This is a genomic window from Aquincola sp. J276, assembly GCF_024700035.1.
Taxonomy (GTDB): Bacteria; Pseudomonadota; Gammaproteobacteria; order Burkholderiales; family Burkholderiaceae_C; genus Aquincola; species Aquincola tertiaricarbonis.
In genome coordinates this window covers 3,214,045-3,267,717 of sequence record NZ_JAJONC010000001.1, presented here as the reverse complement: position 1 = coordinate 3,267,717, position 53,673 = coordinate 3,214,045, and the positions used below count along the sequence as shown (strand labels likewise).

57 protein-coding genes, 1 pseudogene and 1 riboswitch (2 of these 59 cut by a window edge) are annotated in these 53,673 nt (G+C 71.2%); of the genes and pseudogenes, 31 read left to right on the top strand and 27 right to left on the bottom strand.

Annotated elements, in window-relative coordinates; genetic code table 11:
• Window positions 1–376, bottom strand: the start of a protein-coding gene (locus LRS14_RS15160; protein WP_257800045.1) for a GlxA family transcriptional regulator. Its footprint begins 596 nt before the window's first position; the window shows 376 of its 972 coding nt (coding positions 1–376); it begins with the start codon at window positions 374–376; its stop codon lies beyond the left edge, outside the window.
• 81 nt (window positions 377–457) lie between these two features.
• Between LRS14_RS15160 and LRS14_RS15155 the strand changes: the two genes are divergently transcribed.
• On the top strand, window positions 458–1,681 hold the full coding sequence (locus tag LRS14_RS15155) for an MFS transporter (protein WP_257800044.1): 1,224 nt from the start codon (window positions 458–460) through the stop codon (window positions 1,679–1,681).
• A 16-nt stretch (window positions 1,682–1,697) separates the two neighbouring features.
• Here LRS14_RS15155 and LRS14_RS15150 read toward each other — a convergent pair whose 3' ends face one another.
• Window positions 1,698–2,411, bottom strand: a complete 714-nt coding sequence (locus LRS14_RS15150) for a head GIN domain-containing protein (protein ID WP_046110876.1) — start codon at window positions 2,409–2,411, stop codon at window positions 1,698–1,700.
• Between the two features lie 13 nt (window positions 2,412–2,424).
• Window positions 2,425–4,119, bottom strand: a complete 1,695-nt coding sequence (locus LRS14_RS15145; protein WP_257800043.1) for a bifunctional diguanylate cyclase/phosphodiesterase — start codon at window positions 4,117–4,119, stop codon at window positions 2,425–2,427.
• A gap of 251 nt (window positions 4,120–4,370) precedes the next feature.
• Here LRS14_RS15145 and LRS14_RS15140 point away from each other — a divergent pair, with 251 nt between their 5' ends.
• On the top strand, window positions 4,371–5,546 hold the full coding sequence (locus LRS14_RS15140; RefSeq protein ID WP_257800042.1) for a sensor domain-containing diguanylate cyclase: 1,176 nt from the start codon (window positions 4,371–4,373) through the stop codon (window positions 5,544–5,546).
• Here the strand turns inward: LRS14_RS15140 and LRS14_RS15135 are convergent.
• Both LRS14_RS15135 and LRS14_RS15130 read right to left on the bottom strand, forming a co-directional pair.
• Window positions 5,492–7,222, bottom strand: coding sequence for a cation acetate symporter (locus tag LRS14_RS15135; RefSeq protein WP_257800041.1), 1,731 nt, complete (start codon window positions 7,220–7,222; stop codon window positions 5,492–5,494). The two genes, LRS14_RS15140 and LRS14_RS15135, sit on opposite strands and share 55 nt — an antisense overlap.
• The gene (locus LRS14_RS15130) at window positions 7,219–7,527 is read right to left on the bottom strand and encodes a DUF485 domain-containing protein (RefSeq protein ID WP_046110873.1); all 309 of its coding nucleotides are present in this window, start codon (window positions 7,525–7,527) and stop codon (window positions 7,219–7,221) included. The genes LRS14_RS15135 and LRS14_RS15130 overlap by 4 nt, the downstream gene beginning before the upstream one ends.
• A 113-nt stretch (window positions 7,528–7,640) precedes the next feature.
• Between LRS14_RS15130 and LRS14_RS15125 the strand changes: the two genes are divergently transcribed.
• Window positions 7,641–8,651 carry a 2-hydroxyacid dehydrogenase gene (locus LRS14_RS15125; protein WP_257800040.1) on the top strand — a complete coding sequence of 337 codons (1,011 nt, stop codon included), beginning with the start codon at window positions 7,641–7,643 and terminating at the stop codon, window positions 8,649–8,651.
• Window positions 8,652–8,800: 149 nt separating this feature from the next.
• Here the strand turns inward: LRS14_RS15125 and LRS14_RS15120 are convergent, their stop codons facing one another.
• Window positions 8,801–9,568 (bottom strand): 2-keto-4-pentenoate hydratase, encoded by a 768-nt coding sequence (locus tag LRS14_RS15120; RefSeq protein ID WP_257800039.1) that lies wholly within the window; start codon window positions 9,566–9,568, stop codon window positions 8,801–8,803.
• 7 nt (window positions 9,569–9,575) lie between these two features.
• A complete protein-coding gene (locus LRS14_RS15115; protein ID WP_046110870.1) occupies window positions 9,576–10,133 on the bottom strand; it encodes a DUF924 family protein in 558 nt (185 codons plus the stop codon).
• Between the two features lie 126 nt (window positions 10,134–10,259).
• Between LRS14_RS15115 and LRS14_RS15110 the strand changes: the two genes are divergently transcribed.
• The 4 genes from LRS14_RS15110 to LRS14_RS15095 all read left to right on the top strand — a co-directional run bounded on the left by LRS14_RS15110 (window position 10,260) and on the right by LRS14_RS15095 (window position 14,258).
• Window positions 10,260–11,081 (top strand): DUF2189 domain-containing protein, encoded by an 822-nt coding sequence (locus LRS14_RS15110; RefSeq protein WP_257800038.1) that lies wholly within the window; start codon window positions 10,260–10,262, stop codon window positions 11,079–11,081.
• A gap of 80 nt (window positions 11,082–11,161) precedes the next feature.
• Window positions 11,162–13,348: a D-(-)-3-hydroxybutyrate oligomer hydrolase gene (locus LRS14_RS15105; protein WP_257800037.1), complete on the top strand. Its 2,187-nt coding sequence runs from the start codon at window positions 11,162–11,164 to the stop codon at window positions 13,346–13,348.
• 101 nt (window positions 13,349–13,449) lie between these two features.
• On the top strand, window positions 13,450–13,719 hold the full coding sequence (locus LRS14_RS15100) for a PepSY domain-containing protein (RefSeq protein ID WP_046111195.1): 270 nt from the start codon (window positions 13,450–13,452) through the stop codon (window positions 13,717–13,719).
• Window positions 13,716–14,258 carry a cytochrome b/b6 domain-containing protein gene (locus LRS14_RS15095; protein WP_257800036.1) on the top strand — a complete coding sequence of 181 codons (543 nt, stop codon included), beginning with the start codon at window positions 13,716–13,718 and terminating at the stop codon, window positions 14,256–14,258. The genes LRS14_RS15100 and LRS14_RS15095 overlap by 4 nt, the downstream gene beginning before the upstream one ends.
• Here LRS14_RS15095 and LRS14_RS15090 read toward each other — a convergent pair.
• Entirely contained in the window at window positions 14,242–16,134 is a 1,893-nt protein-coding gene (locus LRS14_RS15090; RefSeq protein ID WP_257800035.1) for a diguanylate cyclase, read from the bottom strand. The genes LRS14_RS15095 and LRS14_RS15090 overlap by 17 nt on opposite strands.
• Before the next feature lie 231 nt (window positions 16,135–16,365).
• On the opposite strand from LRS14_RS15090, the gene LRS14_RS15085 reads away from it, so the two are divergent.
• The 5 genes from LRS14_RS15085 to LRS14_RS15065 all read left to right on the top strand — a co-directional run bounded on the left by LRS14_RS15085 (window position 16,366) and on the right by LRS14_RS15065 (window position 20,594).
• The gene (locus tag LRS14_RS15085; RefSeq protein WP_046110867.1) at window positions 16,366–17,445 is read left to right on the top strand and encodes a flavodoxin family protein; all 1,080 of its coding nucleotides are present in this window, start codon (window positions 16,366–16,368) and stop codon (window positions 17,443–17,445) included.
• Between the two features lie 35 nt (window positions 17,446–17,480).
• On the top strand, window positions 17,481–17,948 hold the full coding sequence (locus LRS14_RS15080; RefSeq protein ID WP_257800034.1) for an OsmC family protein: 468 nt from the start codon (window positions 17,481–17,483) through the stop codon (window positions 17,946–17,948).
• Between the two features lie 69 nt (window positions 17,949–18,017).
• Complete coding sequence (locus LRS14_RS15075) at window positions 18,018–18,917, top strand: aldo/keto reductase family oxidoreductase (protein ID WP_257800033.1); 900 nt, start codon at window positions 18,018–18,020, stop codon at window positions 18,915–18,917.
• Entirely contained in the window at window positions 18,917–20,080 is a 1,164-nt protein-coding gene (locus LRS14_RS15070; RefSeq protein ID WP_257800032.1) for a serine/threonine-protein kinase, read from the top strand. Before LRS14_RS15075 ends, LRS14_RS15070 begins: the two co-directional genes overlap by 1 nt.
• A 43-nt stretch (window positions 20,081–20,123) precedes the next feature.
• Entirely contained in the window at window positions 20,124–20,594 is a 471-nt protein-coding gene (locus LRS14_RS15065) for a CopD family protein (protein ID WP_257800031.1), read from the top strand.
• On the opposite strand, the gene LRS14_RS15060 is transcribed toward LRS14_RS15065, so the two are convergent.
• From LRS14_RS15060 to LRS14_RS30300, 3 genes are all read right to left on the bottom strand, one after another.
• Window positions 20,591–20,959, bottom strand: a complete 369-nt coding sequence (locus LRS14_RS15060) for a VOC family protein (protein WP_257800030.1) — start codon at window positions 20,957–20,959, stop codon at window positions 20,591–20,593. The genes LRS14_RS15065 and LRS14_RS15060 overlap by 4 nt on opposite strands.
• 91 nt (window positions 20,960–21,050) lie before the next feature.
• A complete protein-coding gene (locus tag LRS14_RS15055) occupies window positions 21,051–21,746 on the bottom strand; it encodes a YafY family protein (RefSeq protein WP_257800029.1) in 696 nt (231 codons plus the stop codon).
• Between the two features lie 36 nt (window positions 21,747–21,782).
• Complete coding sequence (locus tag LRS14_RS30300) at window positions 21,783–23,165, bottom strand: tail fiber protein (protein ID WP_257800028.1); 1,383 nt, start codon at window positions 23,163–23,165, stop codon at window positions 21,783–21,785.
• Window positions 23,166–23,346: 181 nt separating this feature from the next.
• On the opposite strand from LRS14_RS30300, the gene LRS14_RS15045 reads away from it, so the two are divergent.
• Window positions 23,347–23,958 carry a GAF domain-containing protein gene (locus LRS14_RS15045; RefSeq protein WP_257800027.1) on the top strand — a complete coding sequence of 204 codons (612 nt, stop codon included), beginning with the start codon at window positions 23,347–23,349 and terminating at the stop codon, window positions 23,956–23,958.
• 6 nt (window positions 23,959–23,964) lie between these two features.
• Here LRS14_RS15045 and glmS read toward each other — a convergent pair whose 3' ends face one another.
• A complete protein-coding gene (gene glmS / locus LRS14_RS15040; RefSeq protein ID WP_257800026.1) occupies window positions 23,965–25,794 on the bottom strand; it encodes a glutamine--fructose-6-phosphate transaminase (isomerizing) in 1,830 nt (609 codons plus the stop codon).
• 154 nt (window positions 25,795–25,948) lie between these two features.
• On the opposite strand from glmS, the gene LRS14_RS15035 reads away from it, so the two are divergent.
• Window positions 25,949–26,410 carry an Lrp/AsnC family transcriptional regulator gene (locus LRS14_RS15035; RefSeq protein ID WP_257800025.1) on the top strand — a complete coding sequence of 154 codons (462 nt, stop codon included), beginning with the start codon at window positions 25,949–25,951 and terminating at the stop codon, window positions 26,408–26,410.
• Here LRS14_RS15035 and LRS14_RS15030 read toward each other — a convergent pair.
• The 7 genes from LRS14_RS15030 to LRS14_RS15000 form a co-directional block, all read right to left on the bottom strand.
• Window positions 26,400–27,599, bottom strand: a complete 1,200-nt coding sequence (locus tag LRS14_RS15030) for a class I SAM-dependent rRNA methyltransferase (protein WP_257800024.1) — start codon at window positions 27,597–27,599, stop codon at window positions 26,400–26,402. The two genes, LRS14_RS15035 and LRS14_RS15030, sit on opposite strands and share 11 nt — an antisense overlap.
• A 22-nt stretch (window positions 27,600–27,621) precedes the next feature.
• Window positions 27,622–27,840 (bottom strand): hypothetical protein, encoded by a 219-nt coding sequence (locus LRS14_RS15025; RefSeq protein WP_157039383.1) that lies wholly within the window; start codon window positions 27,838–27,840, stop codon window positions 27,622–27,624.
• An 88-nt stretch (window positions 27,841–27,928) separates the two neighbouring features.
• Complete coding sequence (locus tag LRS14_RS15020; protein ID WP_257800023.1) at window positions 27,929–28,888, bottom strand: tyrosine recombinase XerC; 960 nt, start codon at window positions 28,886–28,888, stop codon at window positions 27,929–27,931.
• On the bottom strand, window positions 28,885–29,556 hold the full coding sequence (locus tag LRS14_RS15015) for a DUF484 family protein (protein ID WP_257800488.1): 672 nt from the start codon (window positions 29,554–29,556) through the stop codon (window positions 28,885–28,887). The genes LRS14_RS15020 and LRS14_RS15015 overlap by 4 nt, the downstream gene beginning before the upstream one ends.
• A gap of 8 nt (window positions 29,557–29,564) precedes the next feature.
• Window positions 29,565–30,416: a diaminopimelate epimerase gene (gene dapF, locus LRS14_RS15010; protein WP_046110827.1), complete on the bottom strand. Its 852-nt coding sequence runs from the start codon at window positions 30,414–30,416 to the stop codon at window positions 29,565–29,567.
• 7 nt (window positions 30,417–30,423) lie between these two features.
• Window positions 30,424–31,314: a lysophospholipid acyltransferase family protein gene (locus LRS14_RS15005; RefSeq protein WP_046110826.1), complete on the bottom strand. Its 891-nt coding sequence runs from the start codon at window positions 31,312–31,314 to the stop codon at window positions 30,424–30,426.
• Window positions 31,311–32,180, bottom strand: coding sequence for a lysophospholipid acyltransferase family protein (locus tag LRS14_RS15000; RefSeq protein ID WP_257800022.1), 870 nt, complete (start codon window positions 32,178–32,180; stop codon window positions 31,311–31,313). The genes LRS14_RS15005 and LRS14_RS15000 overlap by 4 nt, the downstream gene beginning before the upstream one ends.
• A 193-nt stretch (window positions 32,181–32,373) precedes the next feature.
• On the opposite strand from LRS14_RS15000, the gene metK reads away from it, so the two are divergent.
• The 3 genes from metK (at window position 32,374) to LRS14_RS14985 (ending at window position 35,787) form a co-directional block, all read left to right on the top strand.
• Window positions 32,374–33,555, top strand: a complete 1,182-nt coding sequence (metK, locus tag LRS14_RS14995) for a methionine adenosyltransferase (protein WP_046110824.1) — start codon at window positions 32,374–32,376, stop codon at window positions 33,553–33,555.
• Between the two features lie 86 nt (window positions 33,556–33,641).
• A complete protein-coding gene (locus LRS14_RS14990; RefSeq protein ID WP_257800021.1) occupies window positions 33,642–34,739 on the top strand; it encodes a DNA glycosylase AlkZ-like family protein in 1,098 nt (365 codons plus the stop codon).
• A gap of 136 nt (window positions 34,740–34,875) precedes the next feature.
• Complete coding sequence (locus tag LRS14_RS14985) at window positions 34,876–35,787, top strand: transglutaminase family protein (RefSeq protein WP_083440260.1); 912 nt, start codon at window positions 34,876–34,878, stop codon at window positions 35,785–35,787.
• Window positions 35,788–35,814: 27 nt separating this feature from the next.
• Here LRS14_RS14985 and LRS14_RS14980 read toward each other — a convergent pair whose 3' ends face one another.
• Window positions 35,815–37,014: a YbfB/YjiJ family MFS transporter gene (locus tag LRS14_RS14980; protein ID WP_257800020.1), complete on the bottom strand. Its 1,200-nt coding sequence runs from the start codon at window positions 37,012–37,014 to the stop codon at window positions 35,815–35,817.
• Window positions 37,011–37,820 carry an HAD-IIB family hydrolase gene (locus LRS14_RS14975; RefSeq protein ID WP_257800019.1) on the bottom strand — a complete coding sequence of 270 codons (810 nt, stop codon included), beginning with the start codon at window positions 37,818–37,820 and terminating at the stop codon, window positions 37,011–37,013. The genes LRS14_RS14980 and LRS14_RS14975 overlap by 4 nt, the downstream gene beginning before the upstream one ends.
• Window positions 37,821–37,916: 96 nt before the next feature.
• A riboswitch (S-adenosyl-L-homocysteine riboswitch) is annotated at window positions 37,917–38,013 on the top strand.
• Between the two features lie 78 nt (window positions 38,014–38,091).
• Here LRS14_RS14975 and ahcY point away from each other — a divergent pair.
• From ahcY to metF, 5 genes and pseudogenes are all read left to right on the top strand, one after another.
• On the top strand, window positions 38,092–39,519 hold the full coding sequence (ahcY, locus tag LRS14_RS14970; RefSeq protein ID WP_257800018.1) for an adenosylhomocysteinase: 1,428 nt from the start codon (window positions 38,092–38,094) through the stop codon (window positions 39,517–39,519).
• 68 nt (window positions 39,520–39,587) lie between these two features.
• The gene (locus LRS14_RS14965) at window positions 39,588–39,905 is read left to right on the top strand and encodes a FitA-like ribbon-helix-helix domain-containing protein (RefSeq protein ID WP_257800017.1); all 318 of its coding nucleotides are present in this window, start codon (window positions 39,588–39,590) and stop codon (window positions 39,903–39,905) included.
• Window positions 39,895–40,365: a type II toxin-antitoxin system VapC family toxin gene (locus LRS14_RS14960; RefSeq protein ID WP_257800016.1), complete on the top strand. Its 471-nt coding sequence runs from the start codon at window positions 39,895–39,897 to the stop codon at window positions 40,363–40,365. Before LRS14_RS14965 ends, LRS14_RS14960 begins: the two co-directional genes overlap by 11 nt.
• Entirely contained in the window at window positions 40,355–41,089 is a 735-nt protein-coding gene (locus tag LRS14_RS14955; RefSeq protein WP_257800015.1) for a TlyA family RNA methyltransferase, read from the top strand. Before LRS14_RS14960 ends, LRS14_RS14955 begins: the two co-directional genes overlap by 11 nt.
• Window positions 41,090–41,102: 13 nt before the next feature.
• Window positions 41,103–41,938, top strand: a pseudogene (gene metF, locus LRS14_RS14950) (methylenetetrahydrofolate reductase [NAD(P)H]).
• Here metF and LRS14_RS14945 read toward each other — a convergent pair.
• Together LRS14_RS14945 and LRS14_RS14940 are read right to left on the bottom strand one after the other, a co-directional pair.
• Window positions 41,922–42,677, bottom strand: coding sequence for a PEP-CTERM sorting domain-containing protein (locus tag LRS14_RS14945; RefSeq protein ID WP_257800014.1), 756 nt, complete (start codon window positions 42,675–42,677; stop codon window positions 41,922–41,924). The pseudogene metF and the gene LRS14_RS14945 sit on opposite strands and share 17 nt — an antisense overlap.
• 21 nt (window positions 42,678–42,698) lie before the next feature.
• Window positions 42,699–43,301, bottom strand: a complete 603-nt coding sequence (locus tag LRS14_RS14940) for a 5-formyltetrahydrofolate cyclo-ligase (protein ID WP_046110817.1) — start codon at window positions 43,299–43,301, stop codon at window positions 42,699–42,701.
• 66 nt (window positions 43,302–43,367) lie between these two features.
• Between LRS14_RS14940 and LRS14_RS14935 the strand changes: the two genes are divergently transcribed.
• Window positions 43,368–43,745, top strand: coding sequence for a TfoX/Sxy family protein (locus LRS14_RS14935; protein WP_257800013.1), 378 nt, complete (start codon window positions 43,368–43,370; stop codon window positions 43,743–43,745).
• A gap of 4 nt (window positions 43,746–43,749) precedes the next feature.
• On the opposite strand, the gene LRS14_RS14930 is transcribed toward LRS14_RS14935, so the two are convergent.
• Window positions 43,750–44,130, bottom strand: coding sequence for a DUF2917 domain-containing protein (locus LRS14_RS14930; RefSeq protein WP_083440258.1), 381 nt, complete (start codon window positions 44,128–44,130; stop codon window positions 43,750–43,752).
• A 95-nt stretch (window positions 44,131–44,225) separates the two neighbouring features.
• On the opposite strand from LRS14_RS14930, the gene LRS14_RS14925 reads away from it, so the two are divergent.
• From LRS14_RS14925 to LRS14_RS14910, 4 genes are all read left to right on the top strand, one after another.
• Entirely contained in the window at window positions 44,226–45,185 is a 960-nt protein-coding gene (locus LRS14_RS14925; RefSeq protein WP_257800012.1) for a LysR substrate-binding domain-containing protein, read from the top strand.
• A gap of 150 nt (window positions 45,186–45,335) precedes the next feature.
• Complete coding sequence (locus LRS14_RS14920; protein WP_257800011.1) at window positions 45,336–47,348, top strand: lytic transglycosylase domain-containing protein; 2,013 nt, start codon at window positions 45,336–45,338, stop codon at window positions 47,346–47,348.
• A gap of 51 nt (window positions 47,349–47,399) precedes the next feature.
• Window positions 47,400–48,353 carry a complex I NDUFA9 subunit family protein gene (locus tag LRS14_RS14915; protein WP_257800010.1) on the top strand — a complete coding sequence of 318 codons (954 nt, stop codon included), beginning with the start codon at window positions 47,400–47,402 and terminating at the stop codon, window positions 48,351–48,353.
• A gap of 5 nt (window positions 48,354–48,358) precedes the next feature.
• The gene (locus LRS14_RS14910) at window positions 48,359–49,618 is read left to right on the top strand and encodes a multifunctional CCA addition/repair protein (protein WP_198156838.1); all 1,260 of its coding nucleotides are present in this window, start codon (window positions 48,359–48,361) and stop codon (window positions 49,616–49,618) included.
• Here the strand turns inward: LRS14_RS14910 and LRS14_RS14905 are convergent.
• Complete coding sequence (locus LRS14_RS14905; protein WP_046110811.1) at window positions 49,606–49,797, bottom strand: DUF2905 domain-containing protein; 192 nt, start codon at window positions 49,795–49,797, stop codon at window positions 49,606–49,608. The genes LRS14_RS14910 and LRS14_RS14905 overlap by 13 nt on opposite strands.
• Window positions 49,798–49,809: 12 nt before the next feature.
• The gene (locus tag LRS14_RS14900) at window positions 49,810–50,922 is read right to left on the bottom strand and encodes a class I SAM-dependent methyltransferase (protein WP_257800009.1); all 1,113 of its coding nucleotides are present in this window, start codon (window positions 50,920–50,922) and stop codon (window positions 49,810–49,812) included.
• A 17-nt stretch (window positions 50,923–50,939) separates the two neighbouring features.
• Between LRS14_RS14900 and LRS14_RS14895 the strand changes: the two genes are divergently transcribed.
• The 4 genes from LRS14_RS14895 to LRS14_RS14880 all read left to right on the top strand — a co-directional run bounded on the left by LRS14_RS14895 (window position 50,940) and on the right by LRS14_RS14880 (window position 53,651).
• Window positions 50,940–51,713 carry an SDR family oxidoreductase gene (locus LRS14_RS14895; protein WP_257800008.1) on the top strand — a complete coding sequence of 258 codons (774 nt, stop codon included), beginning with the start codon at window positions 50,940–50,942 and terminating at the stop codon, window positions 51,711–51,713.
• A gap of 9 nt (window positions 51,714–51,722) precedes the next feature.
• Complete coding sequence (locus LRS14_RS14890) at window positions 51,723–52,109, top strand: dihydroneopterin aldolase (RefSeq protein ID WP_157039381.1); 387 nt, start codon at window positions 51,723–51,725, stop codon at window positions 52,107–52,109.
• A 10-nt stretch (window positions 52,110–52,119) separates the two neighbouring features.
• Complete coding sequence (gene ttcA, locus LRS14_RS14885; protein ID WP_257800007.1) at window positions 52,120–53,031, top strand: tRNA 2-thiocytidine(32) synthetase TtcA; 912 nt, start codon at window positions 52,120–52,122, stop codon at window positions 53,029–53,031.
• Between the two features lie 110 nt (window positions 53,032–53,141).
• Window positions 53,142–53,651, top strand: a complete 510-nt coding sequence (locus LRS14_RS14880) for a DUF4136 domain-containing protein (RefSeq protein ID WP_257800006.1) — start codon at window positions 53,142–53,144, stop codon at window positions 53,649–53,651.
• A gap of 7 nt (window positions 53,652–53,658) precedes the next feature.
• Here the strand turns inward: LRS14_RS14880 and LRS14_RS14875 are convergent, their stop codons facing one another.
• On the bottom strand, window positions 53,659–53,673 hold the final stretch of the coding sequence (locus LRS14_RS14875; RefSeq protein WP_046110805.1) for a DUF6279 family lipoprotein. It continues 870 nt past the right edge of the window; only the last 15 of its 885 coding nucleotides appear in the window; its start codon lies off the right edge, out of view — the gene reads right to left on this strand; the stop codon is at window positions 53,659–53,661.

The window sequence follows — 53,673 nt, the reverse complement described above, 5'->3', positions numbered from 1 at the left end:
CGTCCAGCAGGCCGGCGTCGGCCAGCGCGAAGGCCCCGGTGCACACGCTGGTGATGCGCCGCCGGCTGCGCGCCAGCGACTGCAGCCAGGGCGTGAGCGCCTGCAGCGCCGGTCCGCAGCGCTGCTCGCGCAGCGGCGCGCCACCCGGCACGACGACGGTGCCCGGTGCGGCCCCGGACCACGCGACGGTGTCGATCGACACCCCGGTGACGCTGGCCACCGACCCGCCCCGCCAGGAGACCGCCTGCACCGCATAGGCCGGCCGCCCGCGCCGTGCCGGCGACAGCGTGGCCGCCATCTGGAACACGGTCATCGGCCCGGCCAGGTCGAGCAGCTCGAAGCCTTCGAAGGCCACGATGGCCACCTGGCGCGTCATGGCAGAAAGCGCGGGAAGTTTGTCATCTCTGCCGCAGTGTGGCGCCCACCATGGGCGCACGTCAATCCGCCTGCCGTGCCCATGTCCACCCTCGACCCTGCCCTGCCCCGCCTTGCCGCCACCAGCCGCCGCGATGCGCTGGTGCTGGCCGCCTGCCAGGCGCTGTACATCGCCGCCATCTCCATCGACCTGACGCTCACCGGCCTCACCGGCCAGCAGCTGGCGCCGGTGCCGGCGCTGGCCACGCTGCCGTTTGCGTTGATCACCGTGGCCGGCGCGGTGGTCACCTGGTTCGCGGCGCAGCTCATCGAGCGCATCGGCCGCCGCCGCGCCTTCGTGCTGGGAGCGGCCAGCGGTGCGGCGGGCGGCCTGGTGTCGGTGCTGGCGGTGGTACAGCAGCACTTCTGGCTGTTCTGTGCCGGCACCGCGGCCGTGGGCGTGTTCCAGGCCTTCGCCCAGTACTACCGGCTGGCCGCCGCCGACGCCGTGCCCGAGGCGCTGAAGGCCCGCGCCGTCTCGCGCGTGATGACCGGCGGCGTGCTGGCCGCGCTGGCCGGCCCCGCACTGGCCGCCTGGAGCCGCGACTGGCTGGCCCCGTCCGCCTTTGCCGGCGCCTACCTGATGGTGGCGCTGCTCGGCGGCCTGTCGGTGTTGCTGCTGGCCGGGCTGTACCGCGGTGGCGACGCGCCGGTGGCCGCGGCCGCCGCGCCCCCGCCGGCCCTGCCCGCCCGGCCGCTGCGCGAGGTGATGCGCCAGCCGGTCTTCTGCGCGGCGGTGGCCAACAACGTGGTGGCCGCCATGGCGATGATGTTCGTGATGACGGCCGCGCCGCTGGCCGCCGTGGCCTGCGGCCATGCCATCGACGACGGCGCGCGCATCATGCAGTGGCACCTGGTGGGCATGTACGGGCCGGCCTTCTTCGCCGGGGCGCTGATCGCGCGCTGGGGCCTGCCGCGGGTGCTGGCGCTGGGCATGGCGCTGTGCGCGCTGTGCTGCCTGGTCGCGCTGGGCAGCGCCTCGCTGCGGGCCTTCGAGCTGGCGCTGCTGCTGCTGGGCATCGGCTGGAACTTCATGTTCGTGGGCGGCACCACGCTGCTGGCCCGCAGCTACCGGCCGGCCGAACGTGCGCGGGTGCAGGGTGCGGCCGAGCTGCTGCGCTATGCGGCCACCGCCGTGGCCACGCTGGCCGCAGGCCCGGTGCTGCAGGGCGTGGGCTGGGCCACGCTCAACGCGGCCACGCTGCCGCTGCTGGTGCTGGCCGCCGGCATGACGGCCTGGTGGGTGCGCGCCGAGCGGCGCCCCTGACGCGGGGACGGCCTCGTCAGCGCAGGGCCGGCATCGGGCCCAGCGCCTTCAGCGTGGCCGTGCCGCCGATGGCCACCGTGGGCTTGACCATGCCGTAGTAGCCCACGCTGGCCGCGCCGCCGATGGCCACGTTGAGCGACGAGCGCACGCACACCGTGGCCCGGGCACTGCCACCGCCCTGCACCATCGCCGCGCCGGCATCCAGCCGGCCGGCGTCCAGCCCGGCGCTGCCGCCCAGCTGCGCGGTGAGCTCCCGCGCGCTGCCGTCCAGCACCAGCCGGCTGCTGCCGCCCAGGGCCACGCGCAGCCGTCCCACCTCCAGCCGCTGCAGCCGCATGGCGCTGCCGCCGCCGCCGGTGATGCTGAGCTCGCCGCCCGACAGGCCGCTGGCCGACACCTGCGTCAGCCCCGACGTGCTGAGCCCGCGCAGCTGCCGCAGCGTGACGGTGACGCGGGCGGCCTGCGGCTCGAAGGTCTGTTCGTCCTGGATGTGCAGCGTGCGGTTGTCCACCCGCGTGCCGATGAGCGGCAGCACCTCGGGCCCGGCCTCGATCTCGATGCCCTCGGGCATGCCCTGCCGGATGACGATGCGTGCGCCGGTGCGCAGCTCCAGCCGGTCGAAGCCGGACAGCTCCCGGGTCTCGTGCTCGGCCCGCGAAGGCGGTGCGGTGATGGCCAGCAGGGCGGCCAGGAACCCGATGGCGGCGATGCGAGGTGCTCGTACGGCCATGGCAACTCCCTCGTCAGCAAACCCCGATGGTGACACCTTCCGGCGGCAGCGACAGCAGCGCCTCGATGAACTGCGGCCGCGCGAACAGGTAGCCCTGCACCAGGCCGATGCCGGTGTGCTGGCGCAGGTAGGCCAGCTCCTGAGCGGTTTCCACGCCCTCGGCCACCACCTCGATGCCCAGCGCGGTGCACAGCGATTCGATGGCCCGCAGGATGCCCTGGCTGCGCGGCCGCTCATGGATGGCGGTGATGAAGGCGCGGTCCACCTTCACCTCGTCGGCGGTGAGGTCGGCCAGCGTGGCCAGCGAGGAATAGCCGGTGCCGAAGTCGTCGATCGACACCCGCACGCCCACCTCGCGCAGCTGCGGCAGCGCCTCCTGCTGGAAGCGCTGGGTGGCCAGCAGGGCATCCTCGGTCAGCTCGATGACCACATGCCGCGCGATGCCGGCCACGGCCAGCTGGTCGCACAGGCCCTGGATGAAGGCCGCATCCGCCGCCTGGCGGGCGGACACGTTGATGCTCACCGACACCTGCGCACCGAAATGCGCCTGCAGCGCCGGCAGGTGCAGCGCCACCTCGTCCACCATCAGGCGCGTGAGTTCGTCCAGCAGCCCCAGCTCGCCGGCCAGCGCGATGAAGGCGCCGGGCGCATGCACGGTGCCGTCGGGCTCCACCCAGCGCACCAGCGCCTCGAAGCCCACCACCTGCCCGCTGCGCAGCGACACCTTGGGCTGGAAGGCGGCGCGGAAGTGCCGCTCGCGCACCGCGGTGCGCAGCCGCTGCTCGGTGTCCATGCGGCGGTCGATGGCGCGGCCCATGGCTTCGTCGAACACCGCGGCGCTGCCGCGCCGGCCTTCGCGCGCACGGCCCATCGCGGCATCCGCGCAGCGGCGCAGCGAGTCGTAGCTGTCGCCATGCAGCGGGAACAGGCTGGCCCCCAGCGAGGCGGAGGTGAGCAGCTGGCGGCCGTCGATGTCGAACGGCTGCTTCAGCGCCTGCAGCAGGCGGTCCAGCAGCGGCGGCAGATGCTCGGGGTCGCCCAGCGGGTCCAGCAGCAGCAGGAATTCGTCGCCGTTCAGCCGGGCCAGGGTGTCGCCGCCGCGGATGCACTGGCCGATGCGGCCGGCCACCGCCTTGAGCAGGCTGTCGCCCACCGCATGGCCGTAGGAATCGTTGATCTGCTTGAAGTTGTCCAGGTCCACCACCACCAGCGCGAAGTGCCCGCCGCGCTGGTGCTGGCGCACGGCGGCGCCCACGATTTCCTGCATCAGCCCGCGGTGGGGCAGGCCGGTCAGCTCGTCATGGAAGGCGCGGCGGGTGAGGTCCAGCTCCACCCGCTTGCGTTCCGTGACGTCCACCGCGGTGGACAGCATCAGCGTCTGGCCCAGCAGCTGCACCCGCCGGCTGTTGACCACCAGCGTGCGCACCCGGATGCCATCGGGCACGGTCAGCTCGCGCTCGCGCAGGCCGCCGGCCTCGAACTGCTGCAGGAACTCGCGCCGCAGCCGCTGCGCATGGCTGGGCGAGCGGCCCAGCAGCTCGAAGGGCACCTGGCCCAGCAGCGCGGGCAGCGGCCGGCCCAGCAGCTCGGCCATTACGCGGTTCATCAGCCGCACGCGGCCGTCGGCCTGCTGCAGGCACACGCCCACGGGCAGCTCGTCCAGCATCGAATCCAGCAGCGCGGCTTCTGGCGGGGTCGGCAACGGCATCGGTGCGGCAGCGCGGCGTCAGGCGGCGGGCCGCGCCGGGCGCGGGCGGACAAGCCATTGGCCGGCCGGGCGGCCGCGGCACTCATGGAAGGCGATCGGTGCGGTCATCGGGTACTGCTTCGGCCCACCGGGGCCCAGCAGGGCGTATCGGCTGCCGCGCGCCCGGCTTGAGGCGGGGCGGCGGCGTCAAGCGCCGCCGCTGCCGGCCGATAAACAGGCAGCCCGACGGCCCCTGCCGCGGGATGCAGACCATGTCGACCTCACTTCCCGGGCCCCTCGAAGACGCCGCCGTCCAGCACGGCCGGCGGCTGGGCTTTGCACGCGCCAGCTACCGCGGGCGCATGGTGGGCCTGGCGCTGGGCTTCCTCACACTGGGCTGCGCCATGTGGCAGCAGGCGGCGCCCTGGTGGTTCTGGCTGGGGCCGGCGCTGCACGGCTTCCTCTGGCCGCACATTGGCTGGCGGCTGGCCCGCCGCGCGGCCGACCCGCATGCGGCCGAGCGCCGCAACATGGTGCTGGACCACCTGGCCGGCGGTGCATGGACGGTGGCCATCGGCTTCAGCGCCCTGCCCAGCCTGCTGATGCTGTCGATGATGAGCATGGACAGCGCCATCGCCGCCGGTGCCCGCCAGCTGCTTCGCGGCATGGCCGCCCATGCGGCCGGCATCGGCCTGGGCGTGCTGGCCTTCGGCTGGCGCTGGCACCCGGCCAGCACCATGCTGGACGTGCTGGCCTGCGCCCCGCTGCTGCTGCTGCATCCGGCCGCGGTGGGCATCACCGCCCACCGCCTGCTGGCCAAGCTGCAGGCGCAGCGGGAACACCTGGCCCGGCTGGGCCGCCACGATGCGCTGTCAGGCCTGTTCAACCGCGCGCACTGGATGGCGCTGGTGGAGACGGAGTTCCGGCGCTTCGGCCGCGGCGGCCCGGTGGCCACGCTGGTGCTGGTGGACATCGACCACTTCAAGCGCATCAACGACAGCCGGGGCCATGCCGCCGGCGACCAGGCCATCCAGCGCTTCGCGGCGCTGCTGCGGCTGGGGCTGCGCGGCATCGACATGCCGGCCCGCTACGGCGGCGAGGAATTCGGCGTGCTGCTGCCCGGCACCGATGCGGCCCAGGCGCGCGAGGTGATGGAGCGGCTGCGCCTGTCGCTGCACCGCCATCCGCTGCTGGACGACCAGCCGGTGACGGCCAGCTTCGGCGTGGTGGCGCTGGACCGCCACGTGCGCGATACGGCCGACTGGATACAGCGCGCCGACCGCCTGCTGTACCGCGCCAAGCACCTGGGCCGCGACCGCGTGGTGGTGGCCGGCGAGCCGATGGACCACGGGGCCGAAGCCCCGTCTTCGTCCTTCCTCGCCTCGCGCTTCGGTCAGTGGCCGGAGGCGGTGGCCGCACCCAGGCCGGTTTCCGAGCGCACCCGCTGAGCCGGGAAGGCATCGCGCTCCCGCGCGGCCTGGGCGCTGCGGTCCAGCAGCGAGAACAGCCAGATGCCGACGAAGCCGATGGTCATGGAGAACAGCGCGGGCGAGGCGTAGGGGAACAGCGCCGAGCCCTTGGGATTGCCCAGCGTCACCTCCCACACCGAAGGCGACACCACCGTCAGGCCCACCGAGGACACCAGCCCCAGGAAGCCGCCGATCACCGCGCCGCGGGTGGTGCAGTCCTTCCACAGCACGCTCATGAACAGCACCGGAAAGTTGGCCGAGGCCGCGATGGCGAAGGCCAGCGACACCATGAAGGCGATGTTCTGCTTCTCGAACGCGATGCCCAGCACCACCGCCACCACGCCCAGCGCCAGCGTGGTGATGCGCGAGACGCGCAGCTCCGCCTTGCTGTCGGCATTGCCCTTCTTGAACACGGTGGCATACAGGTCGTGCGACACCGCCGACGCACCCGACAGCGTCAGCCCGGCCACCACCGCCAGGATGGTGGCGAAGGCCACCGCCGAGATGAAGCCGTAGAACACATTGCCGCCCACCGCCTTGGCCACCAGCACCGCCGCCATGTTGGAAGCACCGGCCCCGCCGTGGATCACGCCGGTGGCGACGTCCGCGAACTCGGGGTTGGTCAGCACCAGGGTGATGGCGCCGAAGCCGATGATGAAGATCAGCACGTAGAAGTAGCCGATCCAGGTGGTGGCCCAGAACACGCTCTTGCGGGCCTCCTTGGCATCGGGCACGGTGAAGAAGCGCATCAGGATGTGCGGCAGGCCGGCGGTGCCGAACATCAGCGCCATGCCGAAGCTGATGGCGCTGATCGGGTCCTTCACGAAGCCGCCCGGGCCCATGATGGCCTCGCCGATGGTGGCGGCCTCCTGCGGCGCCTTGCCGGCGTTGGTGGCGAAGGTGGTGCGGATGTCCACCGCCCGCGAGAACAGCCGCTCCGGGCTGAAGCCGAACTGGCTCAGCACCATGAAGGCCATGAAGGTGACGCCCGACAGCAGCAGCACCGCCTTGATGATCTGCACCCAGGTGGTGGCCGTCATGCCACCGAACAGCACGTACAGCATCATCAGCGCGCCGACGATGACCACCGCCATCCAGTAGTCCAGCCCGAACAGCAGCTTGATGAGCTGCCCCGCGCCCACCATCTGCGCGATCAGGTAGAAGGCCACCACCACCAGCGTGCCCGAGGCCGCGAAGGCGCGGATGGGCGTCTGCTGGAAGCGGTAGCCGGCCACGTCGGCGAAGGTGAACTTGCCCAGGTTGCGCAGCCGCTCGGCCATCAGGAAGGTGAGGATGGGCCAGCCCACCAGGAAGCCGATGGAGTAGATGAGGCCGTCGTAGCCGGTGGCCATCACCGCGGCCGAGATGCCCAGGAACGAGGCCGCCGACATGTAGTCGCCTGCGATGGCCAGGCCGTTCTGGAAGCCGGTGATGCCGCCGCCGGCGGTGTAGAAGTCGGCCGCCGAATGGGTGCGCGACGCAGCCCACTTGGTGATCCACAGCGTGCCCATCACGAACACCGAGAACATGCCGATGGCGATCCAGTTGGTGGGCTGCTTGGCGGCCTGGCCCACGTCGCCCCCGGCGGCCAGGGCGGCCGGCACGCAGATCGCCAGCAGCAGCGCCGCCAGGGTGCGGGAGGTGCTGCGGTTCATCGTGCCACCTCCTTCATCAGCTCGGCGGTGAGCCGGTCGTACACGTTGTTGGCGCGGCGCACGTACAGGCCGGTGATGACGATGGTGAAGACGATGACGCCCATGCCGATGGGGATGCCCAGCGTGGTGACGCCCGCGCCCAGCGGCTGCGCCAGGAAGGGCTTGTTGAAGGCGATGAGCGCGATGTAACCGTAGTACACGGCCAGCATCACCAGGGTGAGTATCCAGCCCAGGCCGCCGCGCTTGCGGCGCAGCTCGTGGTACTTGGGATGCGCCTCGATGCGCGCGACGAGCGGGTCGGTCATGGCTGTCTCCTTGTCTGCTGGAGTCCACTGTGCGCGCCCACGTTGACCGCCACCTTACGATGGCCGCAGGGCCGGCTTGAGCCAGGTCAAACCGATGTGAAGGAGGCTTGCCGATGAAGGTGGCCGTGTTCAGCACCCAGCGCTACGACCGCACGTTCCTGCAGCAGGCCAATGACGCGCTGCCGCGGCCGCATGCACTCACCTTCTTCGAAGCGCCGCTGGAACGCGAGACCGCAGCGCTGGCCGCGGGCTTCGGCGCGGTGTGCATCTTCGTCAACGACCATGCCGACGCGGCCGTGCTGCAGCAACTGGCGCACGGTGGCACGCGGCTGCTGGCGCTGCGCTGCACCGGCTTCAACAACGTGGACATCGATGCAGCGGCGGCCGCCGGCCTGCGCGTGGTGCGGGTGGCCGAGTACTCGCCGCATTCGGTGGCCGAGCATGCGGTGGCCCTGATCCTGGCGCTGGACCGCAAGATCCATCGCGCCTACAACCGCACCCGCGATGCCAACTTCGCGCTCGACGGACTGATGGGCTTCGACCTGCATGGCAAGACGGTGGGCGTGATCGGCACCGGCAAGATAGGCCGGGTGTTCGGCCGCATCATGGCCGGCTTCGGCTGCACGGTGCTGGGCCACGATCCCTGCCAGTCGCCCGACTTCATCGCGCAAGGCGGGCACTACGTCGCGCTGCACGAGCTGGTGGCGCGCTCGGACGTGATCAGCCTGCACTGCCCGCTGACACCCGACACCCACCATGTGATGGACGAGGCGCTGCTGGGCCGCATCAAGCACGGCGCGCTGCTGGTGAACACCAGCCGCGGCGGCCTGGTGGACACCGAGGCCGCCATCGAGGCGCTGAAGACCGGCCGCCTGGGCGGCCTGGGCATCGACGTCTACGAGCAGGAGGCGGGGCTGTTCTTCCGCGACCTGTCCAGCACCATCATCCCTGACGACGTGATCCAGCGGCTGACTTCCTTCCCCAACGTGATCGTCACCGGCCACCAGGCCTTCTTCACGCGGGAAGCGATGGGCACCATCTGCGCCACCACCATGGCCAGCATCAGCGCCTTCGAGGCCGGCCTGCCGCTGGCCGACGAGGTGCTGCCGCCTCAGAACCTGTGAATGAACCGGTCGCGACCGAGCGGCGCGACAGGGCGGCCTGGGTCTAGGCGCAAAGCGCAGCCATAGCTCGGGCTATGGCGAGCATTTGCAACGACGAACCGGGTCGTCAGGGCGCGACGAGCGGGCGTGAGTGGTTCGTTCACAGGTTCTCAGCCCTGAAGCGTGAGCCGCACTGCCGGCAGGCCGGCGATGTCGCCCAGCACCAGCGCGCCCTGCGCAGGCACCGGCACCAGGCCCACGTAGGAGCCGGTGGTCACCACCGTGCCCGCCGGCAGCCGCAGGCCGCGCCGCGCCACGTGGCGCACCAGCCAGGGCAGCAGCCGCAGCGGATTGCCCGCCGGGTTGTGGCCGGGCAGGCCCGGCAGCGGCCGGCCGTCCAGGCTGAGGGACAGCACCGGATCGGTGAGCGAGCGGCCGCGGTCGAAGGCCACCGGCTCGGCCACCACCAGCGCTCCATGGAACATCAGGTCGGCGTGGGCCAGCAGCGGCGGCGGCACCACGCCTTCGGCAAAGCGGCTGGCCACCACCTCGATGCTGGCGGCCATGCGGTCGATGGCCGACAGCACCTCGGCATCGGCCAGCGACTCGTCGCCCGGCCCCATGTCGCGGGCGAAGAAGAAGGCCAGCTCCAGCTCCAGCCCCAGCAGGCGGCCGCCCGGCACGCAGCCGTCGCGCAGCGGCAGCACCGCCGCCCCGTGGTGCACCGCATCCGCCGGCAGCGGCGCCCCGGCGATGGGGCCGTCATGCGCCTTGGCACCCACCTTCCAGCCGCCCACGCCCTGGCCCAGCCGCGCGAGCAGCGCATGCTGCAGGTCGCAGGCCTGGGCCTCGTTGGCCGGCAGCGCGCCGGCGGGCAGCGTATCGAGCACGCGGCCCTGCATGCGGGCGTCGGCCAGCAGTTCGATCAGCGGCTGCATGGGCAGCTCAGCCCTTGAAGCCGCCATCGGCCAGGAAGGCCAGCTCTTCCGGCGTGCTCTCGCGGCCCAGCAGCCGGTTGCGGTGCGGGAAGCGGCCGAAGCGCTGCACGATGTCGTGGTGGCCCTGGCCATGGCGCGCATAGGGGTCGCCGAGCGCGCGGTTGAGGTCCAGCGACTGGCGCTGGTCGGGCATGTGCTCGGAGTGCATCAGCGGCAGGTAGCAGAACACCCGCAGCTCCGGCTCGATGTGGTGGTCGAAGCTGCGCTCCAGCAGCCCGCGCACGAAGTGGCGGGCCAGCGGGTCGGTGGCATACATGTGGGCGCTGCCGCGGAAGCAGTTGCGCGGGAACTGGTCCAGCAGCAGCATCAGCGCCAGCGCGCCTTGCGGCGTGTCGGCCCAGGCGTCCAGCTCGCGGCGCGCGGCGGCGAAGTGCGCCTCGGTGAAGCGCTCGCGGAACTGCTGGTCGAAGGCATCGTTCTTGGCGAACCAGCGGTCGGCGCCGGCTTCACGCCAGAAGCGGATCACATCGTCGGGCACGACAGCGGGCAGGGAGGCAATCGTCATGGCAGGTCTCGCAACGGGCTCGGCCCGAGTATCGGCGCTGCGCACGCCAGGGAATGTCTGGGGGAATCCGCCGCGCGCTTGCGCTTATGTTGCGCGGATGTACGCCTTGCCTGCGCACCCCGCCCGATGACACCCGACCCCACCGCTCCCTCCCCCGCGCCGCATGGCGGCAGCCCGTTCGAGATACCGCTGCATCCGCTGCGCTTCACCGACCCGCCGCAGTGGCTGCTGCGCGGCCTGCAGGACTTCCTGCGGGCGCCGGCCATCGGCCTGTTCTTCGGCGGCTGCTTCGTGGCCATGGGCTGGGCGCTGATGAAGGTCTTCCAGTCCGCGCCGGCCTATGTGCTGGCGCTGTCGGCTGGCTTCCTGCTGATGGGGCCGCTGCTGTGCATGGGCCTGTACCGCGTGAGCCAGGCGCTGGAGCGCGGCGAGCAGCCCGACTTCGGCGATGCCCTGCTGGCCTGGACGGCCAAGCCCGGCGCGCTGGCGATCTTCGGCTTCGTGCTGCTGGTGCTGGAGATGCTGTGGGGCCGCGCGGCGCTGGTGATCTTCGCGGTGAGCTTCGACGGCATGCCCGACTTCCAGGGCTCGCTGGCCAAGCTGGTGGAGCCGGAGAACCTGGGCTTCATCGTCACCTATTGCGGCGTGGGCGCGGTGTTCGCGGGCCTGATCTATGCGGTCAGCGTGGTGGCCATCCCGATGATCCTGGACCGCCAGGTGGATGCCATCACCGCCGGCCTCACCAGCCTGCGGCTGGTGCTCACCCAGACCGGCGTGATGCTGTGGTGGGGCGCGCTCATCACCCTGCTGGTGGGCCTGGCGCTGCTGCCGTGGTTCCTGGGCCTGCTGGTGGTGGGCCCGGTGGTAGGCCATGCCACCTGGCATGCCTACCGCGCCGCCGTGGGCACCGCCCCGGACGCCGGCACAACAGGGATTGCCCGAACGTAGTTTCACCAACTGTCGCGCAGGCACGCTGCATCCCTACGCTTGCGGCCTCATAGCAGCACCTGCAGTCGAGGAGACAAGCGATGAACAAGACCCTGGGCACCGCCGTGGCGGTCACCCTGATCGGCGGCCTGGCCGGTTGCGGCAGCGACGACGGCCCCGAGCTGAACAAGCTGCCCGCCGGCTTCACGCAGCACAGCGTGACCGACTTCACCGCCACCACGCCGGGCACCGGCAGCACCGCGGCCACGCAGGACCTGCTGACCGGCGGCCTCGGCAAGGCCGGCCTGATGGTGGCCGCCCCGGCCTACGCCGACCCCGCCGCGCCCACCGCCGCCGAGCTGCGCCGCAATGCGCTGCACTCCAACTACCGCGGCCTGGTGGACTTCACCGCCAACGGCGGCTACGGCCGCTTCTACGGGCCCAACATCGATGCCAACGGCAACGACACCCTCGGTGCCGGCATGGTGCCGGGGCGCGAGTACGTGGCCTCGCTGGACGACGGCAGCGGCAACAAGCGCACCGTGGTGGCGGTGCAGGTGCCCGCCAGCTTCAACCCCGAGGCGCCCTGCCTGGTGCTGGCGCCGTCGTCGGGCTCGCGCGGCGTGTACGGCGCCATCGGCACGGCCGGCGAATGGGGCCTCAAGCGCGGCTGCGCCGTGGCGCTGACCGACGCCGGCAAGGGCATGGGCCTGTACGACCCCACCGACGACAGCGTGCACCAGGTGGACGGCACCCGCGCCAGCCGCAGCGTGGCCGGCGCGTTGTCGCACTTCGCCGCCGCGCTCAGCGACACGGCGCGCGCCGCCTTCAACAGCGCCTTTCCCAACCGGCTGGCGCTCAAGCATGCGCATTCGCAGCAGAACCCCGAGAAGGACTGGGGCAACGACACCCTGGCCGCCGGTCGCTATGCGATGTACGTGCTGAACGAGCAGTTCGGCCGCGCCGCCTGGGACGGCAGCGGCAAGGAGGTGCGCTTCACCCGCGACAACACGCTGGTGATCGCCGCTTCCGTGTCCAACGGCGGCGCCGCGGTACTGCGCGCGGCCGAGCAGGACGCCGACGGCCTGATCGACGGCGTGGTGGCCGGCGAGCCCAGCGCGCAGCCGTCCAGCACCACCGGCTATGGCGTCAGCGTGGGCGGCGTGGCGGTGCCCACCTTTGGCCGCCCGCTGTTCGACTACTTCACCCATGCCAACCTGTACCAGCCCTGCGCCTCGCTGGCGCCGGCTGCGGTGCTGGCCGAAGCCTCCACCTACAACACCATGGGTTCGCCCGCCTTCCGCGCGCTGGCGGCCAACCGCTGCAATGCACTGGCCGCACGCGGCCTGCTCACCGGCGCCACCACCGCCGAACAGGCGGCCGACGCGCTGGCCCGCCTGCGGGCCTACGGCTTCACCGCCGAGCACGACACGATGCACAACGCCCACTATGGGCTGGGCAACGCGGCCATCATCACCATGATGTATGCCAACGCCTACGGCCGCTTCTCGGTGGCCGACAACGTGTGCGGCCTGAGCGTGGCGGCCACCAGCCCCACCACCGGCGAGGTGGTGCCCGTGGCGGCCAACACCAAGGCCGCCAGCTATGCCGCGGGCAACGGCACCGCCAACGGCTCGCCGGCCAGCGTGGTCTACAACAACTCGGTGGGCGGGGCGCGGCAGTGGTCGTTCGGCGTATCGCCCACCAGCGGCACGGCCGACCTGTCGCTCGACTCCGCGCTGTGCCTGCGCTCGCTGGCGCTGGGCACCGACGTGGTGACCGGCGCTGCACTCACCGCCAGCAGCACGCCCACGCTGGCGCAGAGCCAGGCGGTGCGTGCCGGCGTGAACGAGGTGCTGCTGAACGGCAACCTGCGCGGCAAGCCCACGCTGATGGTGGGCGGGCGCAGCGATGCGCTGATCCCGGTCAACCACTCCGAGCGGGCCTACCTGGCCTTCAACCGGCTGACCGAAGGCGCCGGCAGCCCGCTGCGCTACATCGAGGTGACCAACGCCCAGCACTTCGACGGCTTCCTGCCCTTCCCCGGCTTCGACAACCGCTTCGTGCCGCTGCATGTGTACTTCATCGCGGCGATGGATGCGATGTGGGCCAAGCTGAAGAACGGCACCGAGCTGCCGCCCAGCCAGGTGGTGCGTGCCACGCCGCGCGGCGGCCTGCCCGGCGCAGCACCGGCGCTGGCCGCGGCCAACCTGCCGGCCATTGCCACCACGCCAGCGGCGGCCGATGCCATCGGCTTTGCCGGCAGCACGGTCAACATCCCCCAGTAGCGCCTCCGGGGCCGCCGGCTTAAGGTGGCCTTCAGGTAGGGCGGCTTCAATGCGTCGGCGGCCATTTCCGGCCGCCGATGCCTTCCAAGGAGCCACCCACCATGTTCAAGCTCACCGCCTCCACCCTGCTGGCCCTGGCCCTGCCGCTGCTGGGCGGCAACGCCACCGCCGGCCCCACTTGCCAGGCGCCGAAGGCGCAGTGGATGAAGGAAGCCGACTTCAAGGCCAAGCTGCAGGCCGAGGGCTACCGCATCAAGACCTTCAAGGTGACCAAGGGCCAGTGCTACGAGATCTACGGCCACGACAAGGCCGGCAAGAAGGTGGAGATCTACTTCGACCCGGTGACCGCCGCGGTGCTGGAAAGCAAGTGAACCCGTCGCCGCGCGACGCTGCCGGCGCGGTGCGGGTCTGGGACCGCTTCGTGCGGTGCTTCCACTGGTCGCTGGTGGCCTGCGTGCTGCTGAACCTGTGGGTGCTGGAAGAAGGCGAGACCGCCCACCGCTGGGCCGGCTACCTGGCCACCGGCCTGGTGATCGCGCGCATCGCCTGGGGCTTCGTGGGCAGCACCCATGCACGCTTCTCCAGCTTCTGGCCCACGCCGCGCCGGCTGGCCGAGCACCTGCGCGAAATGCGGGCAGGCCGCCCGCCGGTGCATGCCGGCCACAACCCGCTGGGCGCGCTGATGATGCTGGCGCTGATGGCGCTGGTGCTGGCGCTGGGCTTCACCGGCTGGTTGCAGGGCACCGATGCCTTCTGGGGCGACGAGACCGTGGCCGAATGGCATGAGGTCCTGGCCGACATGCTGATGGTGCTGGCCGGCGTGCATGCCGCGGCCGCGCTGGTGATGGGCCGCATCGAGCGCGTGCGGCTGGTGCGTGCGATGGTCACCGGCGTCAAGGTGCGCTGGTGACGGTGGCCGGTGCCGCGCCCCGGCGCGCGCCGGCCGGCAGCGCCAGTGCCACGCAATTGCGGCCGTCGCGCTTGGCGGCGTAGAGCTGCTCGTCCACGGTGCGCAGCAGGGTTTCCAGGTCGGTGCCGGGCTGGGCCGGCTCGCAGTCGGCCACGCCGAAGCTGGCCGTCAGCCGCAGGGCCACGCTGCCCGCCATCACCGGCTGCAATTCCACCCGCTGGCGCATGCGCTCGGCCAGCGCATGCGCATGGGCCAGGCCGGTGTCGGGCAGCAGCAGCACGAACTCCTCGCCGCCCCAGCGGGCCAGCACGTCGCCCAGCCGGCAGGAGGACGCCAGCAGGGCCGACAGCGCCACCAGCGCGCAATCGCCGGCCGCATGGCCGTGGCGGTCGTTCACCTGCTTGAAGTGGTCCAGGTCCAGCATCACCACCGACAGCCGCACCCCGGACGTGGCCGCGGCCTGCTGCCAGCGCACCTGGGCCTGCTGAATGAAGCCGCGGCGGTTGTTCAGGCCGGTGAGCGGATCCCGCCGCGCGAGGTCGCGCGCCTGCACGCTGTCGCGCTGGTGGCGGCGCAGCCGCAGGGCCAGCATCAGCGCCCAGATGGTGGCCTCCATCACCACGCCCAGCGCCACCGCGTGGTAGGTGAAGTGGTTGAAGGGCAGCCAGCCCAGCACCGCCGCGGTGGTGACGAAGGCCCCGGCAGCGCTGAAGGTCACCGCCGCCAGGAAGCTGCGGCCGGCGGCGATGCGCCGGCGCACCGCCAGCAGCCCCAGCAGCAGCATGCCCACCGAGAACAGCGTGGTGAAGCCGAAGGCCAGCCGCAAGGCCGCCAGCTGCTGGCCGGTGACGATGAACAGCAGCATGCCGGCCGCACCGGCCAGCTGCGCGGCCCGCAGCAGCCGGTCCACCCGCGGCGCGCGGCGCCCGAGGTCCAGCAGGTTGCGGGCGAACATCAGGCCGATGCAGCAGAAGCCCACCATCGTCACCAGGATCACGTAGCGGCCCACGCCTGGCGAGGAGGGCCACAGCCAGGCCTGGCCCAGACCGGTGTGGCACAGGTTGAGCACCAGGAAGCCGGCCACGTACACCACGTAGTCGAAGTAGCTGCGCTCGCGCAGCACCAGCCACAGCAGGCCGTAGCTGGTGATCAGCGCCAGCAGGAACCCGGCGAGCAGGCCCTGCGTGAGCGAGACCACGCGCTCGCGGTGCAGCACCGCCTCGGCCGGCAGCAGCTCGATGGGCAGCACCGAGGGGTCGGTGCTCTGCAGGCGCAGCAGCAGCATGCTGGGCCCGGGCGGCAGCACCAGCTCGAAGGCCAGGCCCTGCACCGGCACCAGGAAGCCGATGTTGCTGCGCTCGTCGCCCGCCTGCCATTGCTGCACCGGCTGGCCATGCTGCAGCAGGTGCACGTCCAGCCGGTCCAGCCAGCTGGTGCCGGTGAGCAGGCGGAAGGTCACCGGCTGGCTGCGCGGGTTGTGCAGCGGCAGCTGCACCCACACCGGCGGCGCACCCAGTCCATGGCTGAGCACCCGCTGCGTGGAAGGCCGGAAATCGCCCGCCGCCAGCCGGGCCAGGGCCTGCTGCAGCGTCAGGCCGTTGGTAGCCTCGGCCGGCTCGGCCAGCACCTGGGTGTGCAGGCCCAGGGGGCCGGCGGGCAATGCATCGAGCATGACCGGCGCCGGCATCGCCGACGTCGCTGCGGCGGCCGGGGCGCCGTGCAGCATGCAGGCCAGGCCAAGCACCCGCACCAGCCAGCGCATCCACAGCGCGCCGTGCAGCGGCAGCCGCTGCATCAGGCTGCCGAGGCCGCCACCGGCCGGCAGCCAGCCCGGCCATCGCCCTTGCCATCGCAGGTCGCCACTGTCACCCCACACGCCCGCGCGCCTTTCGCAGGCATCGCCGGCGGCCCCGTGCCGCGCTCGCCGCGATGCTGGGCGCGGATTGTGGCGTGAGAGCCACGGTTGGTGAATGCTGACCTGGCACGTCGCGGAGGGCACGCGGCCCTTGCCTGTCGGCGCCCACCGACACCCGGCCGCGCCGCCTTCCCACGCGGTGGGGACGGGCCACCGCCGACCATCGTCTGCCCTGCTGTGCCGCCGCCAACCATGAGCCAACCCATCCACGTCCGTACGGGCCAGGCGCCCGACAAGCTCGACCGCGTGACCTTCCACCAGCGCTTCACGCGGCGCTTCTACGACCCCGCCTTCGCGCCGGAGCAGGAAGCCATCGCGCGGCTGGAGGAGATCGCCTGGCAGGCTTTCCAGGAGGGGCGCAAGGCGCCGATCAGCCGCCCGGCGGGCGAAGGCTTCAAGCACCCCGACTACGACACCTCGGTGGAATGGCTGGAAACACGCGACAAGCTGCAGCAGGCCGAGCGCCGCTGGCGCGACCCGGCCACGCGCGGCCGCGTGCTGCTCATCAACGCCAGCTCGCGCAACGACGGCACCTGCCCGGGCGAGATGTCCAAGACCTGGCGCCTGACCCAGCTGGCGCGCGAGGTCATCGAGCAGGCATCGATGGACACGGACGTGCTGGACCTGAGCCTGCTCACCTCGGAATACGGCCGCAGCATCCATCCCTGCAAGGGCTGCGTGGGCACCGCCATGCCGCTGTGCCACTGGCCCTGCAGCTGCTACCCCAACCACTCGCTGGACCAGGCCGACGACTGGATGAACGAGATCTACGAGCGCTGGACGCTGGCGCACGGCGTGATGATCCTGACGCCCACCTACTGGTACCAGTCGCCCAGCCCGTTGAAGCTGATGATCGACCGCATGGTGTGCGCCGACGGCGGCAACCCCGACGTGACCAGCACCCACGGCAAGAAGGCCGAGGAAGCCAAGGCCATCGAGCAGGCCGGCTGGCACTATCCCAAGCACCTGGCCGGCCGCGCCTACGGCGTGGTGGTGCATGGCGACGTGGCCGGCGTGGAGGCCCAGCGCCGCAACCTCACCGACTGGCTGGACTGGATGGGCCTGGTGGATGCCGGCAGCAAGGCCAGGCTGGACCGCTACATCGGCTACTACGAGCCCTACTGGAACAGCCACGACACGCTGGACGCGGACGAAGCCGTGCAGGAGGAAGTGCGCAACGCCGCGCGGGCCGTGGCCCGCGCCGTGACCGGCCTGCGCGATGGCTCGCTGCAGCCCGCCGACGCCGGGCTGCAGCAGCCGCGCGCCAAGTGACCGACCCGAACCCACATCAACGCAAGGAGACCTGAATGTCCGAGAAAACCGCGAGCGTGCACTGGGAAGCTGGGGGCCAGAAGGGCCAGGGCCGCATCAGCACCCAGACCGGCGCGCTGAACAACTATCCCTACGGCTTTTCCAGCCGCTTCGAGGACGACCGCCGCGGCACCAATCCCGAGGAGATCGTGGCGGCCGCCCATGCCGCCTGCTTCACCATGGCGTTTTCCTTCGCGTGCGACAAGGCCGGCTTTGCCACCGAGCAAGTGGACACCCGCGCCAACGTGCGGCTGGTCAAGGACGGCGACGGCTTCAAGATCGACCGCATCGCCCTGCAGCTCAGCGCCAGCGTGCCGGGCATCGACGAAGCGAAGTTCCAGGAGATCGCCGCGACCGCCAAGCGCGACTGCCCGCTGTCCAAGGCCCTGGCCAGCGTGCCCGAGATCACCCTGGAAGCCACGCTGCTGCAAGGCGGCGGCAGCGGGGGCGGGCAGCAGCGCTGAGCAGGCGGCCGCCGGGCGCGGCGCCGCACGCACTATGCTGCGGCGCTCTGCCACCGCCCTGCCCGGCCCATGACGTCCACCACAGCCCTGACGCCCCCCAACCTGCCCCTGTCCCCCATCGTGGCCGGCGCCTGGCGCATGGCCGACTGGGGCTTCGGGGTGCAGCAGCGGGTGGCCTGGATCGAGCAGTGCATCGAGCTGGGCATCACCAGCTTCGACCATGCCGACATCTACGGCAGCTACACGGTGGAGGCGCTGTTCGGCCAGGCCCTGGCCGCTTCGCCCGGGCTGCGCGAGCGCCTGCAGATCGTGGGCAAGTGCGGCATCAAGCTGGTGTCCGCGCAGCGGCCCGGCCATGCCGTCAAGTCGTACGACAGCTCGCGGGCCCACGTGGTGGCGTCGGTGGACGCCTCGCTGCAGGCGCTGCACACCGACCGGCTGGACCTCCTGCTGATCCACCGCCCCGACCTGCTGATGGACCCCGACGAGCTGGCTGACACCTTCCGCAGCCTGCAGGCCGCGGGCAAGGTGCTGCAGTTCGGCGTGAGCAACCACAGCCCCGCCGAGCTGGCGATGCTGCACCGGCGCTTTCCGCTGGCCACGCACCAGGTGGAGCTGTCCGCCTTGCAGATGGGCGCGCTGGCCGACGGCACGCTGGCGCAGTGCACCGACCTCGGCCTGCGGCCGATGGTCTGGTCGCCGCTGGGCGGCGGCCGCCTGTTCACCGGGCAGGATGCCCAGGCCCAGCGCGTGCGCGGCGTGCTGCAGGCGCTGGCGGAGCAGCATGGCGTGGGCATGGCCACCATCGCCCATGCCTGGATCCTGCGGCATCCGTCGCGGCCGCTGCCGATCGCCGGCTCCAGCCGCATCGCCGCCATGCAGGAAGCCGTGGCCGCGCTGTCGCTGCGCCTGAGTGCCGAGGACTGGTACCGCGTGTGGCAGGCCAGCATGGGCCACGAGGTGCCCTGATGCCGCAGCCGCCCGACGACGAGCGCACGCAGCTCATCCCGCGGCGGGATGCGGATGCGGCGCTGCCGCCGAGCACGCGGCTGGACGAGCTGCGCATCGACGGCGTGATGGGCCAGGGCGGCTACAGCATCGTCTACCGCGCCACCGACCTGCGGCTGGGCCACACCTGGGCGGTGAAGGAGTACATGCCGGCCACCGTGGCCCAGCGCGATGCCAACGGCGTGGTGCATGCGCGCTCGGCCCGGCACCTGCCCACCTTCCGGCACGGCCTGCGCAGCTTCTTCGACGAGGCGCGCATGCTGGCGGCGTTCGACCATCCCGCGCTCATCAAGATCCACCGCGTGTGGGCCGACAACGGCACCGCCTACATGCTGATGCCGCTGGTGCAGGGCATCACGCTGCATGACGCGCTGCGCCGTGCACCCGCCGGCCCGCCCGAGCCCTGGCTGCGCCGGCTGGCCACCGAGCTGGCCCAGGCGCTGGCCGTGCTGCACGAGCGGCAGTGCCTGCACCGCGACGTGGCGCCCGACAACATCCTGCTGCAGCACGATGCCGCGGCCGGCAGCCCGTTCGATGGGCTGCCGCGCCCGCTGCTGCTGGACTTCGGATCAGCCCGCCGCGTGGTGGGCGATGCCACGCAGGCCCTGACCGCGCTGCTGAAGACGGGGTACTCGCCGGTGGAACAGTACGAAGGCGAGGCTTCGCGCCGCCAGGGCCCGTGGACCGACGTGTATGCCCTGAGCGCGGTGCTGTGGAGCTGCATCGCGCTGCGTGCGCCGCCTTCTGCCGTAGCCCGCGCGGTGAAGGATGAGATGGAGCCGGCCAGCCGCGCCGGCGCCGGCCGCTATGCCGACGAGTTGCTGGCAGCCATCGACGCCGGCCTGGCCGTGCGCCCCGAGGACCGACCGCAGGACATGGCCGCACTGCAGCAGCGCCTGAGCGGCAGCTTCCCGAAGACGGTCATGGTGGCGCGCAAGCCGGCACCGCCTCGCGCCGCCGCGGCCTCGCCAGCCACCGCGCAGCAGCCGGAGCGGCCGCCTCCGCCTCCGCCTCCGCCTGCGCCTGCGCCCCCGCCCGCGGCGCGACCCCGGCTGCTGCCGCTGGGTGCGGCACTGGCCGCGCTCGGCGCGCTGCTGGCGGCCGGGCTCTACTGGTGGCGTTGAGCGGCCCTCCTGCCCCTTTGTTCACGCCCGTCCTGGAGCCCCGATGGAAGCCCTTCTGAAGACCCTGCATGTGTTGTCCATCGTGGTGTGGGTGGGGGGCATGGTGTTCGCGCACTTCTTCCTGCGCCCGGCCGTGGCCACGCTGGAACCGCCGCTGCGGCTGAAGCTGATGCACGAGGTGCTCGGCCGCTTCTTCGCGGCGGTGCTGGTGGCCTCGCTGCTGGCCTGGGCCAGCGGCGTGTGGCTGCTCGGCCGCATCGCCAGGCGGGTGGTGCAGGCTGGAGGCAACTTCGACATGCCGTGGCACTGGTGGCTGATGGCGGTGGGCGGCACGCTGATGGTGGCCATCTTCCTGCACGTGCGCTTCGCGCTCTTCCAGCGCCTGCGCCGCGCGGTCACGGCGCAGGACTGGCCGGCCGGCGGTGCCGCCATGGCCCAGGTGCGGCAATGGGTGGCCGTCAACCTGGCCATCGGCCTGGTCATCGTGGTGGCGGTGCTGCTGGGCGGGAGCTAGGCGCCGGGCGCATACACGCGCAGCCGGTGGCCATCGGCATCGCAGGCGGTGAAGGTGTAGCCGAAGTCCACCGCGGTGGGCGGCTGCAGCACGCGGATGCCTTGCGCCTGCCATTGCGCATGCACCGCGTCCACCTCGGCCCGCCCGCCCGCCACCGCGAAGCCCAGCTCGAAGCCGCCAGGCGGCGTGGCCGCGGGTTGCACGCCGGCGGCGCCCCACAGGCCGAGCATCACGCCCGAAGGCAGGCGGAACATGCAGAAGGTGTCCTGCGCCTCCACCGGCTGCAGGCCGAGCAGCGCGCCATAGAAGCTGCAGCTGCGGCGGGCATCGGCCACGTAGAGAAGGATGTGGTTGGCTTCGAGCATGGGATCTCCTGGGAAGGATGGTGGGCGCCGCGGTCTGCGGCAGGCCTCCATGCTCTGCGGGCGGCCTGACAGTTCCTGTCAGCAGCGCACCTCATTGCGGCGGTATGCCTTCGCGCTCCCGCCAGGCCTGCAGCAGCGCTTCGCGGCGCCGCGGATAGCGCTCGGCCAGCGGCGCCACCGAGGCGATGCGGTCGCAGCGGAAATGCCGGATGTCGCCGCGCAGCTCGCACCAGGCCACCACCACCTGGGCGCGGTCGAAGTAGCCGAGCGCGAACGGCCACACGGTGCGCTGCGTGCTGCGGCCGCTGCCGTCGCGGTAGCCGATGCACAGCTTGTGCTGCTGGCGGATGGCGTGGCGCACGGTGGGCGTGTGGTCCGTGGCCGCTGCATCGCCCGCGGGCGGCAGTCGCGCCACCAGCAGCGTGCTGGCCTGCATCTCGGCCTGCAGCGCGGGCGGCAGCACGGCGTTGATCTTGGCGAGCGCATCGCGCGCGGCATCGGCCAGCCGGCTGTCGGCCCGCTGCACCACCCAGCGCATGCCCAGCACCAGCGCCTCCAGTTCCTCGGCCGAGAACATCAGCGGCGGCAGCACGAAGCCTTCGCGAAGCACGTAGCCCAGGCCCGGCGCACCGTCGATGGCCGCGCCCTGTGCCTGCAGCGTGCCGATGTCGCGGTACAGCGTGCGCAGGCTGATGCCGAGTTCGGCGGCGATGGCCGCACCGCTCACCGGATGGCGGTGGCGGCGCAGCAACTGGACGAGGTCGAGCAGGCGGGCGGCACGGGACATCCGGCGCTTATACCGGCCCGTGCATAGGTCGGGCCGTCAATCGCGCGTGGGGAAGAGGCCCTCGACCGCCACGCAGAACTGCAGGCCCAGCACCGGGTTGCGGATCGGGAGGGGCTGCCCGCGCCCGGTGGTGGCGACGGTGACGGTACTGGCCGCCATCGCGGCATCCGGCGCGGCACTGCTGTAGAGGTTGCTGCGCGCCAGGCGTGCCGGCACGGCGCCCACTGGGTTGTCGGTGGTGCCGTTGGATGTGGCCGCCTGGAGGGCCACCGTGGCGTTGTGCGTATGGGCTGGCAGCTGGTCCACGTTCAGGCTCACCGTCTCAACACCGGCCGCCTGTCCAAGGACGACGGGCGACAGTCCCGGCGCCTGACCCTGGGAGATGGGCGCCCGGCCGCGCAGGTCGGGCAGGTGGAATGTGGTGATGCCATTGCCGCCATACGTGGTGCCGATCAACGCGAACAGTGCCGTGCTGTCACGGATCGACAACACACGCCCGTCGGCCGGCAGGTAGCCACGCGGGCAGAAGGTGGCGGCAGTGACACACACCGTGGCCAGGTACGGTTCACTGCCGCTGCACGCCTGTGCAGGGCTGGCGGCCAGGGCGCCGAGCAGCGCTGCGGCAGGGAACAACGGAAGGCTTCGGCCGGGCTCACGACGGCGGGCCCAGGCCAGCGCCGGCAGCGCGGCCAGCAGCAGCGCGAGCGTGCCGGGCACCGGGACGGTGTTGCCGGTGCCGGGATCGACCACGCCGCCGAGCAGGCGGCTGGATTCCACGCGCAGCGCGGCGTCCAGCGAAGCGTCGAAGGACGAGCCGTCGACGAACGCGCCGCCCTCCAGGTCCTGGCTGGCCAGCAGTTGCAGGCTGCTGTTGGCCAGGATCACCAGGGTCAGCAGGTTGTCCGGGCTGGCCTGCTGGAAGTTGTTGCCCGGCCCGGTGTTCAAGGTGTCGGTGCGGAAATCCGAGAAGAACAACTCGGTCGAGCCCCGCCGCACGATGAACGACGACTTGGCATAGGCATCGGGCCCGCTGGCCACCACGCGGTTGCTCACCAGGGCCTGCAGCACCACCTCGATGTCGGTGGCGGTGCTGTTGGCCAGCGTGATGCCGTAGTCGTGGCCGAACAGCCCTGCGGTAGCGCCGAGCGGGCTGGCGCCGAACGAACCGAAGGCGGCCAGCGAGGCGCCGATGCGATCGCCGGTCTGCGTGAACAAGCCGCTGTCGCTCGAGTTGGCAACGCCGCCAAAGGTGCCGAACTCCACGCCGCCTTGCGTGGCGCCGCCGCTGGGCGCGTTCAGCTCGAAGGTCGTCCGGGCCACGTTGATGGACAGGCCGTCGACCAGCGGCGCGGCGGGAGCCGCAGCAGTGGCCGAAGCCACCGCTGCGGCAGCCAGCAAGCGGCATGGATGGAGCTTCACGTTCCTTCTCCCGTTGTTCGCGCTGAGACGCGTTGCAACGAGAGTAGCTGCCAGAGATGGCAGATTGAACTGAAATCAAATGAATTGAGCTGAATCGCATCCAGGGTGCACGCAGCTCTCGGCGGCGCGGTGGGCATGCGGTCTGCAGGACACAATGGGCCCTCAGCAACAGGATCATCGAATGAGCAAGCTGGACAGCTACGAAGATGCGTTGCAGGCGCTTCGCCGCGCCGTGGAAGCGGCCCGGACCGCACGCCCGGCCGGCGACGCGCCGCTGGGGCGGCCGGCGGTGAGCGATGGCGGGCAGATCGACCCCACCGCGGTGGCCTTCAATGTGTTCTCGCGGCTGCTGGACAGCGACGGCCTGCGCGCGGCGCTGTATTCGCTGCTGCGGCGCAGTGATTACCGCTTCGTCAGCATCTTCCGCTTCAAGGATGGCAAGGCCACCTCGGTGGTGCACGTGGACCGCGAGAACCTCGCCGTCACCCAGGCCTCCGAGGTGCCCGACACCGCCACCTACTGCAGCTTCGTGCGCGAGACGGACCAGCCCTTCGTCACCGCCGACGCCAGCCAGGACAGCCGCACGGCCAGCCACCCCGCCAAGGACGTGGTGCTGGCTTACTGCGGGGTGCCCGTCCTGCAGCCGGATGATGGCCAGCTCATTGGCACCCTGTGCTTCTACGACCTCATCCCGCGCGACCCGCAGCAGCTGGACCTGGAGCTGCTGCTGCAGGTCAGCAGCGCCATTGCGCAGTCGGGGAAGGTGCCGGCGTATCCCGATCTGGCCGCCTAGCGACCCTCACTCCACCGTCACGCTCTTCGCCAGGTTGCGCGGCTTGTCCACGTCCGTGCCGCGCGCACACGCCGTGTGGTAAGCCAGCAGCTGCAGCGGCACCGTGTGCAGGATGGGCGAGAGCCAGCCGTAGTGCTCGGGCATGCGGATCACATGCAGGCCGGCCTCGCTCTTGATGAAGGAGTCGCCGTCGGCGAAGACGAACAGCTCGCCGCCGCGGGCGCGCACTTCCTGCAGATTGCTCTTGAGCTTTTCCAGCAGCTGGTCGTTCGGGGCCACCGTCACCACGGGCATCGCGGCGGTGACCAGCGCGAGGGGGCCGTGCTTGAGCTCGCCGGCCGGGTAGGCCTCGGCGTGGATGTAGCTGATCTCCTTGAGCTTCAGCGCGCCTTCCAGCGCCACCGGATAGTGCAGCCCGCGGCCCAGGAACAGGGCGTTCTCCTTGCGCGCGAATTCCTCGCTCCAGGCGATCACCTGCGGCTCCAGCGCCAGCACCGACTGGATGGCGGCCGGCAGGTGGCGCAGGTCCTTCAGGTGCAGCGCCTCCTGCTCGTCGCTCAACCGGCCGCGTGACTGCGCCAGCGCCAGCGCCAGCAGGAACAGGCCGACCAGCTGGGTGGTGAAGGCCTTGGTGCTGGCCACCCCGATCTCCGCGCCGGCCCGGGTGATGAAGGCCAGCTTGCACTCGCGCACCATCGCGCTGGTGGCCACGTTGCACACCGTCAGCGTGTGCTGCATGCCCAGCGAGCGCGCATGCTTCAGCGCGGCCAGGGTGTCGGCGGTCTCGCCGCTCTGGGTGATGGTGACGACCAGCGTGCGCGGGTTGGGCACGCTGTCGCGGTAGCGGTATTCGCTGGCGATCTCCACGTTGGTGGGCACGCCGGCCAGCGATTCGATCCACTGCCGCGCCACCAGCCCCGCGTAGTAGCTGGTGCCGCAGGCCAGCACCAGCACCTGGTCCACTTCCTTGAACACGCCGTAGGCGCCGTCGCCGAACAGCTCGGGCGACACGCCCGCCACCGCTTCCAGCGTGTCGGCGATGGCCTTGGGCTGCTCGAAGATCTCCTTCTGCATGTAGTGCCGGTACGGGCCCAGCTCGGCCGCGCCGGTGTGGGCGTGCACGGTGCGCACATCGCGCTCCACCGGGCGCAGGCTGCCATCGGCCTGGCGGCCGTTGATCCACACCTTGTTGAGCTGCACGTCGACCACGTCGCCCTCTTCCAGGTAGACGATCTGGTCGGTGACGCCGGCCAGCGCCATCGCGTCCGAGGCGAGGAAGTTCTCGCCCTCGCCGCGGCCCAGCACCAGCGGCGAGCCCTCGCGCGCGCCGACCACCCGGTGCGGCTCGTCGCGGCAGAACACCGCGATGGCGTAGGCGCCGCGCAGCCGCTTGACGGCCTGCTGCACCGCCTCGAACAGGTCGCCGTCGTACAGGTGGTTGACCAGGTGCGCGATGACCTCGGTGTCGGTCTGGCTGGTGAACTCGAAGCCCTTGGCCGTCAGCTCGTCGCGCAGCTCGTCGTGGTTTTCGATGATGCCGTTATGTACCAGCGCAATGCGGTTGCCCGAGATGTGTGGATGCGCGTTGTGCACCGCCGGCGCCCCATGGGTGGCCCAGCGGGTGTGGGCGATGCCGGTGCCGCCGCTGATGGCGTCCTGCGTCACCTGCGCTTCCAACTCGGCCACGCGGGCGGTGCTGCGGGCGCGGCGCAGCTGGCCGTCCTGGTGCACCGCCAGGCCGCAGGAGTCGTAGCCGCGGTATTCCAGCCGCCGCAGGCCTTCGACGAGGATGGGGACGATGTTGCGGGTGCTGACGGCGCCGACGATGCCACACATGGTTCAAGCCCTCTTGGGATCACGATGGACGGAATGCTAGGCGTCACAGCATGAAATTTTCTTGCGAAATTGGCGCTTGAGTGACGACCAGAATTACGTCACGGCCAGCATGGTGATTTGGTGCAAAACAGGCTTTCAATCGAAACAATCTCTCATGCCCTCACTCGACGACATTGATCGCCGCCTGCTCGCGTTGCTTCAAACCGACGCTTCACGTACCAACCAGGACTTGGCCGCAGCAGCGCATGTGTCGCCCGCCACCTGCCTGCGCCGCGTCAAGCGTTTGGTGGACGAGGGCTACATCGAACGCCGGGTGGCGCTGCTGTCGGCCGAGCGGCTGGGGCCGCAGCTCACTGCGGTGGTGGAAGTGACGCTGGACCGCCAGGGCGCGGAGCACCTGGCGGCCTTCCAGCAAAGGGCGGTGGCCGACGACGGCGTTCAGCAGTGCTACCGCACCTCCGCGGGCCCCGACTTCGTGCTGATCGTCGGCGTGGCCGACATGGCGGCCTACAACCAGCTGGTGGAGCGCCTCTTCACCCAGGACGCCAACGTGCGCAACGTGAAGAGCTACTTCAGCGTGGAGCGCGCCAAGTTCTCCACCACGATCAGCTTTTGACGATCACCAGGCCCTTGAGGTATTCGCCCTCGGGGAATTCGATGGTGGTCGGGTGGTCGCACGCGCCCGACAGGCGGTCCAGCAGGATGCCGTTGACGCCCGCGTCCATGCCGGCGCCGGCCACGATCTTGTGGAACAGGTCGGCGCTGATGCCGCCCGAGCACGAGAAGGTGAACAGCAGGCCGCCCGGCTCCAGCAGCTCCAGCGCCAGCCGGTTGATGTCCTTGTAGGCGCGGGCGGCGCGGTCGGCGGCGGCGGCCGTCGGCGCGAACTTCGGCGGGTCGAGCACGATGGCGTCGAAGCGGTGGCCGGCGGCCTTATGCTCGCGCAGGTACTTGTTGACGTCGGCATCGACGAAGGCGCACTGGCTGTCGTCCAGGCCGTTGAGCCGCACGTTGGCGCGCGCCATCTCCAGCGCCGGGCCGGACGAATCCACGCTGGTGACCTGGGTGGCGCCGCCTTTCAGGCCAGCGACGGTGAAGCCGCCGGTGTAGCAATAGCAGTTGAGTACCCGCTGCGCGCCGAAGTGCGCCACCAGCTCGGCAAAGCGCGCGCGGTTGTCGCGCTGGTCGAGGTAGAAGCCGGTCTTGTGGCCCAGCGCCACGTCCAGCTGCAGCCGCCAGTCGTGCTCGTGGATCACCAGGCTGCTGTTGTCGTCGGCCTCGCCGGCGGGCGTGCGGCGCAGCCAGCCGCTGGCATGCGGCAGGCCTTCCAGCTCGCGCACGCTGGCGTCGGAGCGCTCGTAGAGCCGGCTGCAGCCGGTGATCTGCAGCAGCAGCTCGGCGATCACCGGCTTCCAGCGTTCGGCGCCGGTGGCCAGGAACTGCGCGCTCAGCGTGTTGCCGTACTGGTCGACCACCAGGCCAGGCAGGCCATCGGCCTCGCCGTGTACCAGGCGGCGGCCGTCGCTGGCGATGGGCAGGCAGTCGCGCAGCGCGATGGCGGTGCGCAGGCGGCGCTCGAAGAAGGCGCGGTCGATGCGCTCATGCTCGTCGAAGCTCCAGGCCCGCAGGCGGATCGTGGATTCGGGGCTGTAGGCGGCCCACGCGAGGAACTTGCCTTCGTCGGACTCCACGCGCACCGTCTCGCCCGCATCGGCCTTGCCGCTGACGACGCTGCCGGCAAACACCCAGGGATGGCGCCGCAGCAGCGAGCGCTCGCGGCCTTCGCGCAGCTTGATCTTTTTCATGCGGCGATTGTCGCCGCCGCCGTCAGCCGCGCGGCGTGGCGGGCGTGGCCTGCTGGCTTACCGGCACCGTCGCGGCGGGGGCGGCCTGCTGGTTCTTCACCGTGACGGTGGGCGCGGCCACCGGCGCGGCGGCGGACTGGGGTGCCTCCACCGCGCGGTACAGCCCGGTGAGCGCAATGCCCAGCACCAGGGTACCCACCGCGGCAACGGCACAGGAGATGGGATCGGTCTTGGAGTTCACGTCTTGCTTGTCCTGCACTGCTTCAGGCCGGCAGTGTCGGCGCAGGGGCTGTGCGTTGGCATCGCCCAAAAGAGCCACCCTGGGCGGATCAGCCGCTTCGCTTGCGGGCCCGGGGATGGGCGGCATCGTAGACCTGGGCCAGATGCTGGAAATCGAGCCGCGTGTAAACCTGTGTGGTGGCGATGCTGGCGTGCCCCAGCAGCTCCTGCACCGCGCGCAGGTCGCCGCTGGACTGCAGCAGGTGCGAGGCGAAGCTGTGCCGCAGCATGTGCGGATGCACATGCACCGGCAGTCCGGCCTGCAGCGCGATGGCCTTCAACCGCGAGCGCACCTGGCTGGCGGTGATGCGGGTGCCGCGGCGGCTCACCAGCAGCGCCGGCTCGTCGGGCTTGGCCAGCGTGCCGCGCAGCGCCAGCCAGGCCGCCAGCGCGGTGCGCGCGGCGCCGCCCACCGGCACGCTGCGCCGCTTGCTGCCCTTGCCCAGCACATGGGCAGTGGCCTCGTCGGCCGGCTCGGCGTCGATCCAGCCGGCGGCCTGCGGGCTGCCGCGCACGTCCAGCGCCACCAGCTCGCCCACACGCAGGCCACAGCCGTACAGCAGCTCCACGATGCAATGGTCCCGCGCGCGCAGCGCGGGGTCGGCGTCGGTGGGCTGGTGGTCGGCCAGCGCCACCGCATGGTCCACCGACAAGGCCTTGGGCAGCGGCCGGCCGGCCTTGGGCGCCCGCACGCCTACCACCGGGTTGTGCGTCACGCGGCCGTTGTCGCCCCACCAGCGGTACAGGCCGCGCCAGGCGGCCAGCACGATGGCGATGCTGCGTGGCGCCAGGCCCTGGCCGTGCAGCTGCGCGGCCCAGCGGCGCACATGGTGGCTCTGCACCTGCAGCAGCTCGATCGGATGGGCCTGCGCGGCGCGCACCAGCCGGCGCAGCGCCTCGGTGTAGAGAACCAGCGTGCGCGGCGCCAGGCGCCGCTCCACTTCCAGGTGCTGCAGCCAGGCCCGCAGGTCGTCGGGCAGCGGCTCGGGCTGCGCCGCGGGCTGGGTCATCCTTGGGGCAGCAGGCGCGCCAGCGCGCCGCCGGCCAGTTCGCTGATGCGGATGAGGAACTCGGTGCCCATGTCGGCGCTGTAGCGCGTGGGGTCGGGCGAGCCCAGCACCACCAGGCCGAAGGCCACGTCGCCGCGGCGCAGCGGCACCAGGGCGATCGACATCACCGTGCCGGGGTCGTCCAGCCAGCGCACCGGCTCGAAGCCGGAATTCACGCCGCAGTAGGGCAGCGTCAGGCTGTTGGCGAAGCTGCGGGCGTCGTCGCTCACGCCCTGCGCGAAGGGGAGGTCCGCATAGCGCTCGTCCACGCCCCACACGCGCACGCCGGCCTGCGGAATCAGGAACTGGTGCTTGAGCTGGGACACCAGCACCGCGGGCAGCTCGGCCGGATCGGCGGTGTCCATCAGCGCGCGCGTCCAGCGGTGCAGGCGGTCGGCAATGGCCACGTTGTCCTGGCCGTTGCGGATCATCTCGACGATCTTGTGTTCCAGGCCCTTGATGCGGTCGCGCAGCATTTCCATCTGCCGCTCCTGCAGCGAGACGGCCCGCTGGCCGTGCGGGCTGGTGAGCTGGATGCTGGCCAGCAGCTCGGCGTTGCGCTCGAAGAAGCCGGGCGTGTTGGCCAGGTAGTTGGCGATGTCGGTCTCGGTGATGCCCGACGTGCCCAATGGATTGCTCACAGTTCGATTTCCCCTTCGAAAACAGTCTCGGCCGGGCCGGTCATCAGCACCGGATGGCCGGGGCCGGCCCATTCGATGGTGAGGGTGCCACCCCGGGCTTCCACGTCCACGCGGCCGTCGAGCCAGCCCAGCAGGATGCCCGAGACCACGGCGGCGCAGGCGCCGGTGCCGCAGGCCAGCGTCTCGCCGGCGCCGCGCTCGTACACGCGCAGCCGGATGCGGCCGCGGTCCACCACCTGCATGAAGCCGGCGTTCACCCGCTGCGGAAACCGCAGGTGGTGCTCGATCAGCGGACCTTGCGTGAGCACCGGCGCGCTGTCGACGTTGGCCACGCGCTGCACCGCATGCGGGTTGCCCATGGACACCATGTGCAGCTCCACCGGATGGCCCTGCACCTCCACCGGCCACAGCAGGCCGTGGCCTTCGGCGCGCGGCGTGAGGCCGGTGGAATCGAAGGGCACTTCCAGCAGGTCGAACACCGGCTCGCCCATGTCGACCGTGACGCGGCCGTCGTCCTGCAAATGCAGCTCGATCACGCGGTTCATCGTCTCCACGCGCACGCTGCGGCGGTCGGTCAGGCCGTGCTCGTGCACGTAGCGCACGAAGCAGCGCGCGCCGTTGCCGCAGTGCTCCACCTCGTCGCCGGTGTTGTTGAAGATGCGGTAGCGGAAATCGATGCCCGGCGTGCCGCTGCGCTCCACCACCAGGATCTGGTCGGCACCCACGCCGAAGCGGCGGTCGCCGAGCGCGCGCGCCTGTTCGGGCTGCAGGTCGACGGGCGCGGCGGTGCCGTCGAGCACGACGAAGTCGTTGCCCGCGCCCTGCATCTTGGTGAACTTCAGTCGCATCGGTCGATTATCGGTACAGCTTCGGCTCGCCCTCGGGCCGGGTCTTGAAGCGCTTGTGCACCCACAGGTACTGCGCCGGATTGCGCCGCACTTCCTGCTCGATCCAGCGGTTCATGCGGGCCACGTCGGCCACCGGGTCGTCGGTCGGGAAGTCGGTCCAAGGCGGCAGGAAGCGCACGCGGTAGCCCTGGCCGCCGGGCAGCATCTCGGCCACCACCGGCTGCACCACCATGTCCAGCGCCCGCGCCAGCTTGGAAGGCGCCAGCAGCGTGGCCGCCGGCACGCCGAAGAACGGCACGAAGGCGGCCTCGCGGCGGCCGAAGTCCATGTCCGGCAGGTTGAAGAACATGAAGCCGCGCTGGCGGATGGCGCGCATCAGCGGCAGCAGGCCTTCCTTGCGCGAGAAGATGTCGCCCTGGCCGAAGCGCACCCGGCCGCGGCGCATGGCGGCGTCGAACACCGCGTTGCTCTGCGCCTGGTAGATGGAGCCCACCAGCCGGCTCTGGAACAGCTGGGTGGCCGAGCCCGCCACGTCCAGCCCCATGAAGTGCGGCACCAGCCACATCACCGGGCGGCCCGCGGTCTCGGCCAGCTTCACGTCGCCTTCCACATGGATGAGCCGGCGCAGCCGCTGTGGCGAGGCCCACCACAGCAGGCCGCGCTCCAGCAGGCTGCGGCCCAGCCAGCGGAAGTGCTCGCGCACCAGCGCATCCTGCTCGGCCGCGCTCTTCTCGGGAAAGCACAGCGCCACGTTGCGGCGCGCGATTCGGCGGCGCGAGCCGGCCAGCGCATGCAGCAGGCGGCCGGTCTGGGCGCCGATGAAGGCCTGCAGGCCCAGCGGCAGCAGGTGCAGCAGCCACAGCAAGGCCAGCGTCAAGCGGGCGGAGAGATGGCTCATGTGGGCAGCGAGTCGCGTGGCGTGCGGTAGCGGTGGTAGCCCCAGAGGTACTGCGACGGGGATTGGCGGATCAGGCGTTCCATTTCTCGGTTGACGAAGGCGGCGCAGGCGAGCTGCAGCGCCTCATCGTCCGCGGCCTGGGCGGGCATGGGCTCGGCAGGCGCGCTCACATGCAGCACCCAGCCCTGCGCGCCGGGCAGGCGCTCGGCCCACATCAGCAGCAGCGTGGCACCGGTCTGCAGCAGCAGCCGGGTGGCCAGCGTCATGGTGTAGGCGGGCTTGCCGAAGAACGGCGCCCACACGCCCATGCCTTCGGGCGGTACCTGGTCGGGCAGCAGGCCGATGGTGTCGCCCTTGCGCAGCGCCCGCATCATCTGCCGCACGCCGGCCAGCGAGGCCGGCGCGGTGGCCAGGCCGGGGCGGGCGCGCGCGGTTTCCTCCAGCTCGCGCAGCCAGGGCTGGCGGGCCGGGCGGTACAGCGCAGTCATCGGCCGGCGCGCGCCGAAGCGCTCGGCATAGGCCTGGGCGCACACCTCGAAGCTGCCCATGTGCGGCGTCAGCAGCACCAGGCCGCGGGCGGCCTGCAGCGCCTCGTCGATCAGCTCGGCGCCCTGCCAGCGGCACCAGCGCTCGATGGGCTGCGCAGCCGGGCCCAGCCACAGCCAGGGCAGCTCGGCCGCCAGCCGGCCGGCCTGGCCGATGGCGGCACGCTGCTGCGCGCGGGTGAGGCCGGCCAGATCGGCGTTCTCGCGGCAGCGCCGCCGGTAGGAGGACGAGCCCGCCCAGGCCAGCCAGCCCAGCAAGGAGCCCGCCCCGTGGAGAAGGCGCAAGGGCCGCCTCGATATCCAGCGAATGAAAGAAAGCATGGTTCCTATAATTGGCGCATCGCCGAGTTACTGAACAACTTGCGGGGCGATGCGCCAGGGCCGAAACAGCCCGGGCGCCGGGTTCCAGGCTTTCAGGCCGGGGCTCAACAAATGCTGCTAAAGCGTTCGCCGCTCTCCAGAGTTTCCTGGCCGGCAACGCGCAGGAACCAACCAACTCACGGAGTTTAAGCAAGTGGCGAACGACTTTCTCTTCACCTCGGAGTCCGTCTCCGAGGGCCATCCCGACAAGGTGGCCGACCAGATTTCCGATGCGATCCTGGACGCGATCTTCACCCAGGACCCGCGCAGCCGCGTGGCCGCCGAGACCCTGACCAACACCGGCCTGGTGGTGCTGGCGGGCGAGATCACCACCAACGCGCACGTGGACTACATCCAGGTGGCGCGCGACACCATCAAGCGCATCGGCTACGACAACACCGAGTACGGCATCGACTACAAGGGCTGCGCGGTGCTGGTGGCCTACGACAAGCAGAGCAACGACATCGCCCAGGGCGTGGACCATGCCAGCGACGACCACCTGAACACCGGCGCCGGCGACCAGGGCCTGATGTTCGGCTACGCCTGCGACGAGACGCCCGAGCTGATGCCCGCGCCGATCTATTACGCCCACCGGCTGGTGGAGCGCCAGGCCCAGCTGCGCAAGGACGGCCGCCTGCCCTTCCTGCGCCCCGACGCCAAGAGCCAGGTGACGATGCGCTACGTCGACGGCAAGCCGCACAGCATCGACACCGTCGTGCTGAGCACCCAGCACAGCCCCGACCAGAGCGAGACGCAGAGCAAGATGAAGGCGTCGTTCACCGAGGCGGTGATCGAGGAGATCATCAAGCCGGTGCTGCCCAAGGAGTGGCTGCAGGACACCAAGTACCTGATCAATCCGACCGGCCGCTTCGTCATCGGCGGCCCGCAGGGCGACTGCGGCCTGACCGGCCGCAAGATCATCGTCGACACCTACGGCGGCGCCTGCCCGCACGGCGGTGGCGCCTTCTCGGGCAAGGACCCGACCAAGGTGGACCGCTCGGCCGCCTATGCCGCGCGCTACGTGGCCAAGAACATCGTGGCCGCCGGCCTGGCGCGCCAGTGCCAGATCCAGGTGGCCTACGCCATCGGCGTGGCCCGCCCGATGAACGTGACCGTCTACACCGAAGGCACCGGCGTCATCCCCGACGACCAGATCGCCGCGCTGGTGCAGGAGCACTTCGACCTGCGGCCCAAGGGCATCATCCAGATGCTGGACCTGCTGCGGCCGATCTACACCAAGACGGCGGCCTACGGCCACTTCGGCCGCGAGGAGCCCGAGTTCACCTGGGAGCGCACGGACAAGGCCGCTGCCCTGCGCGCAGCGGCAGGTCGATAGCCCTTCGGCGCTGCCGCGCCTGACCCCGCCAGAATCGACGGCACCGCTCACCCCGGTGCCGTTTTTCATGGCGCCCCCCGTCGCCCATGGCCACCAAGCCCGTCACCCTCGACCACCTGCGGCGCCACGCCGTTGCCCGCACGCTGTTCACGCCCACGACGCTGCCCGCGGCCATCCGGCAGCTGGGCTTCGTGCAGGCCGATCCGATCCGCGCGCCTGCCCGCGCGCAGGACCTGACGCTGCGCCACCGCGTGCGCGACTACCGCGCCGGCGACCTGGAACGGCGCTACCCGCGCCTGCCCATCGAGGAAGACGCGCTGGTGAACTACGGCTTCCTGCCGCGCGAGCACCTGGCGCTGATGCATCCGCGCACCGCCAGGCGAGTGTGGGACGGCACGCAGCAGCGGCGCGCCGCCAGCGTGCTGGCCTTCATCCGCGAGCACGGCCCCAGCCATCCGCGCGAGGTGCAGGCCGCCTTCGAGCATGGCCGCACCACCAATGCCTGGGGCGGGCAGTCCAACGAGATCACCCACCTGCTGGACGGCATGCACTACCGCGGCCTGCTGCGCGTGGCGCGGCGCGATGCCGGCGTGCGGGTGTATGCGGTCGCGGCCCATGCCGACGATGGCCGCTCGCCCGCCGAACGCGCGGCGGCGCTGCTGGCCCTGGTGCTGGACAAGTACGCACCGCTGCCGGCGCGCACGCTCGGGCAGCTCGTCAGCCACCTGGGCTACGGCGCGCCGCAGCTGGGGGCCGAGCTGCGCGCCGCGCTGGCCCATGCCCGCGCGAGCCTGCCCAGCGCCACTGTCGACGGCGTGAAGTGGCTGTGGCCCGACGGCGAGCGACCGCAAAGCGCCCGCCATGAGCCGGCCGACCAGGTGCGGCTGCTGGCGCCCTTCGACCCCATCGTCTGGGACCGATTGCGCTTCGAGCTGCTGTGGGGCTGGGCCTACCGCTTCGAGGCCTACACCCCGGCGCCGCGGCGCCAATGGGGCTACTACGCGCTGCCGCTGCTGTGGCGCGACCGGGTGATCGGCTGGGCCAATGTGTCGGTGCGGCAGGGGGTGCTGGTGCCTTCGTTCGGCTATGTGGAGAGCGCACCAAAAGACAGCGGATTCGCCGCCGCGCTGGACGAAGAACTGCAGCGCATGCACCACTTTCTGGCACGCGAGGCGCAGACCTGATCGCGCGCGGCGGCTTCCTACAAAGCAGGAACCTGCGCGCCGATGGGCCGCCAGCCGGCCCGGCGTTGCAATGCGTTGCCGCGCCGGCCCGTCGTCGACGCGCCCTCCCGCTCTTTCGCGTCACCGCTCCACCATCATGACCACCGCCACCAGGAAACGACCCGCGCCCTCCCACATCGAAGTCGCGGAACCGGCCAAGCCCAGGCGCCAGCGCGCCACCGGCCCGGGTGCCGCGCCGCCGCCCTCGCGCCGGTTCAAGATCGACTGCACGCTGGGCTACCAGCTGCAGCAGCCCACCAGCTTCCTGTTCCAGATCCATGCGCAGCACGGGCGCGACCAGCAGGTGCTGGCCGAGGCGCTGACGCTGGATCCGATGATCGACAGCCATGTGTACCCCGATCCGCTGGAGCACCACCGCTTCCTGCGGCTGCAGGCGCCGGCCGGCAACTTCACGGTGCACTATGCGGCCACGGTGCAGGTGGCGCCTCGGGTATGGAACACCAGCGCGCCCGAGGTGCCGGTGAACGAGCTGCCCGACTGCGTGCTCCACCACCTGATGGCCACCCGCTACTGCGAAAGCGACCTGCTGGGCAATGCGGCCTTCAAGATGTTCGGCCAGCATCCGCCGGGCTACCAGCGCGTGCAGGCGATCTCCGACTGGATCCACGACAACATCGACTACAGGCCCGGCTCCTCCACCGCCACCACCACGGCGGCCGACGTCTTCCGCAGCCGGGCGGGCGTGTGCCGCGACTTCGCGCACCTGGGCGTCACCTTCTGCCGCGCGCTGAACATCCCGGCGCGGCTGGTGGTGGGCTACGCCAAGTTCGAGGAGCCGCCGCCCGACTTCCACGCGGTGTTCGAGGCCTACCTCGGCGGCGAGTGGATGATGTTCGACCCGACGCGCATGTCGCCGGTGGAGGACCTGGTGCGCATCGCCGCCGGCCGCGACGCCAAGGACGTGGCGTTCTCGACCATCTTCGGCCCGGTTCAGATGCTGAACATGGCGCCGCTCATCGAAGAGGATCGGGCACCCGGCGCCGGCTGACGCCGTCGCACCCTCCAACATCCTGCGTCAGCCGAGCGGGCGCTGTTTCAGCGCCAGGCCTGCACCCAGGGCGAGCGCAGCGGCGGAGAGCACGAAGCCGCGCGCCAGGCCGCCCGGGCCGTCCGCCACCCAGCCGGTGATGCTGGGCCCGACGATCTGCCCGGCCGCGAATACGATGGTGAAGGCGCTGATGCCCGCCGGCCAGGCCGCCGGCGGCAGGTTGTGGCGCACGAAGGCGGTGGTGGCCGCCACCACCGACAGGAACACCGCCCCGAACAGCGCGCCTGAGGCGAACACCGCCACCGGATGCGCGCTGACCACCGGCAGCAGCGTGGCCGCCGCCAGCAGCCCATTGAGCAGCGCCAGCGGCTGGCCGCCGCGCCAGCGCTGCAGCAGCCCGGCCCACAGCCACGACGAGGCCACCACGCCCAGCCCCAGCAGCACGTAGAAGGCCACGATCAGCCGCGGCGCCAGCCCCTGCTCGCGCAGCAGCGTGACCACGAAGGTCATGTAGCCGATGTAGCCCAGCCCGAACATGAGGTAGCCAGCCAGCAGCCAGCCGAATGCGGCCCAGCGCACCCGCTGCCCCCCACCCGCCGCCGATGGATGCGCCGCCAGCGTGCCGGTGGTGGCGGCGGTGATGGCGGTGCACAGCGCGGCCAGGGCGCCCAGCGCCAGCCAGGCGTGCTGCCACGCATGCGCCGCCGCGCCGCCCGCCAGCGGCGGCACCACCAGCGCGGACAGCACGATGCCCAGGCCGGTGCCGCCGTAGTACAGCCCCAGCACCAGGCCGGGCCGCGTGGCGCGCTGCGCCAGCCGTGCGGCCAGCAAGCCGCCTGCGACGAACGTGGCGGCGCTGGCCAGCCCGGTCAGGAAGCGCAGCATGAACAGCAGGCCGTCGCCCGCCACCAACCCATGCAGTGCCAGCGCCAGCGCGGCGCCCGCGCCGCCGGCCAGAAGCACATGCCGCGCGTCCCAGCGCGCCAGCGCGCGCGGCAGCAGCAGCGCGCCGGCCAGGTAGCCGGCGGCGTTCACCGTGTTCATCGCGCCGGCGGTGAAGTAGCTCCACCCCAGGTCGGCCCGCATCGGCGGCAGCAGCAGCGCGTAGGAGAAGCGCGCCAGGCCGAGCGACACCGCCGCCGCCAGGGCCAGCGAGATGGCGATGCCCAGCCGCGCCGGCTGCGGCGCATCGGCGGCCGGCGCCGGGCTTGGCCGCGCGGTGCTCACCCGCGCCGGCCCTGCAGCAGCCGCTCCGCCACCTCGGCGAAGCCGGCGCCGCGCTCGCCAGCCGTGAGATACGCCGGCCAGGTGTGCAGCTCGGCCGCGAAGCGCAGCAGGTTGGCCACGCCCACGCTGAGCGCGAAGCGGCCGAACATGGCCTGGTCGTTGGTGGAGTCGCCCACGTAGATCCAGCGGTCCGCTTCGGGCGCCAGCGCGCGGCCGAACAGCGTGCGCAGCATCCACTGCGCACCGCTCCACTTGTCGTGCGCGCCGTACCAGCCATTGATGTGGATGGAGCTGACGCTGCAGTGCATGCCTTCGGCGTGCATCACCCGCACCACCTCGGCGATGGCCTCGGGCGGCAGGTGGCTGAACTCGCTGTGGTCCACGGCGATGTCGGTCACGCGGCCGGCGCTGTCGCGGGCCAACGTGGCGCCGGGCACCTCGCGCAACACGCGGGCGGCGGCGGCCTGCAGCCGCGGCGTGTTGGCGGCGCGGGTGGCCTCGTCCTGCGCGTAGACGGTGTGCCAGCCCTGGTCCTGGCGGATCAGCGCCACCGCGCCGTTCTCGGCGGCCACCGCGCGCAGCGGCCAGGTGGCGGCCAACTCGCGGCTCCAGCCCAGCGGCCTGCCGGTGATGGCGATGACGGGCATGCCGGCCGCGTCCAGCGCCTGCAGCGCGGCCAGCGCGGGCGGGTCGATGGCGCCCCCCTCGGTCAAGGTGTCGTCGATGTCGGTGAACACGCCCAGCACACCGGCCAGCGCGTCGGCCGGCGCGGCCGACCAGGGAAGTGAACTGCTTGCAACAGGCATCCGTGCAGTCTTGCACAGGCTGCCCGCGGCCAGCCTCCGTGCAAGCCCACCGGCCTTCGATCGCCTGCAGGAATTCCGCGGCTGATTACAATCCCCGCTTCCGAGGAGCGTTGCAAGGCACATCCAGTGCCCCAGGCTCGGACCCCGCCGCGGCAGGCCTGCCGCCCGCGGATTGCAACAGCGCTCACCCGCACGTGTCGTGTCCAGGGTGAGCCGGTTCCCACGCCTCCCTTGACCGCGATTCGGCGGGCCCGTTGACCTGGAGCCCCCAATGAACGCCGTTCTCAAGCCCACCCAAGACTTCGCCATCGCCGATCCGTCGCTTGCTGCCTGGGGCCGCAAGGAAATCCGGATCGCCGAGACCGAGATGCCCGGCCTGATGGCCATCCGCGAAGAATTCGCGAAGAGCCAGCCGCTGAAGGGCGCGCGCATCACCGGCTCGCTGCACATGACCATCCAGACCGCCGTGCTGGTGGAGACGCTGCAGGCCCTGGGCGCCCAGGTGCGCTGGGCCTCGTGCAACATCTTCTCGACCCAGGACCATGCCGCTGCCGCGCTGGTGGACACCGGCACGCCGGTGTTCGCGTACAAGGGCGAGTCGCTGAAGGACTACTGGGACTACACCCACCGCATCTTCGAGTTCGGCGCCAAGGGCACCGAGGGCGAAGGCCCGAACATGATCCTGGACGACGGCGGCGATGCCACGCTGCTGATGCACCTGGGCCAGAAGGCCGAGAAGGACCTGTCGGTGATCGCCAACCCGACGAGCGAGGAAGAGCGCGAGCTGTTCGCCGCCATCAAGGCCAAGATCGCCGAGGACGGCAGCTGGTACACCCGCAAGAGCGCGCAGATCATCGGCGTGACTGAAGAGACGACCACCGGCGTGCACCGCCTGAAGGAGATGAGCGCCAAGGGCACGCTGCTGTTCCGCGCCATCAACGTCAACGACTCGGTCACCAAGAGCAAGTTCGACAACCTGTACGGCTGCCGTGAATCGCTGGTGGACGGCATCAAGCGCGCGACCGACGTGATGATCGCCGGCAAGGTGGCCTGCGTGGCCGGCTACGGCGACGTGGGCAAGGGCTCGGCCCAGGCCCTGCGCGCGCTGAGCGCCCAGGTGTGGGTGACCGAGATCGACCCCATCAACGCGCTGCAGGCCGCGATGGAGGGCTACAAGGTGGTGACGATGGAATACGCCGCCGACAAGGCCGACATCTTCGTGACGACCACGGGCAACAAGGACGTCATCCGCCATGAGCACATGGCCGCGATGAAGGACCAGGCCATCGTCTGCAACATCGGCCACTTCGACAACGAGATCGACGTGGCGTCGCTCGAGCAGTACGAGTGGGAAGAGATCAAGCCGCAGGTCGACCACGTGATCTTCCCGGACGGCAAGCGGATCATCCTGCTGGCCAAGGGCCGCCTGGTGAACCTGGGCTGCGGCACCGGCCACCCCAGCTTCGTGATGAGCTCGTCCTTCGCCAACCAGACGATCGCGCAGATCGAGCTGTTCACCCGCCCCGACGCCTACCAGTCGGGCCAGGTCTACGTGCTGCCCAAGCACCTGGACGAGAAGGTGGCGCGGCTGCACCTGAAGAAGGTGGGCGCGATGCTGACGGAGCTGACGGACGAACAGGCGGCCTACATCGGCGTGAGCAAGCAGGGCCCGTACAAGCCGGACACCTACCGGTACTGATCGGCCCCTGACCTGCACGGCGTTCCGGAATGGCGTCAGAATGGCGCCATTCCGGATCCGGAGCTGCCATGAGCATTAACCTGTCGATCAAGGGCGTTCCCGACGCCTGGGCGCAGCGCCTGCGTGAGCGGGCCGCGCAGCACCATCGCTCGCTGCAAGGCGAGCTGATGGCGCTGCTGGGCGCCGCCGTGGGAGACGAGGCAACCCCGATGCCGGTGCAGTCGGCCCGGATGCCTTCCGCGCGGACGGCCGGCCTCGCCGCGCGGCCGCTGTCGGTGGCTGAGGCAGCGCAGCGGGCGCGGGGCCGTTTCGGCGCTGATCCCGTGGCCAGCGGCCGGTCGACCGACATCCTGCGCGCCTTGCGCGACGAAGCCGATGGCCGTTGAGCCTGCGCCGCGGGTATTGCTGGTGGCCGAACCACCGCCCGCCTACCTGGCTCAGCCGCCCGCCGTGGTGGACGCCAGCCTGATCTGCGCCTTGCTGTTCGACGAGCCCGAAGCCGAGCAGGCCCGTGCCGCGGCCGGCGGCTATGCCTTGCATGCGCCTTCGCTGATCGATTGGGAAGTGACCAGCGTCGCCGTCACCAAGATGCGCCGCGGCGCGGCGCCCGAAGCGGCCAGTGAGGCCTTGGGCGACCTGGCGCGGCTGGCACTGCAGCGTGCGGAGGTCGACTTCACCGTGGTGGCGGCACTCGCCACCCGTTATGCGCTGTCGGCCTACGACGCCGGCTACCTCGCCCTGGCCGATGCGCTGCGCTGCCCGCTGCTCACCTTCGACCGCCGGCTGGGCGAGGCGGCGCAACGCCACCTCGCCTCGCTCGACCGGGAAGCCAACGATGCACGCTGACCTGCTGATCGTTCAACTCGGCCTGGCGCCGACGCGTTCCGCGGCGCAGCGCTTGATCGAACGCGGGGCCGTTCGGGTGCAGGGGGCCCCCGGCCGCGTGCTGCGCAAGTCGGGCGAAGACCTGGCGCCGGGCAGCGTGCTGGAGGTGACCGACGACGCCGAGCTGCGCTGGGTGTCGCGCGGCGGACTCAAGCTGGAAGGCGCGCTGCAGCACACCGGGCTGGACCCGTCGGGCCGCGACTGCCTGGACGTGGGCCAGAGCACCGGCGGCTTCACCGACGTGCTGCTGTCACGCGGCGCGGCGCGCGTGGTGGGCATCGACGTGGGCCATGGCCAGCTGCATCCGCGGCTGCGCAGCGACCCGCGGGTGCAGGCGCTGGAAGGCGTCAACGCGCGGCACGTGGAGGCCTCGCTCGGCCGCTTCGGCCTCATCGTCGGCGACCTGTCGTTCATCTCGCTGACGCTGGTGCTGCCGGCCATTGCGCCGCTGCTGCAGCCCGGCGGCGGCGAGCTGCTGATGCTGGTCAAGCCGCAGTTCGAGCTGCAGCCCCAGCACATCGGCAAGGGCGGGCTGGTGAAGAGCGCCTCGTCGTACCCGGTGGTGGAACAGCGGCTGCGCGCCGCCTGCGAAGCCCAGGGCCTGCAGGTGGCCGACTACTTTGAAAGCCCGATCGCCGGCGGCGACGGCAACACCGAATTCTTCGTGCATGCACGAAGCACCTAGCGAGACACCGACCATGAACACCGTGCCGATCAGCTTCGAGTTCTTTCCCCCCAACACGCCGGTGGGCGACGACAAGCTCAAGACCGTGGTGCAGGACCTGGGCGCGCTGAAGCCCGAGTTCTTCAGCGTGACCTACGGCGCCGGCGGCGCCACGCGCGACAAGACGCTGGCCACCGTGAGCGCCATCGCGGCCGCGGGCTTCGAAGCCGCGCCGCACCTGTCCTGCGTGGGTTCCACCCGCGAAGGCATTGCGCAGATCCTGGCCACCTACCGCGCGCAGAACATCCGCCGCATCGTGGCGCTGCGCGGCGACCTGCCCAGCGGCACCGCCACCGCGGGCGAGTTCCGCTATGCCTCGGAGCTGGTGCGCTTCATCCGCGAGACGCAAGGGCCCGACTGGGAGATCGAGGTGGCGGCCTACCCCGAATACCACCCCGAGCAGCGCTATGCCGCGCGCGACCTGCAGCACTACGCCGACAAGGTCAAGGCCGGGGCCAGTGCGTCCATCACGCAGTTCTTCTTCAACCCCGACGCCTACTTCCACTTCAGGAGCAGACGCGCAAGCTGGGCGCCGAGGTGCCGGTGGTGCCGGGCATCATGCCCTTCCACAACTTCGCGAAGATCGCGCAGTTCGCGCAGCGCGACGGCATCGAGATCCCGCGCTGGGTGGCGATGAAGATGGAAGGCTTCATGGACGACGCAGCCTCGATCCGCGCCTTCGGCCTGGACGTGATCACCGCGCTGTGCGAGCGGCTGATCGCCGGCGGAGCGCCGGGCATCCACTTCTACACGATGAACCAGAGCGCGCTGACCCTGGAGCTGTGCAGGCGGCTCAGACTTGGCGCCTGAAGCGGCCGGCCAGCGCCACCGCGCCCAGGCCGGCCAGCATCAGCGCCCAGGTGCCCGGCTCGGGCACCGCGCTGACCGACACGGCCCCCAGCGCCACCGCGGCGCTGCCGCGCGAGCTGTTGTCGCCGAAGAACACGACATTGGCCATGTTGTACGGCGAGCCCCCGGCTGCGTAGTTCTGCAGCGTGCCGCTGAACAGCGCCTGGCCACCGGCGCTGAGGCTGTAGCCGCCGCCCTGCACCACCAGGCGGTAGTCGGTCATCGCGGCCGTGGTGTCGAAAGCGGCACCGGCGCCCTGCACGAAGCGGTCCGGGTCGGCCGCATCGAAGCTCGGAACCCACACCCGGTTGTCCCAGAACGAAAGCTCCACCGACTGCGCCGGGTTGCTGCCCACCAGCAGCAGCGAAAAGCCGGCGCGGTTGGCGCTGGCGTGGCTTTCGGACAGCAGCTTCAGCGAGAAGTCGACCGCATAGCCGCTGGTGGCGTCCAGCGCCACCGGGCTGACGCGCGCGTTGCCGAAGGCCACGACGCCCGCGCCGGTGGAGTCGATCGTGAGCACGCCGCCGGCCACCGACTGGCTGCCCGCCACCGCACCTGCGGTGCTGCTGGTGAACCAACCCTGCGCGCTGGGCAGCGTACCGGCGGCCGCGTCGTACAGCACCACGGCGCGCGCGGCCGGCGTGGCGGCCAGCAGGGTCAGGGCCAACAGGGTGGCCGCGGTCGGGATCGGCAGCTTCATCGCATCACTCCTGCATCGGGTTCAGGCGCCGTCGGCGTCCACATCGGTGACCACGCCGTCCTCGTTCAGCATGGCGTCCAGCGGCACGTCGTGCGGCTCGGGCGTCAGCCAGGGCAGGTAGCCGTGGGCATAGCCTACGCCCACGGTGTACGGCTTGGGCTCGATCGCGGCCAGCGTGCGGTCGTAGAAGCCGCCGCCATAACCCAGCCGCAGGCCCTTGGGGCCGTAGCCCACGCAGGGCACCAGCAGCATCTGCGGCTGGAACTGCTCGGTGTCCTTGGGCTTCGGGATGCCGAAGGCGTCTTCCTCCATCGGGCAGCCGGGGTACCAGACATGGAAGCGCAGCTGCTTGGTCTCGCGGTCGATCACCGGCAGGCCGATGCGGCGCTCGGGGGCGCCCTCGGTCCAGCGGAACAGCGCCGGCAGTGCATCGAACTCGCCCTTGATGGGCCAGTAGGCGCCGATCGTCTGCTCCTTGCGGCCCACCAGCCACACCCGCAGCACCTGCTGCAGGTGCATCGCACGCTCATGCCGGTCGATCATCGACAGCCGCTCTGCCTGCAACTGTCGGCGCAGCAGCTTCTTGTCACGGGGCGGGTCGAGGCTGAAGTCGGACGGCTGCATGGCGGCGTGCTCTGGCGGCGGTGGAAATGCGCGATTGTGGCCGCGCCCGGCGCCTAGACTCGGCCCATGCGCAGCACCGCCCCGCTCGACCCCTTCGTCGCCCATTGCGTGGAGCTGATGGCTCCCCTGGGCAGCGTGCGCAGCAAGCGCATGTTCGGCGGCCATGGGCTGTATCTGGACGAGCACTTCATCGCCATCCTCACCCACGAGCGGCTGTACCTGAAGACGGATGCCGACACGCAGCCGCGGTTCGAGGCCGCGGGCTGCGAGCCCTTCGTGTACGACGGGGGCGGCAAGCGGGTGCAGATGGGCTTCTGGACGGTGCCGCCCGAGGCGCTGGAATCACCGGCGCTGATGACGCCCTGGGCCCGCCTGGCGCTGCAGGCGGCGCTGGCCAAGGCGAAGGCGCGGGCGGGCGCGCCGCCCCGGCCCCGCACCCGCTGATGCCTCAGCCGGCGCAGGTGGCCGCCGGCGCGCCCCACTGCAGCGAGCGGCGCACACCTTCCAGCGTGCCGCCGGCCCGCTGCCAGGCGCTGCGACCGGGCACGCTGCGCGGTGCCGGCGCTTCCAGCAGCTGGAACGCCGCGTGGCCGCGACCCTCCACCACCGCTTCCATGCCTGCACCCAGTGCAAAGCCTTGACCCGGCTGCAGCCACACGTCGCCGCCGGCATCCTCCGGCGCGTCGGTCAGCGTGAGCCACAGCTGGCCTTGTGTCACCGCGATCCAGCGGGCGTGGCTGGCGGCCGGGATCCGGCGTGCGGTGCCCGCGGGCAGGGCCACCGTCCAAGCGGCAGCAGCTTGCTGAAAGCTCATCAATTGAGTGCTCATGACATACTCCGGTGGAGGTGGAATGAAGGTAATTCTGGTAGCTGGAGCACCGGAAGTCGAATGATGAGTTGCGGGGTGATTGATGCGCTTCGGTCATGAATAGAGTGCGCCAGCGGCCGCTCGGCGTGGGGCCGCTGCGGGCTTTCGAGGCGGTGGCCCGCCGGCTGAGCTTCAGCGGCGCGGCCGACGAGCTGCACCTCACACAATCCGCCATCAGCCGGCAGATTCGCGCGCTGGAGGAAGAGCTGGGCGCGGTGCTCTTCCTGCGCGGCACGCGGCATGTGGAGCTCACCGGCACCGGCGCGACGCTGCTGCGCACGGTGGCGCCGCTGCTGGACCGGCTGGACGCGACGGTGCGGCAGATCCGCGTCACCACCGGCCGGCGGCATGTGAGCGTCACCACCTTCGCCTCCTTCGCCTCGCTGTGGCTGATACCGCGGCTGCACTCCTTCCAGCGCCTGCATCCGGACATCGACATCCGCATCTCCGCCTCCGACGTGGTGATGGAGATGGACGACCCCGAGCTGGACATCGCCCTGCGCTACTGCCACCCCAAGGATGCGCCGCCCGGCGCCACCAAGCTGTTCGGCGAGGTGCTGACGCCGGTGGTGGGCCATTCGCTGGCGGAGCAGGCCCAGCGCGGCTTGGCGCCGCCGCTGCGCGAGCCGGCCGACCTGGCCCGCCACACGCTGCTGGAGGAGGACGATCCCCGTCCCAGCGCCGAATTCCTCACCTGGCGCTACTGGCTGGCCCGCCGCGGCCTGCCCAACCAGGAACCGCTGCGCTGGCTGTACCTCAACTACACGCACCAGCAGATCCAGGCTGCCCTGGCGGGCCAGGGCGTCGCGCTGGCCCGGCTGGCGCTGGTGCAGGAATCGCTGCAGCGCGGAGAGCTGGTGGAGCCCTTCGGGGAAGCCGGCCGCGAGCGATCGCCCTTCACCTACTGGCTGGCGCACAGCCAGGCGGCCAAGCAGCGCCCGGAGCTCCGGCCCTTCATAGACTGGGTGATCGAGCAGGCGCGCGAGACGCGCCGGGCGGTGGGCGAGCCGGACTGAGCCGCCTTCGCGGCGGTGCTGCGTCAACCGGTGCCGCAACCGCTGCGCTACATTCAAATGCAACTGCCGCCATCCCGTGTCCGGGGTGTCTGCACCCGCCTTCCAGCCCTGACGCCGCCCACCGCCGCGCCATCCCATCACCGCCCGCCCATGCCCAAGCCCCGCCTTCTCGCCGCCCTCACCGGCCTGGCCACCGCCCTGTTGTTGACCGCGTGCGCCCCGGTGGTGCAGGCCCAGGGCGCCGACGGCCTGGTGCTGGAAGCGCGGGAAGCCGCCCGCAAGCGCGACCGCGTGCGCCTGCAGGCGCTGCGCGACGCCGCCCAGTCCACCCGCCATCCGCTGGCATCCTGGGTGGACTACTGGGAGATGGGCAGCCGCCTGGTGGAGCTGCAGCAGGCCGACCTGGACGCCTTCTATGCCCGCTGGCCCGGCAGCTACGTGGAAGACCGGCTGCGCAACGACTGGCTGCTGGAGCTGGGCCGCCGGCGCGACTGGGCCAACCTGTCGCGCGACTTCCCGCGCTTCCGCATGAACGACGACCGCCAGGTGACCTGCTACGCGCTGCTGGCCGCCCACCTGCAGGGCCAGCCGGTGCGCGACGCCGCCCTGCCCGCCTGGCGCGCCCAGCGCGACATGGACGACGGCTGCGCGCTGATGGCCAGCACGCTGTTCGAGGCCAAGGTGTTCACCAAGGAAGACGTGTGGACCCGCATCCGCGATGCGGCGGAATACAACAAGCCCGCCGCCGCCCGCTCGGCCGCCGCGCTGCTGGGCCTGCAGACGGCCACCGCCATCGCCGAGGCCTTCTCCTCGCCCGCCAAGCCGCTGGGCCGCAAGTCGGTGGTGATGGGCCATGACACCGCCGAGGTGACCGCCGTGGCCCTGGTGCGCATGGCCGCCGACGATCCCGACAACGCCGTGGCGATGCTGCGCGCCCGTTGGGGCCGGCTGCTGCCGCAGGGCCAGGCCGGATGGGTGTGGTCGCAGGTGGGCCGCAACTATGCGCAGCGCCTGCAGCCCGATGCCGTCACCGCATTTGCCGAAGCCTTCGGCCAGCGCGAGCAGAAGCCCCGCGCCGGCGACTCGCAGTGGACCAACGAGACCCTGTCCTGGGCGGTTCGCGCCGCCATCCGATACCCGGCCGCCGAGCGCTGGGCGATGGCCGCCCAGGCGGTGGACGAGATGGGCGTGGAGGAACAGGCCGACGCCAGCTGGCAGTACTGGAAGGCGCGCGCGCTGAAGGCCACCGCGGTGGAGGGCCCGCGCGGCGACAACCAGCGCCGCGAGGCCGAGCAGATCCTGCAGGCCATCGCCTCGCCGCTGACCTTCTACGGCCAGCTGGCCACCGAGGACCTGGGTCGCACGCTGGCGCTGCCGCCGGCGCCCGCGCCGCTCAGCGCCGACGAGAAGGCCGCCGCCCGCAACCATCCCGGCCTGCAGCGCGCGCTGCAGCTCATCGGCCTGGGCCTGCGCGGCGAAGGCGTGCGCGAATGGAACTTCAGCCTGCGCGGCATGAGCGACCGCGAGCTGCTGGCCGCCGCCCAGTGGGCCTGCGAGCGCGAGGTGTGGGACCGCTGCATCAACACCAGCGACCGCACCCGCAACGAGATCGACCTCGACCAGCGCTATCCCACGCCGCTGCGGCAGAACGTGCTGGCCGCGGCCAATGCCATCGGCCTGGACCCGGGCTACGTCTATGGCCTGATCCGCCAGGAGTCGCGCTTCATCATGGATGCGCGCTCCCATGTGGGCGCCTCCGGCCTGATGCAGATCATGCCGGCCACCGCCCGCTGGACGGCCAAGAAGATCGGCCTGGACTACAGCCAGGACATGATCACCGACCGCGACACCAACCTGAAGCTGGGCACCGCCTACCTCAAGCTGGTGCTGGACGACTTCGGCGGCTCGCAGGCCATGGCCGCGGCGGCCTACAACGCAGGCCCCGGCCGCCCGCGCCGCTGGCGCGAAGGCGCCACCAGCGAGGCCGCGGCCTGGGCCGAGAACATCCCGTTCAACGAGACGCGCGACTACGTGAAGAAGGTGCTGTCCAACGCCACCGTCTACAGCGCGCTGATCACGGGCAAGCCGCCCGCGCTGAAGCCGCGCCTGGGCGGGCCCATCGGCCCGCGCACCGGCGGCAGCGGCGACCGCGACCTGCCCTGAGCCGCGCCCATTCCCTCATCCAGCAGTTCCTATCTCCGGAGAACACAACCCATGCGCAACATCCTCGTGCTCGGCGGTACCGGCTTCGTCGGCCGTGCGGTGGCCGAGCGGCTGGTGCGCCGCAGTGGCGGTGCGGGTGGCCGCATCCTGGTGCCCACCCGCCGCTTCTACCGCGGCAACTGGCTGCGCTCGCTGCCCACGGTGGAAGTGGTGCAGGCCGACGTCAACGACCCGCAGCAGCTGGCCCGCCTGGTGGCCGGCTGCGACGCGGTGATCAACCTCGTGGCCATCCTGCACGGCAGCGAGGAGGCCTTTCGCCGCACCCATGCCGAGCTGCCACGCCACATCGCCGAAAGCTGCCGTGCGGCCGGCGTGCGCCGGGTGCTGCATGTGAGCGCGCTGGGCGCGGCCAGCGATGCGCCTTCGCGCTACCTGCGCAGCAAGGCCGCCGGCGAGGCGGTGCTGGGATCGTCGGGCCTGGACGTCACCATCCTGCGGCCGTCGGTGCTGTTCGGTGCCGAGGACCGCTTCCTGAACATGTTCGCCGGTCTGCAGTCGGTATTCCCGCTGATGCCGCTGGCCGGTGCCGACGCGAAGTTCCAGCCCTGCTGGGTGGACGACGTGGCCGAGGCCCTGGTGCGCTGCCTGGACCGGCCCGAGACCATCGGCCAGACCTACGAATGCGCCGGCCCCACCGTCTACACGCTCAAGCAGCTGGTGCAGCTGGCCGGCCAGTGGTCGGGCCACCGGCGGCCGGTGATCGGCCTGCCCGGCCCGCTGGGCCGGCTGCAGGCGGGCGTGATGTCGCTGATGCCGGGCGAGCCGCTGATGTCGGGCGACAACCTCGACTCGATGAAGGTGCCCAACGTGGCCACCGGCAAGCTGCCGGGGCTGCAGGCGCTGGGCATCACGCCCGCGCCGCTGGAGCAGGTGGCGCCGGGCTACCTGGGCCGCCGCCAGGGCATCGCCCGGCTCGATCCGCTGCGCGCCTGCGCACGCCGTTGACGGCGATGCGGGTGTATTGCGTGGGCGGCGCGGTGCGCGACCGCCTGCTGCGCGAGCAGGCCGGCCAGCATCAGGCACCGCATGCCGGCGATCGCGACTGGGTGGTGGTAGGCGCCACCGCCGAGCAGCTGGGTGCGCTGGGCTACGTGCCGGTGGGCCGCGACTTCCCCGTCTTCCTGCATCCGCACACACGCGAGGAATATGCGCTGGCCCGCACCGAGCGCAAGTCGGCGCCCGGCTACCGCGGCTTCGTCATGCATGCCGATCCCTCGGTCACGCTGGAGCAGGACCTGCAGCGCCGCGACCTGACGGTCAATGCCATCGCCGAGGCCGAGGACGGCACGCTGATCGACCCCTATGGCGGCCAGCGCGACCTGCAGGCCAAGGTGCTGCGCCATGTGTCCGAGGCCTTCGAGGAAGACCCGGTGCGCATCCTGCGGCTGGCCCGCTTCCTGGCCCGCTGGCCTGATTTCAGCGTGGCGCCCGAGACGCTGGCCCTGTGCCGCCGCATGGTGGATGCCGGCGAGGTGGACGCCCTGGTGCCCGAGCGCGTGTGGCAGGAGCTGTCGCGCGGGCTGATGGAGCCGCAGCCCAGCCGCATGTTCGGCCTGCTGCGTGATTGCGGTGCGCTGGCGCGGCTGCTGCCGGAGCTGGACCGCCTGTGGGGCGTGCCGCAGCCGCCGCAGCATCATCCCGAGGTGGACACCGGCCTGCATGTCATGCTGGTGCTGGACACCGCCGCTGCGCTGCGCGCACCGCTGCCGGTGCGCTGGGCCTGCCTGGTGCACGACCTGGGCAAGGGCACCACGCGGCCGGACGACTGGCCGCGCCACATCGCGCATGAAGCCCGCAGCGTGAAGCTCGCCGCCGCGGTGGCCGACCGGCTTCGGGTGCCGGTGGAATGCCGCGAGCTGGCGCAGCTGGTGGCCGGCGAGCACGGCAACATCCACCGCAGCATGGAGTTCGGCGCCAGGGCGCTGATGCGGCTGCTGGAACGCTGTGACGCGCTGCGCCGGCCGCAGCGCTTCGAGCAGGCGCTGCTGGCCTGCGAATGCGACGCCCGCGGCCGCACGGGCCTGGAAGACCGGCCCTATCCGCAGCGTGAACGGCTGCTGGCCGCGCTGCACACCGTGCAGGCGGTGGACGTGAAGCAGGTGGCGGCCGAGGCCGTGGCGCGCGGCGTGCAGGGCCCGGGCATCGGCAGCGCGATCGCCGAGGCACGGCAGGCGGCGCTGGAGGCCTGGGCCGGCGCTCAGATGAAGTAGCCGACGCCCATCGCGATCAGGCTCAGCACCAGGCTGCTGGCCACCGGCAGGTACCACTCGCGGCCGAAGAGGATGAAGCGGAAGTCGCCCGGCAGCTTGCCCAGGCCGATGCGCGCCAGCCAGTGCTGCAGGCCGTTGAACAGCAGGCAGGCGATGAGGAAGACCAGCAGCCAGCGCATGCGGCGCGGCGCCTACAGCCGGTGCGAGCGATCGCCCGCCGAAAAGCCGATGGCGTCGAACGGCGCGCCCTTGGCGAAGCCGATCACCTTGAACAGCTCGCCCATCTCGTGCTCGGCCACCAGCTTCTGGCCGGCCGACAAGGCCCGCAGGTCGCCCGCGGCCTGGGCGTCGCCGAGCAGCTGCGCCAGCCCGCAATTGAGCAGGAAGCGGCCCTGGGAGGTGTAGCCCAGCACCTCCAGCCCGGCGTCCTGTCCGGCCAGTGCCACGCCGGTGAAGTTGACGTGGGCGGTGACGTCCTTCAGGCCGGGGTCGGCCAGCGGATCGGTGTCGGCGCGGTGCAGGCGGTGGCACATCAGCGTGCCGCTGATGCGCTGGGGCAGGTAGAACTCATCCTCCGGAAAGCCGTAGTCGATGAGGAACACCGCGCCGCGCTGCAGCCGCTGCGCCAACGTGCGCACGAAGGCCTCGGCCTGCGGATGGATCTCCACCGTGGTGCCGGGCACGAAGGCCGCTTCCACTGGCGGGCGCAGCGCGGTGTCGCGGTCGGCGAAGCTGAGCGCGCCGTCGGCATCCAGCGTCACGCCGCGCTCCCACCAGCGCTGGCCGTCGAAGTGCAGCAGCTGCACCGGCATCGCATCCAGCACCTCGTTGCCGACCACCACGCCCTGCATCTGCGCGGGCAGCTCGGCCACCCACTGCACCCGGTCGCCGTAGGGGGCCAACCGCGCCTGCTGGCGTGCGCGCAGGCTGCCCGACAGGTCGACGATGGTGTAACGCTGCACCCGATCGCCCAGCGCCTGCAGCAGCGATTCCGCCAGCGCGCCGGAGCCGGCGCCGAATTCCCACAAGGCATCGGTGCCGGTCTCGTCCAGCGCCTGGCGGAGCTGGGCGGCGAGCGCGCGGCCGAACAGCGGCGTCATCTCGGGCGCGGTGACGAAGTCGCTGCCCGAGGACGGCATGGCACCGAACTTCACGCTGCCGTTGGCGTAGTAGCCCAGGCCCGGCGTGTACAGCACCGCGGCCATGTAGCGGTCGAAGGGCAGCCACCCGCCGGCGCGGCCGATGTCCTCGCGCAGGTGGGCCAGCAGCTCGCTCGATACACTGGCGGGTTCAACTTCGTGCATGCCGCATTCTAGGAACCATGCTCACGCGCCGCGTCGTACTCGTCACCGGAGCGGCCCGGCGCATCGGCCGCAGCATCGCATTGCACCTGGCGCAGCAGGGCTTCGACATCGCGCTGCACTGCCACCACGCCAACGATGAAGCCCATGCCACCGCCGCCGAGCTGCAGGCCGCAGGCGCCCGCGTGGCGGTGCTGCCGGCCGACCTCACCGACGAAGCCGCCTGCCGCGTGCTGCTGCCGCAGGCCGTTCAGCAGCTGGGCCAGGTGGACGCGGTGGTGAACAACGCTTCGCTCTTCGAGCATGACGACGTGGCCAGCTTCAGCCATGCCGCGATGGAGCGCCACTGGCGCGCCAACACCGCCGCGCCCATCCTGCTGGCGCAGGCGCTGCATGCGCACCTGGGCCAGCGCGAGGACGACGCCACGCCGGCTGGCTGCGTGGTGAACCTGCTGGACCAGAAGCTGTGGAACCCCAACCCCGACCACCTGTCGTACACGCTGAGCAAGGCCGCGCTGGAAAGCGCCACCACGCTGCTGGCGATGGCGCTGGCGCCGCAGGTGCGCGTGGTGGGCGTGGCACCGGGCGTGACGCTGCCGTCGGGGCCGATGAACGAAGCCGAGTTCCAGCGCGCGCACCGCATGACGCCGCTGCAGCGCTCCTCCACCCCCGAGGACGTGGCGCGCACCGTGCGCTTCGTGCTCGATTCCCCCGCCATCACCGGGACCACGATCCTGGTCGATGGCGGCCAGCATCTCGCCGCGCAGCCGCGCGACGTCTACTTTCTCGCCTGAACGGCCGCCATGAACCTCCTGCATCCCGAGCTGGCCGACTGCCGCCGACTTTTCCTGCGCGACTACGAGGTGTGGATCAACATCGGCGTGCACGACTTCGAGAAGCGCGGCGAGCAGCGCGTGGTCATCAACGTCGACCTGTTCGTGCCGCTAGCGCAGTCCACCCCCACCACCGACGAGCTGCACGAGGTGGTGGACTACGACTTCATCCGCCGCACCGTGGCCGAGCGCGTGCAGCAGGGCCACATCCACCTGCAGGAGACGCTGGCCGACGACGTGCTGAAGGCCATGCTGGCCAACCCCCGCGTGCGTGCCGCGCGCGTGTCCACCGAAAAGCCCGACGTGTACCCCGACTGCGACGCGGTCGGCATCGAAGTGTTCGGCATCAAGCGTTGAAAGAACTGCCATGAGCGACATCGCCACCGCCCCCGAGACCGACCGCAAGGCCGCCTTCGAGGCCAACAAGCTCTCCAAGCGCTTGCATAGACAAGTGGGCCAGGCCATCGCCGACTTCAACATGATCGAAGCCGGCGACAAGGTGATGGTCTGCGTGTCCGGCGGCAAGGACAGCTATGCCCTGCTCGACATCCTGATCAACCTGCGCAAGCGCGCGCCGGTGCCCTTCGAGCTGGTGGCGGTCAACCTCGACCAGAAGCAGCCGGGCTTCCCCGAGCATGTGCTGCCGGAATACCTGCGCACGCTGGACGTGCCCTTCCGCATCGAGGAGCAGGACACCTACTCCATCGTCAAGCGGCTGATCCCCGAGGGCCAGACCATGTGCTCGCTGTGCTCGCGGCTGCGGCGCGGCATCCTGTACCGCGTGGCCAGCGAGCTGGGCGCCACCAAGGTGGCCCTGGGCCATCACCGCGACGACATGGTGGTCACCCTGCTGATGAACATGTTCTTCGGCAGCCGCATGAAGGGAATGCCGCCCAAGCTGGTGAGCGACGACGGCAAGCACGTGGTCATCCGGCCGCTGGCCTATGTGGCCGAGACCGACCTCGAGCGCTATGCGGTGCAGCGCGCCTTCCCCATCATCCCCTGCACGCTGTGCGGCAACCAGGAAGGCCTGCAACGGGCGCAGATCAAGTCGATGATCCGCGACTGGGACCGCCTGTACCCCGGCCGCATCGACAACATGTTCACCGCCATGGGCAACATCGTGCCTTCGCACATGATGGACCGGAAGCTGTACCCTTTCACCACGCTCCAGGCCACCGGCATGGCCGACCCCATGGGCGACAAGGCATTCGACGAAGACGAGGACCCCTGCGGCACGCCGGCCACCTCGGTGGTAAAGCTGCACCCGGGGGCCTGACGAAGGAACCCCTGTCATGAACTCACTGTCCCCCCCTGCGTTGGGCCGCCGCCGGTGCCGCGGCGCTGGCGCTGGGCGGCTGCGCATCGCTCAACACCCTGAGCAGCGACGTGCGCAGCTACGGCACTTGGCCCACAGGCCGCGCCCCCGGCACCTATGTGTTCGAGCGCCTGCCCTCGCAGGCCTCGCAGCCGGAGCAGCAGGCCGCGCTCGAGGAAGCCGCCCGGCCCGCCGTGGAGATGGCCGGCTTCAAGCCGGCACCCGATGCGGCGCGGGCCGACGTCAGCATCCAGCTTGGCGCGCGCATCACCCGCTACGAGACCTCGCCCTGGGACGACCCGATGTGGTGGAACTGGGGCTATGGCTACGGCCGCTATGGCGGCTGGCGCCCCGGCTTCGGCCTGGGCTACCGCTTCGACAACCCGCGCTACGAGCGCGAGGTGGCGGTGCTGATCCGCGACCGCGCCACCGGCGCGCCGCTGTACGAGACGCGCGCGGTCAACGACAGCCTGATCGGCGCCGACGGCGAATCGCTGTCGCTGATGTTCGAGGCGGCACTGAAGGACTTTCCCACCCCGGCCGTGAGCCCGCGCCGGGTGGTGGTGCCGGTCAGCCGGTAGGCGCGCTTCAACCGCTGGCGGC

Bases quoted from the DNA above. Each gene is read 5' to 3' on its own strand.
- LRS14_RS15155 (WP_257800044.1), top strand. From the start codon at position 458: ATGTCCACCCTCGACCCTGCCCTGCCCCGCCTTGCCGCCACCAGCCGC.
- LRS14_RS15150 (WP_046110876.1), bottom strand. From the start codon at position 2,411: ATGGCCGTACGAGCACCTCGCATCGCCGCCATCGGGTTCCTGGCCGCC.
- LRS14_RS15145 (WP_257800043.1), bottom strand. From the start codon at position 4,119: ATGCCGTTGCCGACCCCGCCAGAAGCCGCGCTGCTGGATTCGATGCTG.
- LRS14_RS15140 (WP_257800042.1), top strand. From the start codon at position 4,371: ATGTCGACCTCACTTCCCGGGCCCCTCGAAGACGCCGCCGTCCAGCAC.
- LRS14_RS15135 (WP_257800041.1), bottom strand. From the start codon at position 7,222: ATGAACCGCAGCACCTCCCGCACCCTGGCGGCGCTGCTGCTGGCGATC.
- LRS14_RS15130 (WP_046110873.1), bottom strand. From the start codon at position 7,527: ATGACCGACCCGCTCGTCGCGCGCATCGAGGCGCATCCCAAGTACCAC.
- LRS14_RS15125 (WP_257800040.1), top strand. From the start codon at position 7,641: ATGAAGGTGGCCGTGTTCAGCACCCAGCGCTACGACCGCACGTTCCTG.
- LRS14_RS15120 (WP_257800039.1), bottom strand. From the start codon at position 9,568: ATGCAGCCGCTGATCGAACTGCTGGCCGACGCCCGCATGCAGGGCCGC.
- LRS14_RS15115 (WP_046110870.1), bottom strand. From the start codon at position 10,133: ATGACGATTGCCTCCCTGCCCGCTGTCGTGCCCGACGATGTGATCCGC.
- LRS14_RS15110 (WP_257800038.1), top strand. From the start codon at position 10,260: ATGACACCCGACCCCACCGCTCCCTCCCCCGCGCCGCATGGCGGCAGC.
- LRS14_RS15105 (WP_257800037.1), top strand. From the start codon at position 11,162: ATGAACAAGACCCTGGGCACCGCCGTGGCGGTCACCCTGATCGGCGGC.
- LRS14_RS15100 (WP_046111195.1), top strand. From the start codon at position 13,450: ATGTTCAAGCTCACCGCCTCCACCCTGCTGGCCCTGGCCCTGCCGCTG.
- LRS14_RS15085 (WP_046110867.1), top strand. From the start codon at position 16,366: ATGAGCCAACCCATCCACGTCCGTACGGGCCAGGCGCCCGACAAGCTC.
- LRS14_RS15080 (WP_257800034.1), top strand. From the start codon at position 17,481: ATGTCCGAGAAAACCGCGAGCGTGCACTGGGAAGCTGGGGGCCAGAAG.
- LRS14_RS15075 (WP_257800033.1), top strand. From the start codon at position 18,018: ATGACGTCCACCACAGCCCTGACGCCCCCCAACCTGCCCCTGTCCCCC.
- LRS14_RS15070 (WP_257800032.1), top strand. From the start codon at position 18,917: ATGCCGCAGCCGCCCGACGACGAGCGCACGCAGCTCATCCCGCGGCGG.
- LRS14_RS15065 (WP_257800031.1), top strand. From the start codon at position 20,124: ATGGAAGCCCTTCTGAAGACCCTGCATGTGTTGTCCATCGTGGTGTGG.
- LRS14_RS15060 (WP_257800030.1), bottom strand. From the start codon at position 20,959: ATGCTCGAAGCCAACCACATCCTTCTCTACGTGGCCGATGCCCGCCGC.
- LRS14_RS15055 (WP_257800029.1), bottom strand. From the start codon at position 21,746: ATGTCCCGTGCCGCCCGCCTGCTCGACCTCGTCCAGTTGCTGCGCCGC.
- LRS14_RS15045 (WP_257800027.1), top strand. From the start codon at position 23,347: ATGAGCAAGCTGGACAGCTACGAAGATGCGTTGCAGGCGCTTCGCCGC.
- glmS (WP_257800026.1), bottom strand. From the start codon at position 25,794: ATGTGTGGCATCGTCGGCGCCGTCAGCACCCGCAACATCGTCCCCATC.
- LRS14_RS15035 (WP_257800025.1), top strand. From the start codon at position 25,949: ATGCCCTCACTCGACGACATTGATCGCCGCCTGCTCGCGTTGCTTCAA.
- LRS14_RS15030 (WP_257800024.1), bottom strand. From the start codon at position 27,599: ATGAAAAAGATCAAGCTGCGCGAAGGCCGCGAGCGCTCGCTGCTGCGG.
- LRS14_RS15020 (WP_257800023.1), bottom strand. From the start codon at position 28,888: ATGACCCAGCCCGCGGCGCAGCCCGAGCCGCTGCCCGACGACCTGCGG.
- dapF (WP_046110827.1), bottom strand. From the start codon at position 30,416: ATGCGACTGAAGTTCACCAAGATGCAGGGCGCGGGCAACGACTTCGTC.
- LRS14_RS15005 (WP_046110826.1), bottom strand. From the start codon at position 31,314: ATGAGCCATCTCTCCGCCCGCTTGACGCTGGCCTTGCTGTGGCTGCTG.
- LRS14_RS15000 (WP_257800022.1), bottom strand. From the start codon at position 32,180: ATGCTTTCTTTCATTCGCTGGATATCGAGGCGGCCCTTGCGCCTTCTC.
- LRS14_RS14990 (WP_257800021.1), top strand. From the start codon at position 33,642: ATGGCCACCAAGCCCGTCACCCTCGACCACCTGCGGCGCCACGCCGTT.
- LRS14_RS14985 (WP_083440260.1), top strand. From the start codon at position 34,876: ATGACCACCGCCACCAGGAAACGACCCGCGCCCTCCCACATCGAAGTC.
- LRS14_RS14975 (WP_257800019.1), bottom strand. From the start codon at position 37,820: ATGCCTGTTGCAAGCAGTTCACTTCCCTGGTCGGCCGCGCCGGCCGAC.
- ahcY (WP_257800018.1), top strand. From the start codon at position 38,092: ATGAACGCCGTTCTCAAGCCCACCCAAGACTTCGCCATCGCCGATCCG.
- LRS14_RS14965 (WP_257800017.1), top strand. From the start codon at position 39,588: ATGAGCATTAACCTGTCGATCAAGGGCGTTCCCGACGCCTGGGCGCAG.
- LRS14_RS14960 (WP_257800016.1), top strand. From the start codon at position 39,895: ATGGCCGTTGAGCCTGCGCCGCGGGTATTGCTGGTGGCCGAACCACCG.
- LRS14_RS14955 (WP_257800015.1), top strand. From the start codon at position 40,355: ATGCACGCTGACCTGCTGATCGTTCAACTCGGCCTGGCGCCGACGCGT.
- LRS14_RS14945 (WP_257800014.1), bottom strand. From the start codon at position 42,677: ATGAAGCTGCCGATCCCGACCGCGGCCACCCTGTTGGCCCTGACCCTG.
- LRS14_RS14940 (WP_046110817.1), bottom strand. From the start codon at position 43,301: ATGCAGCCGTCCGACTTCAGCCTCGACCCGCCCCGTGACAAGAAGCTG.
- LRS14_RS14935 (WP_257800013.1), top strand. From the start codon at position 43,368: ATGCGCAGCACCGCCCCGCTCGACCCCTTCGTCGCCCATTGCGTGGAG.
- LRS14_RS14930 (WP_083440258.1), bottom strand. From the start codon at position 44,130: ATGAGCACTCAATTGATGAGCTTTCAGCAAGCTGCTGCCGCTTGGACG.
- LRS14_RS14925 (WP_257800012.1), top strand. From the start codon at position 44,226: ATGAATAGAGTGCGCCAGCGGCCGCTCGGCGTGGGGCCGCTGCGGGCT.
- LRS14_RS14920 (WP_257800011.1), top strand. From the start codon at position 45,336: ATGCCCAAGCCCCGCCTTCTCGCCGCCCTCACCGGCCTGGCCACCGCC.
- LRS14_RS14915 (WP_257800010.1), top strand. From the start codon at position 47,400: ATGCGCAACATCCTCGTGCTCGGCGGTACCGGCTTCGTCGGCCGTGCG.
- LRS14_RS14910 (WP_198156838.1), top strand. From the start codon at position 48,359: ATGCGGGTGTATTGCGTGGGCGGCGCGGTGCGCGACCGCCTGCTGCGC.
- LRS14_RS14905 (WP_046110811.1), bottom strand. From the start codon at position 49,797: ATGCGCTGGCTGCTGGTCTTCCTCATCGCCTGCCTGCTGTTCAACGGC.
- LRS14_RS14900 (WP_257800009.1), bottom strand. From the start codon at position 50,922: ATGCACGAAGTTGAACCCGCCAGTGTATCGAGCGAGCTGCTGGCCCAC.
- LRS14_RS14895 (WP_257800008.1), top strand. From the start codon at position 50,940: ATGCTCACGCGCCGCGTCGTACTCGTCACCGGAGCGGCCCGGCGCATC.
- LRS14_RS14890 (WP_157039381.1), top strand. From the start codon at position 51,723: ATGAACCTCCTGCATCCCGAGCTGGCCGACTGCCGCCGACTTTTCCTG.
- ttcA (WP_257800007.1), top strand. From the start codon at position 52,120: ATGAGCGACATCGCCACCGCCCCCGAGACCGACCGCAAGGCCGCCTTC.